Genomic DNA, 57,551 nt, shown 5'->3' with positions numbered 1-57,551 from the left:
CGAAGTCACTCGCCAGCTCTCGGTGGTGGAAATCGAAGACATCGTGACATTGCGCGATGCGCTCACCGTCGCGCAGCGCCTCGAAATGATGCACCGCCTGTCCGTGGAGATCGAGCAGGATGTGCTCGAGCTCGGAACGGACGGGCGACAGCTCGCACTGCAACTCGAAGAGCTCGTCGGCGACAATCAACTCGCCAGGCAACTGCTCGTGCTGGACTACCTGGCGGGAACGGAGTCACCGTCGGTCCTCGATGTGGAGCAGGCGCTCGATGCGTTGGGAGAGCTGACCGATGTCGATCTGCTGGACCTGACGACACTCGCGCGGGCGTTCGGCTATCCGAGCACCATCGAAGCGCTCGACACCGCAATGAGCCCCCGCGGGTACCGCGTCCTCAATCGTGTTCCGAGGCTCAGGGCACGTCAGATCGACCGGCTGGTGGGTGCTTTCGGAACTCTGCAGGGTTTGCTCGCGGCGACCGCCGCGGACCTTCAGGCCGTCGAAGGGATCGGAGCACTGTGGGCTCGCTACATCCGTGAGGGTCTCTCACGCCTGGCCGAGGCGTCGATCAATCACTACGACTAGCACGTCACGGACCAGCACTTCACGCTGTCATGTTGAACGGCTCCGGCGTGCTGCGCAGACCACCGAGCTGCCCGACGACCGTGTATGCGCCCGGCTGGACCGGTTCCCGCGGCGTCGCGCACCCGGGTTCGGACGTCGTACCGGACCACCGCACCGAGAACGCGGCCTGATCGCCGGGACGGAGCGACCGCACGTCGGCGGTCGAATCGGGGAAACAGTCGGTGTTCGCCCACACCCGCTGGTTGCCGTCGAGGGTGTACACGAGGACCTGCTGCAGGCCCGCACCGAGATCACGCTCGCACGAAGACGTCCCGATATTGGTGATGACGATCGTGAACTCGGGTTCGGCTCCGACCTGATAATTCGGCTCGCCCGCCGTCACGCGCACTGCGAGCGATTGATCGGAACACTGCCCGGGTGCCGTCGACGCCGACACCGGCGTCGTGGGCGCGTCCGGATCCGCCTCATCCGATTCCGCACCACCCGACGGGGTGGACGACCCCGAGGACGCGTTCGAGGAATTCGAGCTTCCGGATCCGGCAGTGTCCGAGCCACTATCGTCCGAACCGGTCTCTGCACCGGCTTCGACACCGGATCCGTCCGGTGTGGTCGCGGTGGTCTCGGACATCGTGGTCCCGGAGGCCGCGGGTTCCGTTTCGGGATCATCGCCGCCGGTGAAGGCGAGAACCGCCCAGATGACCAAGGCCAGCACGACCACCGCGACGACGATCGCGAGAACACGGCGTCGCCAGTAGATCTCAGGAGGAAGTGGGCCGTTGGGTTCAAACACGCTTCACACGGTATGTGTCAGCTCGTGCGATGGCCACATGGTCGTCGGCGTGTCGCGTCAGTCCGAGGTCACACCGATATCGCCGATGTGGCCTTGCAGCTGTACGTGACCGTCGTCGAGCTTGTACGTCACACCCACAACAGCGCAGCGACCATCGGCGATACGGTCCGCGATGATCTGCGAGCGTTCGGTGAGCACCTTGCCCGTTTCCACGACGTGGCGCGCCTCGAGTTCGTCGACGGTGCCCAGCCCTTCTCGGCGCCCGAGGAGAATCGAGGGTGCGACCCGCTCGACGATGCTGCGGATGAAGCCCGACGGGACCTCGCCGCCGTCGAGTGCGGACAATGTCGCGCCGACAGCACCACAGCTGTCGTGTCCCAACACGACGATGAGAGGCACGTTGAGAATGTCGACCGCATACTCGATCGAGCCCAGCACGGAGCTGTCGATCACGTGACCCGCAGTTCGGACGACGAACATATCGCCGAGGCCCTGGTCGAAGATGATCTCGGCCGCGACGCGGGAGTCGCCACATCCGAAGAGCACTGCAGTGGGGTGCTGGCCGTTGACGAGTTCTGCTCGGCGGTCGATGCCCTGGCTGGGGTGCAGTGGGGTGTCACTGACGAAGCGCTGGTTACCTTCGGTCAGGGCTTTCCAGGCTGAGATGGGGTTCGAATTCGGCATATGCACAGTATTCACCCCCGGTGATTTCGACTTTCACGCGGGAATACTTTTACCTATGTAAACAACCGCCCAGAACGTTTCGAAAGGACGTGGGAATGCCGGTCGATGCTGGCGTATTGCTGCGCTGGTATGCAGCGCAGGCGCGGGATCTACCGTGGCGCCGCGAGGGCGTGACGGGATGGCAGATCCTCATGTCGGAGGTCATGTTGCAGCAGACTCCCGTCGTGCGGGTCGCGCCGATCTGGGAGGAGTGGGTCCGGCGCTGGCCGGTCCCGTCGGCGATGGCCGCATCGAGTCAGGCCGAGGTGCTGCGAGCCTGGGGCAAGCTCGGTTATCCGCGTCGGGCGTTGCGCTTGCACGAGTGCGCCGGGGTCCTCGCCGCCGAGCACGACGACCGGGTCCCCGAGGATGTCGACGTCCTGCTGTCGCTGCCGGGGATCGGCGCGTACACGGCGCGAGCAGTCGCGTGTTTCGCATACGGGCAGCGCGTTCCCGTGGTGGACACCAATGTGCGCCGCGTCGTCGCGCGCGCCGTCCACGGCAAGGCGGAGCCCGGGAACCCTTCCACGCGAAGGGACCTCGCAGACGTCGAGATTCTGCTGCCGCGCACCCGCGCGCGGGCCGCGACGTTCTCTGCTGCCCTGATGGAGCTCGGCGCGACGGTGTGCACAGCGCGGAACCCTGACTGTGATCGATGCCCGCTCCCCGAATGCGCGTGGGTCCAGGCCGGTCGTCCGGCTCACGACGGCCCGGCCCGGCGCGTGCAGAAGTTCGCCGGTACCGACCGTCAAGTGCGCGGAAAACTGATGGCAGTCCTCCGCGACAGCGACACTCCGGTGGAGCGTCCGGCACTGGATCAGGTGTGGCTCACAGACCCCGGGCAGCGCGATCGGGCCCTGCATTCGTTGCTCCTCGACGGACTTGTCGAACAGACCGACGACGGACGCTTCGCTCTCGCCGGAGAAGGCACGCGCTAGTCGAACGTAGTCAAAAACTGCTCGACCGCCGCGCGATACTCGTCGGGCTTGTCGTCGTGGACCAGGTGCCCGGCACCGGCGATACGGACGTACTCGGTGCCGGGTCGGCTACTCATCTTTCGCATCTGCCCTTCGGGGGTGATGGTGAACTCGCCCTCGATGAGCAGGGCGGGGACACGAATCGAGTGCCATTCGTCCCAGAAGGCGCGGATGCCCCATTCCTCCGAGATATCCCGGAACGTCGCGACCTCACCGTGCAGGTACCAGCCGTCGTCGCGGTGGTCGAACGAATCGAGAAAGTACTGTCCGGCGACCGGGCCGAAGAAGTCGACCACCGCCTGCTCGGTGGGGAACGGCTGCGGCCACTGCTCGATCATCGCGGCCCAGTTCGCTGCCGTACGTCCCCGGAAGTCCGGGGCCATGTCCTCGAGCACCAGTGCCGCCACACGGTCGGGATGCGCGGCGGCGAGGCACCACGCATGCAGCGCGCCCATCGAATGCCCGATGACGACGAGCGGCTCGTCGAACGCGTCGAGATGGGATGCCAGGTCCTCAACGAAGGCACCGGTGGTGAGCTCTGCCGGCGCGGGGCGTCCGTGCCCCGCCGCATCGAACGTGTGGACGTGGCCGTGCTCGCGTAGCCACGGCACGTGAGTACGCCACGTGCGCGCGCTCCCCATCAATCCGTGCAACAGCAGGATCGGACGTCCCTTACCACCCTCGTCGTGCAACACAATCGCCCAAGGTAGCGGAGTAGGCTCGCGCGCATGGCAGTCGTGAAGATCAACGCAATCGAAATCCCCGAGGGCGCAGGCCCCGAGCTGGAGAAGCGGTTCGCCAATCGCGCGCACACCGTCGACAATTCCAAGGGCTTCCTCGGATTCCAGCTCCTCCGCCCGACTGCGGGCGAGACCCGCTACTTCGTCGTCACCCAGTGGGAGACCGAGGAGGACTTCGCTGCATGGCGTGACGGCGACGCTCGAGCCGCGCACGCGGGCGAGGCCAAGAAGCCCGTTGCGTCGGGCGCATCGCTGCTCGAGTTCGAAGTCGTCCTCGACGTCAAGAAGTCCTGATGTCCGTGCCCGGCGGATCCGGGCGCGAGTTCAACTATCCCGATGTGGGCGCCGGCCGGGAAGATGTCTTCCCGGCCGGCTACCGGTCGTTGGCGATGGTGCGTGAACTGGGCACCGGCGACCGGATTTTCGATGCCGCATCCCGCCGGCTGTTCGGCTGGCAGATGCACCGCGCCGCCGGTATCCGGGTGGCGCAAGGCACCCCGCATCCCACTCCCGGACTCGACATACGCCTCGAATGGGGCATCGGGCCCATCCGTGCGACAGCGTGGTGCCGGGTGGTCGACGTCATCGACGAGCCCGGTCGTCGCGGTTTCTCGTACGGCACGTTGACCGGGCATCCAGAGAGCGGCGAGGAGACTTTCCTCGTCGAACGTGGCATCGACGGCAACGTCACTGCTCGGATCACTGCGTTCTCCCGCCCTGCACGCTGGTACACCCGGCTCGCGGGCCCGCTCGGTCGCCTGGTGCAACGCCGTATCACGCAGCGCTATCTCGACGGGATCGCCGACGATCAGTGTCTCGACGGGATCGCCGACGATCAGTGGTGAGCGTGCGGATCGAAACCGTCCGGAGGGCGGTCCAGAAACGCCGTCACACCGCGTACCCGGCCCCGGTCGTCCACGACGAGAATGTCGGTTCCTGTCGCGAACGGGTCCGCATCGGGGGTGATCAGCTCCCAGATCACCCGCGCCCGATCGTGATGGACATCGGGCTCACCGCGAAGTCTGTATTCGTAGCCCCTCATGTGTTCACCGAATTGCTTCCGGAAGTCGACGAGCGCGGCCGGACCGCCGAGTACCCCCACTGGTGCGCAGTATTCGACGTCGTCGGACCACGTGTCGCGGGTGAGCGATTCGTCGTCGCCGGAATTCCAGAACCGCACGTACCGCTCGATCGCGGCCGCAACGTCGGTTCCTTCGAAGTTCGTCGTGTCGGTCATGTCATCCTCCTGTCGGAATCGTGGCCGCGAAGTACTGCGACCGAATCGAGCCTGATCCATCCGGAGGCCGCAAGTCGATGACGTCGGAGGTCATTGCTGCACCGCACGCGGTCGCGGATCGTGGAGACATGGCCGACCACCCCGCAACACGTACAGGCCCCGCCACACGTACAGGCCCCGCCACACGGACAGACGGTGTCGGACTGCTTCTGAAGTCGTGGCGTGAGCAACGCGGCCGCTCCCAACTCGAACTGTCGATCGCTGCAGACCTGTCGACCCGGCACCTCAGCTACGTCGAGACCGGTCGATCCGTCCCCGGCCGCGGTGTGATCGAACGATTGTCGGAAGAGCTCGGGATCCCGCTCCGAGAGCGCAATCGGCTGTACCTCGCGGCAGGTTACGCGCCTGCCCATCCCGAGCATCCGCTCGAGGATCTGGGGGCCGCGCGAGATGCGGTCGAGGCGGTCCTCAGGGGACACGAGCCGAATCCGGCGATGGCGGTGAACGCACGCTGGGAACTACTCGCGGCGAACGGACCTGCGAACGGCCTGCTCACGGGCATCGCGCCCCATCTACTCGAACCGCCCGCCAACATCCTTCGGGCGACGCTCCACCCAGAGGGCCTGGCGCCGGCGATCCGCAACTTCGTGCCGTGGCGAGCCCACGTCCTCCGGAGAGTCGAGCGCCAACTCTCGCACACCGCGATGCCGGAGCTCACGCAGTTGCGCGATGAACTCGCGGAGTATCCGGTTCCGGAAGGCCAGCGGGACGACGACACGGTGCCGAACGATCTCGCGATGCCTCTCGTGTTCGCCACGGCTCACGGCGATCTCGCCCTGCTCTATACGACGACGGTGTTCGGGTCCCCGCACGATGTGACACTCGACGAGATCGCGATCGAGACGTTCTTCCCCGCGGACGCCTCGACCGCAAGGATCCTCCGGTCGATGTGACCTACGTTCACACCTCGCAGCTGTCTCCCGCGCATCCGTCAGCGTCATCGGCAACCGGATCTACGACGGGCTCAGCACTGTCTGCGTCGGAAATCGCGCGTTCCAGCAATGCGAGAAACACGTCCTTCGTCTGAGCTCCCGACACCGCGACCGCGCGGTCGGCGACGAAGAACGGGACTCCGGTGACACCGAGCTTCCGGGCCTCCAGGAGGTCGGCGCGGACGGCATCGGCAGCAGCGTCGGACTCGAGATCGGTGCGGATCTCATCCGCATCCAGTCCCACCGACACGGCGATACGCACCAGCTCCTCACGATCGTCCACAACCTTGCCGTCGACGAAATGCGCACGGAACAGTGCCTCGAGCAGTTCGTCACGCTTGTCGCCGGCGAGGTGCACCAGACGGTGTGCGTCGAAGGTGTTCGCCGCGATCACCGTGTCGAATTCGATGTCCAGCCCGACCTGCGCAGCAGTGGCGGACACCTGGGCGAACATGTGCCGAACCTGTTCGGCGGGCATGCCCTTCATCTCGACCAGCGCCTCGATCTCGGGCTTCCTCAGGCCCGCGGGCGTCTCGGGTGCGAGCTGATACGACCGCCACGTCACCGTGACCCGGTCGCGCTGCGGGAAATCAGCGAGGGCTGCGGAAAATCGGCGCTTGCCGATGTAGCACCACGGGCAGGCAATATCCGACCAGATCTCGATTTGGGCGGCGGGAAGGGTTGTATCGGCAGGTACGTTCACGAGTCGAACAACGGCGAGGCTGCCGCGGATTGTTCCCGATCCGCGAAGCTCGACGTCGCGCGACTCCGGCTCCCCCTTCGAACGGACGTTGCACCGCCGCCGAGAGACGCCGATTCTCGGCAGCGGCGCAGGGTCAGGATTCGAGTGCCGCGTCGAGCGTGATCTCGACACCCGTCAGCGCGCGGCTCACCGGGCAGATCTCTTTCGCTGTCTGCGCGGCCTTCTCGAAGCCTGCGGCGTCGAGGCCGTCGACTTCACCTCGGACGGTCAGCTTGATTCCGGTGAGCCGGAACCCCACCTCGGGGTGCGGGCCGAGCGACACGTCGGCTTTGACCTCGAGACTCTGCGGGGTGCCCCCGGATTCGGCGATCACCGCGGACAACTGCATCGCAAAACACGTCGAGTGGGCCGCGGCGATCAGTTCTTCCGGGCTCGTCGCACCGTCGGCGTTCTCCGCCGATCGCTTCGGGAACGACACATCGAATGTCCCGCGTCCCGAGCTGGTCAGTTCGACCTGGCCCGACCCGTCCTCGAGTCCACCGTTCCATGCGGTCCGTGCACTCCGTGTCGGCATTGCTACTCCCTCCATCCGGCCCGATTCAAACACTCTGGCCCGAACCTACGCCGATTCGTGCGCCACAGTCTCCGGTTCTCGGACAATCGGCGGAAGCTTCACTGCCCGATCATCGGTGGCGAGCCGAAAGCTTCAGCGCCTGCATGCGGATCTCGTCGCGCAGCGCCTGCGGTGCCAGAAGTTCGGCGTCGTCACCGAGTTGCCACATCACCGCTCCTGCGTGGCCCGAACTCCCGAACTCGACCTCGGCGAGACACCACCGTTCGTCGTCCGCAGGGCGTTCGGCCACCGAGATCGCGACCGCAGCGAGTTCGTCTCGGCGACTCTCGCGCACCTTCACGGTCGCGGAGATGGTGGGCATACCCGCGCGGAATCGAGCCCGCCTGCGCTGCCAGATCTCGGCGAGATCGACATCGTCCGGTCGCTCGGCCTTGACGTCGAGCACTTTCACCTCATCGATACGCGAGAGCCGGTAGGTGCGTTCGTCGCCGCGGTGCAAGGCCACCAGGTACCACCGACCGGCGGCGCTGACGACACCGACCGGGTCGACGGTCCGCCACCCGGCGTCGCGGTCGCGCGGGCGATACCGGATCCGTAGGCGTACGCCGTCGAACACAGCTTGCTGCACCGCGCCGAGGTGGGGATCGACCGATGAATCCGTGATCCATCCGGAGCCGGTGACCAGAATCCGTTCCGATGCCCGGATGGCTGCCGTGCGCCCTGCTTCGGGCAACGCGTCGGTGACCTTCCGCATCGCGGCGGCGAACGCAGGCGCCATGCCGAGGGCCGCAGTATCGGTGGAAGCGCTCGCGGCGAGCAGCGCTGTCGCCTCGTCGATAGTCAACCCGGTGAGGTCGGTGGTGAAGCCGGGCAGCAACGCGAAGCCTCCGTCACGGCCGCGTTCCGCATACACCGGAATTCCGGCCGACGACAGCGCCTCGACGTCGCGCAGGACGGTCCGCACCGAGACTTCGAGTTCGCGGGCGATGGCCGGGGCGGTCATCCGGCCCCGATTTCTGAGCATCAACACCAGCGAGAGCAGCCGTTCAGCGCGCATCACCGAATCATGGCACCGAAACCCGACACGAAGTGTCGTGATTGCTTCTCTAGGTCAGGACCGTTCGATTGCGCTGCGGTGCCGGTACGACGACGGGGACTGTCCGCAGAAGTCGCTGAATGCCCGAGCGAACGAGCTTCCGTTGTCGAACCCGACGGCGCGGGCGGTTTCCTGCACCGATTGCTCGGGCGAGGCGAGGAGCGCCATCGCGCGCAACATCCGGGCCTGGAGCAGATAGGTGCGCCACGACATCCCCACGTGCTCGTCGAACAACCGGCGCAAGGTGCGATCCGATACCGACACCGCGCGGCCGACCTCGCCGATGGTGACGTCGTGGAGATTCGCCTTCGTGAACGCCATTGCCTCGTGCACGACGGGATGATCCGACATCGGAAGGCTGAGGAGCGCTTCGTCGGAGTCGATCGCGTCGAGGACGAGACCGCCCAGGGTCGCGAAGAAGCGCTCTGCCGCGGTGTCGTCGGACAATCTGCCGACGGGCCATCGCTGCGCGTAGATGATCATCTCCCGGATGAGCGGCGAGACGTCGAGGACAGCGGCGCGTTCACCGTGGAATCGCACCAGTTCCGGATCGAACATCACGGCGATCGAGCGGACCCTGGGGCTCATGGTCGCCTGGTGGCGCAGTCCCGCCGGTATCCACACCGCCTGCTGAGGTGGCAGCAGGTAGTGGGTGGTCGCGGTCTCCACTTCGACCACGCCACCGACGGCGTACTCGATCTGGTGCATATCGTGGCTGTGCCAGTCCGTCACGAGGCTCCCGCCCTCGTAGAGGTAACTTCCGGCGGTTATCGCCGCACTGCGACGCAGACTCTTGAGGTTGTCCGATCCTGCACGATGCATGGCCGATTGCGTAGAGACGGTCATGCCTATGAACGGTACAACAGGAGTAACCCCTATGTGATGAGCAGCACCCAGGAGTGAATATGCAACTCGACGACATGATTCTCGTGAGCATCGATGACCACGTGGTCGAACCACCCGACATGTTCGCCCGCCACGTTCCGGCCAAGTACCGGGACGAAGCACCCAAGGTCATCGTCACCGAGCAAGGTGTCGACCAGTGGGTCTACCAGGGAAAACCGACCGGGGTCAGCGGACTCAACGCGGTGGTCTCGTGGCCCGCAGAAGAATGGGGTCGCGATCCCGCGCGGTTCGCCGAGATGCGCCCCGGCGTGTACGACATCCACGAGCGCGTACGCGACATGGACCGCAACGGCATCGTCGGTTCCATGTGCTTTCCCACGTTCACCGGTTTCTCTGCACGCCACCTGAACCAGCACCAGGCCGAGGTGACCGTCGTGATGGTGCAGGCCTACAACGACTGGCACATCGACGAATGGTGCGGTGCCTACCCCGATCGGTTCCTGCCGCTCGCCCTCCTGCCCACGTGGAACGTGCCTGCGATGTGCGACGAGATCCGACGCGTCGCAGCCAAGGGCTGTCGCGCCGTAACCATGCCCGAACTCCCCCACCTCGAGGGACTTCCCAGCTACCACGACATCGACTACTGGGGCCCGGTGTTCCAGACCCTGTCCGACGAGGGCGTCGTGATGTGCCTGCATATCGGTTCGGGGTTCGGCGCGATCTCGATGGCGAAGGATGCGCCCATCGACAACCTGATCGTGCTCGCCACCCAGATCTCCGCCATCGCGGCGCAGGATCTCCTGTGGGGCCCGGCCATGCGTTCCTACCCGGACCTCAAGTTCGCCTTCTCCGAAGGCGGCATCGGCTGGATACCCTTCTTCCTCGACCGCTGCGACCGGCACTACACCAATCAACGCTGGCTCCGTCGCGACTTCGGCGGCAAACTTCCCAGCGAGGTCTTCAAGGAGCACTCGCTCGCCTGCTACGTCACCGACCCCACCGCACTCAAGCTGCGTCACGAAATCGGCATCGACATCATCGCGTGGGAGTGCGACTACCCCCACTCCGATTGCTTCTGGCCCGATGCGCCGGAGAAGGTACTCGGCGAGCTGGAGGCCGCGGGAGCGACCGACGCCGAGATCGACAAGATCACCTGGCAGAACTCCTGCCGTTTCTTCAACTGGGACCCGTTCGCGAAGATCAAGCGCGAGGACGCGACCGTCGGAGCGTTGCGGGCCACGGCGACCGACGTCGACACCTCGATCCGGTCCCGCGCCGAGTGGGCGAAGCTCTACGAAGCCAAACACAAGGATTCCGTGACCGCGGGATGATCTCCTCGGAATCGGTCCGGAATACATGACAGAGGGTGACGTGTTTCGGGCCCATGCTGGGTGTCATGACAACGACGCAGACAGACCCGCGCCCCCTGTTCCGTGACGCCCTCGACTGGGTGGCCGGACTCATCGACGGAGTCCGGCCCGCCCAGTTCACCGACCCCACCCCGTGCCCTGAATTCGACGTGCGTTCGCTCATCGGGCATCTCGTCTCCACCGTCGAGAAAGGTCGTCTCATCGGAGCATGCGGCGACCCTGCGACCGTGCCCGAAGTCGTCACCGAACCGGATGACAGATGGGTCTCCGCGCTGCGCACGAGCGCCGACCGCTACTGGGAGGTGTGGAACGACGACGCGATGCTCGACACGGAAGTCAGCGCTCCCTGGGGCACCTTTCCCGGGCGCGCCGCGGTCCTCATCGCGCTCAACGAAGCACTCGTGCACGGTTGGGACCTGGCGGCAGCAACAGGTCAACCGGCGGAGGCCGACCCGGCCCTGGCCGACGCAGCACTCGGCATCATGCAGCGTGCACTCCCCGAGACCCCGCGGGGAGGGCCTGTCCCATTCGGACCGGTGGTGGAACCCACTCCTGCCGCGGGAGCCACCGAACGCCTCGCCAACTGGTCCGGACGACCGACCGCCACGTGGAAGAACTGACGCCTGAACCAGCTGCCCAGCAATCTGCAACGCCGAGGGGCGGCACTCCATCCGGAGTGCCGCCCCTCGGCGTCTACGCGCGTTGTTACTGGGCTTCCGCTTCGCCCTCGCCGCTCTTCGCGAGCGCTACTGCCGGGGTGTCGGGCACCTCGGCCGGCTTCTCACTCGCCGCGAAGGTGAACCTCGCGTTCTCACCGGAACCTTCACCGTCCCAGCCCTCGACGTCGACCAGGACGATGTGGCCTGCGCCGATCTCGCCGAAGAGGATCTTCTCGGAGAGTTGATCCTCGATCTCGCGCTGGATGGTGCGACGCAGCGGGCGGGCACCGAGCACCGGATCGAATCCGCGCTTGGCCAGCAGAGACTTCGCCTTCTCGGTGAGTTCGATCCCCATGTCCTTGTTCTTGAGCTGGGTCTCGACACGACCGATCATCAGGTCGACCATCTCGATGATCTGTTCCTGCGTGAGCTGGTGGAACACGATGATGTCGTCGATACGGTTGAGGAACTCCGGGCGGAAGTGCTTCTTCAGCTCGTCGTTGACCTTGTTCTTCATCCGCTCGTAGTTCGACTGGTCTCCCTTGCCGGAGCTGAAGCCCAGGCCGACTGCCTTCGAGATGTCCGACGTACCGAGGTTCGACGTGAAGATCAGCACTGTGTTCTTGAAGTCCACCGTGCGGCCCTGACCGTCGGTCAGGCGACCGTCTTCGAGGACCTGCAGGAGTGTGTTGTAGATCTCCTGGTGTGCCTTCTCGATCTCGTCGAACAGCACAACGGAGAACGGCTTGCGGCGGACCTTCTCGGTGAGCTGGCCGCCCTCTTCGTATCCGACGTATCCGGGAGGCGCACCGAACAGGCGCGACGCGGTGAATCGGTCGTGGAACTCGCCCATGTCGATCTGGATGAGCGCGTCGTCCTCGCCGAACAGGAAGTTCGCGAGCGCCTTGGACAGCTCGGTCTTACCGACACCGGACGGACCGGCGAAGATGAACGAGCCGGACGGCCGCTTCGGATCCTTGAGGCCGGCACGCGTACGACGGATGGCCTTCGCGACCGCCTTGACGGCGTCCTCCTGGCCGATGATCCGCTTGTGCAGCTCTTCCTCCATACGGAGAAGACGGGTGGTCTCCTCCTCGGTGAGCTTGAACACGGGAATGCCGGTCCAGTTCGCGAGCACCTCGGCGATCTGCTCTTCGTCGACCTCAGCCACGACATCAAGATCGCCTGCACGCCACTGCTTCTCGCGCTCGGAGCGCTGTGCGACGAGCTGCTTCTCCTTGTCGCGCAGGCTCGCGGCCTTCTCGAAGTCCTGCGCGTCGATCGCCGATTCCTTCTCGCGGCGCGCATCGGCGATCTTGTCGTCGAACTCGCGCAGGTCCGGCGGCGCGGTCATCCGGCGGATGCGCATCCGGGCACCGGCCTCATCGATGAGGTCGATCGCCTTGTCCGGCAGGAAGCGGTCGTTGATGTAGCGGTCGGCGAGAGTCGCCGCAGCCACGAGCGCCTTGTCCGAGATCGACACACGGTGGTGCGCCTCGTAGCGGTCGCGCAGCCCCTTGAGGATCTCGATGGTGTGCTCGACCGTCGGCTCGCCGACCTGGACGGGCTGGAAGCGACGCTCGAGCGCCGCGTCCTTCTCGATGTACTTCCGGTACTCGTCGAGAGTGGTCGCGCCGATCGTCTGCAGTTCACCGCGAGCGAGCTTCGGCTTGAGGATCGACGCGGCGTCGATCGCGCCTTCTGCTGCACCCGCGCCGACGAGCGTATGCAGCTCGTCGATGAACAGGATGATGTCGCCGCGGCTGTTGATCTCCTTGAGGACCTTCTTGAGTCGTTCCTCGAAGTCGCCGCGGTACCGGCTGCCTGCGACGAGAGAACCCAGATCGAGCGTGTAGAGCTGCTTGTCCTTGAGGGTTTCCGGAACCTCGCCGTTGACGATCGCCTGAGCCAGGCCCTCGACCACGGCGGTCTTGCCGACGCCGGGCTCACCGATGAGCACCGGGTTGTTCTTGGTGCGGCGGGACAGCACCTGCATGACCCGCTCGATTTCCTTCGCACGACCGATGACCGGATCGAGCTTGCCTTCGAGAGCGGCCTGCGTGAGGTTCCGGCCGAACTGGTCGAGCACGAGCGACGTCGACGGGGTGCCGGCCTCGCCGCGGCTGGTGCCGGCCTCCTGCGGCTCCTTGCCCTGGTAACCCGAGAGCAGCTGGATGACCTGCTGGCGAACGCGGTTCAGGTCGGCGCCGAGCTTCACGAGCACCTGAGCTGCCACACCTTCGCCTTCACGGATGAGGCCCAGGAGGATGTGCTCGGTACCGATGTAGTTGTGACCGAGCTGCAGCGCCTCACGGAGGCTGAGCTCGAGCACCTTCTTGGCACGGGGAGTGAACGGAATGTGCCCGGACGGGGCCTGCTGTCCCTGGCCGATGATCTCCTCGACCTGACTGCGGACACCTTCCAGGGAGATCCCCAACGACTCGAGCGACTTCGCCGCCACGCCCTCACCCTCGTGGATGAGGCCCAGGAGGATGTGCTCCGTGCCGATGTAGTTGTGGTTGAGCATCCTGGCTTCTTCCTGAGCCAGGACAACGACGCGCCGCGCGCGATCGGTGAACCTTTCGAACATCGCACTCCCTCACACTCTCGGCCGACGGATCCGGTACGAGGTTGTCCCGGACCCCGGCAGCCGCTCTTCGCTCCGGCACTCGAGTCGTTCACATCGAACCAGCGAAGGTTCCACGATCCCACTCGACACTCTAGTTGGCGTGAATTCCACCCGCTTCCCCTCCACCCCGGAAGGTGGTAGCGGAAAACACGACTACAAGAGGTAACGCTGCACGTGACGCATACGTTTCCGCAACCTGTACGCCAGAAGCGAACAGACGGTCAGCGAGTGAGAACCTGTCGGATCCGCCGACCTGCACTCTTCGGTGCCCGCTCCGGATCCATGAGCGCGTTCTCCGCGAGGGGACTGCCCTCCTGTCCAACCGTACCCGGTCCGAACGGACGCAGGGAACGGCCCGAACCCCGCAGGCGCTCGATCGCCGCGAGCAACGACCCCTCTTCCTCGACGGCCCGGTCCCAGGTCTGCGCATCGACATCGAGGTGCTCGCAGAGAAGCCTGCTGCGCAGGTCTGCCGCCGCGCGAGAGACCGGATCGCCCGCACCAGCGGCTTCGAGTGCAAGATCGCATTCGGTGTCGAAGCCCATGGACCGGTTGTTGAGGTTCGACGATCCGATCCGCACCAGGATGTCGTCCATGACGACGACCTTCGCGTGCACATAGATCGGCCTACCGGCCTCGGTCACCGGGTAGTAGGCCTCAAACCTGCCGTGGACGTCGGCGGCCCACAGCAGATGCAACAGGGAACGCCTGGCACCGTCCATCGCCTTCCGCTCGAGCCAACCCTCCGCATTGCGGGGTATCACGAGCACGATCTCGGGACCATCGTCCTCACCCAGCCTCGCGGCGAGCGCTTCCGCGATGGTGCGGGACGCCAGATACTGACTTTCGAGGTACAGGCTGCTCCGGGTCTTCGCGATCACTGCGAGATAGAGCGCCTCGATCTCGTGGACGTCCTCACGGTCGCCGTACTCGGGCAGAGTTCTGGCGATCGACACGTCGATGTCGGTGACCGAAGGCGCGAGCCCGTCAGGCCAAAATGCGTCACGAGGACCGGCGGGGTCGAGATCCACCCCCGTTGCCGACTTCCATCGCGCACGCGCCTGGTCGCCGAGTGCGCGTGCGGCCGCGCCGTCCACCGCGGCAGTGACGTCGTGCCAGGGACCGTAGCGTCGCCCGTTCGGTTCACGTCGATATCGACTGCGGTCGGGGTGATCGGAGGTGTCCCACCGGTCGACGGTCATGTCGATGCCACCGCAGAATGCGAGTGCGTCGTCGATGACGATGATCTTCTGGTGATGGGCTGCACCGACCGGGTGCGCGCCATCCATTTCGAAATGCACGCGCGGGTCGGTGAGCCAGTCGAGGACGAACACCGGCGTCATGCCCCTGCCGATCGCCGCGAGTGCGCCGATGTTCCATTTGAGGAGGTGGATGTCGAGGTCGGGATTCTGCTTCGGGAGCCATTTCAGAAATGCGCCGAGCCGGTTCGGCCCGTCCAGCGTGCGACCGCCCGGTTCGAACTTGATCCGGGTATCGAAATCCCATCCGATCAACATGATGCGTTCACGCGCCTGCAACATCGCCGATTTCGCGTGACGAAAATAGTCTGCCGCCTCGACGATGAAGGTGAGCCGATCGGCATGCTCCGTCCTCCAGCATGTTTCCCCCGGCACCAGCACACGTTCGGCCATGAGCAGAGATGTTACGCCGGAAGACACCGGCGACAAATGCACGCGAACGAAATGCGACAGCGCCGTCGGCGTCCGCAGCAGCGGACACCGACGGCGCTGTTCGGCCTGGGCCGAAAAACTCAGTGCGCGTTGTTGTACTGCTCGATAATGTCGGCAGAGATCCGCCCACGTGCGGAGACCTGGAGATCGTTGTTTCGCGCCCATTCACGGATAGCAGCAGTTTGCTCGCGATCCGTTGTTCCCCGCGACGACTTGCTCGCCGCCGGTGCACTTTGTACGGCTTTGCTGCGCTTACGGCCGCCGACCTTACGGGCGTGCTGAATCCAGTACTCCAACTGTTCCCGCAACGCTGCCGCATTGTCTTCCGACAGATCGATCTCGTAGGTCACGCCGTCGAGTCCGAACTCTACCGACTCGTCTGCCGCCGATTCCTGGTCGACATCGTCGATAAGTGTGACGGTGACCTTCTTTGCCATGTGCTGGAAACCCTCTCCATCAAGAAATGCGCTTTCCCCCCACGGGACCAGACCACAATACCGCGCAATTAACGCATGTCTATACCGAAAGGTTTCGGGCCTATTCAGCGAGTGGTCGGGCGAACAATGGGGAAGAGGATAGTTTCCCTGATTCCCAGGCCGGTCAGCGCCATCAGCAACCGATCGATTCCCATCCCGGTTCCGGTGGTAGGCGGCATTCCCTGTTCCATAGCGGCGAGGAAATCCTCGTCGAGAGCCATTGCCTCGTCATCGCCCTCGGCCGCGAGACGTGCCTGATCCACGAACCGCTCACGCTGAATTACGGGATCGACGAGTTCCGAATATCCGGTGGCCAGCTCGAAACCGCGCACATAGAGGTCCCATTTTTCCGTGACTCCGCGCACAGTGCGGTGATCGCGGGTGAGCGGCGAGGTCTCGACCGGGAAATTGCGGACGAATGTGGGCTCGTTCAACTGGTCGCTGCACATGTGCTCCCACAGCTCTTCCACGAGCTTACCGTGCCCCCATCCCTTCCCTTCGGGAATTTCGAGCCCCACTTTGCCTGCCAGATCGGTCAATTCCGCGATCGTGGTGTCGGGTGTGACATCGGTTCCGATCGCCTGCGACAACGACGGGTACATCTCGAGGACTTTCCATTCCCCGCCGAAGTCGTATTCGGTGCCGTCCGCCAGAGTGACGACGTGGCTGCCGAACACAGCGAAGGCGACCTCCTGGATCATCTCACGAATCATCTTCGCGGAATCGTCGTACGTACCGTAGGCCTCGTAGGTCTCGAGCATCGCGAACTCCGGTGAATGCGTGGAGTCGGCACCCTCGTTACGGAAATTGCGGTTGATTTCGAAGACCTTGTCGATGCCGCCGACCACACAACGCTTCAGAAAAAGCTCGGGCGCGATACGCAGATACAGGTCGATGTCGAGGGCATTCGAATGCGTCACGAAGGGGCGCGCGGCAGCACCACCGTGCAGCGTCTGGAGCATCGGCGTCTCGACCTCGAGAAATCCGCGGCGCTCGAGCGCGTTTCGAACCTCACGCACGACCTCGACGCGCATCCGGGCGTTCTTGCGGGCCTCCGGGCGGACGATCAGGTCGACGTAACGCTGCCGAACCCGGGATTCCTCGTTCATCTCCTTGTGCGCGACAGGGAGCGGTCGCAGAGCCTTCGACGCCATCGACCACGAATCGGCCATGACGCTGAGTTCACCGCGCTTGGAGCTGATCACCTCACCGTGCACGAACACGAAGTCACCGAGATCGACGAGCGACTTCCACTCGGCGAGGGACTCCTCGCCCACGGCGGCGAGACTGACCATCACCTGCAGCTGGGTTCCGTCGCCTTCCTGCAGGGTGGCGAAGCACAGCTTGCCGGTGTTGCGCATGAAGATCACACGTCCGACCACACCGACCTGCACACCGGTCGCTGTGTCCGGTTCGAGATCGGGGTACTCGGCACGAATCTCCGCGAGCGTGTGCGTGCGCGGCACGACGACGGGATACGCATCCTTGCCTTCGGCCAGGAGTCGTTCGCGCTTGTCGCGGCGGACCCGGATCTGTTCGGGGGTATCGTCGGGCTGCTGAACGCTGGCATCACTCACGGGTAACCAGACTATCCGAGAGCGCCACGTCACAACGGCGCAGCCGCACAGTTCCTCAGTGCGCTGTGACGCGCTCCACGTCGGCGAGGATGTGATGGGCCTGCGTGACGGCCTGAACCATCCGGGCCTCCAGGATCGCGTGGTAGCCGCCCGCCATGTGGGAGACACGACGCAGGCCTCGCTCTTGCAGGCCCGCGACGAGGCGGTGTGAATCGGCGCCCTCGGCGGATACCAGGATCCACTCGACGTCCAGGTCGACGGCGACGGCCAGACGACCGGGATTCGCGGGGTCGAGTCGGGCCGTGACCAGCTCCTCGGAGATCGCGAGGGCGCCGGGCAGCGTGCCCTGAGCCTCGCGCTGAGCCGTGGTGCGGACATCGACGATCACTGCGCCGCGAGCAACGGCGGCAGCCAGTTCTGTGGGATAGGTTCGCTCGACGGCAAGCGGCAGAAGCGCAACCGGAACGGAGGGCGATGAAGAGAAGGACGAGACAAGCGCAGCGCGCATGAAAAAGCTCCCAGGAAGGTGTTATCGATCGAGGCGGACGTCAGCCTCGACAACACTCCTGGGCACACATGCGGCGGATCACGGGAGACATTCTTACACAGAATTGCGGCGCGCGGAAGCCTCGGCGGCCCCCCGCCTCGACGCACGCCGTTCCTGATTCCGCTCGTAGACCAACCTCAGACCTTCGAGGGTCAAGTCCGGTTCGTGATGCTCGAGCAGACGCGATTCCTCCATGATCAGCGGGGCGCTGTCGCCGGTGGCGATCACCACGACGTCGTCACCGCCGAATCCGGGGACCTCCGCGCACACTCGGCCGACGAGCCCGTCGACCATGCCGGCAAAGCCGAAAACCGCTCCTGATTGCATGCATTCGACGGTGTTCTTGCCGAGCACCGCCCGCGGCCGCACGAGTTCGACCATGCGCAAAGCCGCCGATTGCGACGCAAGTGCGTCCATCGAGATCTCCACCCCGGGCGCGATGCAACCACCGAGGAACTCGCCCTTCGCAGACACCACGTCGACGCAGGTCGACGTACCGAAATCGACGACGATGCAGGGGCCGCCGTAGAAATGATGGGCGGCAAGACTGTTGACGATCCGGTCGGCGCCGACCTCCTTCGGATTGTCGACGAGCAGCGGAACCCCCGTACGGACACCGGGTTCGACCACCACGTGGGGTACCCGATCCCAGTACCGGGCGAGCATCACCCTCAACTCTCGCAACACCGACGGGACCGTCGACAGCGCAACGACACCGGTGATCTGCTCCACGTGATCACCCAGCAATCCCCGGAACGCGAAAGCGAGTTCGTCCGCGGTCATCCGCGAATCGGTACGAATCCGCCAATCCCGCAGCAGTTTTGCGTGCGAACCGCTGCCGGTGAACAGGCCCAGAACGATGTCGGAATTCCGGACATCGACAGCCAGGAGCACCACTACACCATCGATGCGTCGAGAGTCGACAGCATCCGCGGGGTGATCAGACCGGACCCCTCGGGTGCGTGCGCGGGGTCGCTGCCCAGTTCGACCTGGCGGTTCTCCGCATCGACGAACACGACACGCGGCGCGTAATCCTTGCATTCCTGTTCGTTCATCACGCCGTAGGCAATGAGAATGACCAGGTCGCCGGGATTCACGAGATGCGCTGCAGCGCCGTTGATCCCGATGACACCGGATCCACGCTCGCCGGCGATGACGTACGTCTCGAGACGGTTGCCGTTGTCGATGTCGACGATGCACACCTGCTCACCTTCGAGCAGATCCGCCGCGTCCATCAGATCCTGGTCGACCGTCACCGAACCGACGTAATGCAGGTCGGCGTGCGTCACCGTTGCGCGGTGGATCTTCGACTTCATCATGGTGCGAAACATGTCGGTCCTCAGTTTCTTTCTTCTCGTCGTGAACTCGCGTCAGCGAGCGAGCAGGTCGTCTTCGGCATCGGGATCGACCGGGCCGGTCGCCCGTTCGAGGAAGCCTGTTCCGACCGCGACCCCCACGTTGTCGATCAAACGGGTGGAGCCCAGTCGTGCGGCCACGAGCAGCCGGCCGTCGCCTCGCTCGGGAGCTTCGCCGAGGTCGGCTCCGCGCAACTCCAGATAGTCCACCTCGATTGCAGGTGCGGAGGCCAGCACGTCGTGCGCCGCCGACAGGATCGCGTCGGCGCCACCGGCAGCGGCATGCGCGCCCGCGACGAGCGCCGCGGACAGGACGGTGGCGATCTCCCGCTGCTCGGCGTCGAGGTAGCGGTTGCGCGACGACAACGCGAGGCCGTCGGCTTCCCGAACCGTGGGCACACCGATGATCCGAACGTCGAAGTTCAGGTCGGTCACCATCTGGCGGATCAACGTGAGCTGCTGATAGTCCTTCTCGCCGAAGAACGCGCTGTTCGGTCCGACGATCTGCAGCAACTTCGCGACGACCGTGAGCATGCCAGCGAAATGCGTCGGGCGCGATCCGCCTTCGAGCTCGGCACCGAGCGGGCCCGGATGGATCATCGTACGACGCCCCGCCGGGTACATCGCGGCGACGGACGGGACGAACACGAGTTCCACTCCGGCATCGCGCAGCAACTCGATGTCCGCGTCGACGGTGCGCGGGTATGCGTCGAGATCTTCGTTCGCACCGAACTGCAATGGATTGACGAAGATCGACACCACCACGACCGCGCCGGTCAGCTTGGCCTGCCGCACGAGTTCGAGGTGCCCGGTGTGGAGTGCACCCATCGTCGGTACGAGGGCCACGGTGCGACCGACGCCGCGCAGAGCCTTCGTGACCTTGGTCAGGGCAGCCGGGTCGTGGTGCACGGTCAGTTCGCCGCGCACGTATCCGCGCTGTTCCGTTTCACTCACTGTGATCAGCCCCTTCGAGGATTTCCATCAGTTCCGGCTTCGAACCGGTGCGCTGCGCAGATCTCAACGACAGAGCGCGGTATCCGGCGGCGATCTGCGGATCGACGTCCTCGAGCACACGCAAGTGTGTGGCCACCGCGTCAGCGTCGCCGCGTGCCACCGGGCCGGTCAGGGCCGCCGGACCGCGCCGCAGGACGTTGTCGAGCGCCGCGGTGAGCAGCGGCGCTATGACACGCTCGGCGACTCCACCGGGCTCGGCATCGACGAGTTGCTGGCCGAGGAGTTCGTCCCCTGCAAGTGCGTTCCGCAGGGCTTCGACAGCGTCGGATACCAGTGTGACCAGGTGATTGCTGCCGTGAGCGAGAGCCGCGTGGTAGAGCGGGCGCATCGCCTCGGACACCCGGACCGGTTCGCCGCCGATCTCGATGACGAGCGCCTGCGCAATCGCGTAACCGACCTCGTCGGCGGCGGTGATCCCGAAACACGTCGACGACAGACGTGCTGTGTCCTCGTCGTGACCGGTGAAGGTCATCGCGGGATGGATCGCGAGTGGAGTTGCGCCTACTCGGGTCAGCGGCGCGAGGATCTCGATGCCGTGGGCACCGGAACAGTGCACGACCAACGTGCCACGGCGCACGACTCCGGTGGCTGCGAGGCCGGCAACCAATCCGGCGAGCTCCGAATCAGGCACTGCCAGCAGGAGCAGATCGCATCTGCCCGCGACTTCGTCGACAGGCAGGATCTGAGACTCCGGCAGACGCGTGTGGGCGCGATGTTTGGACACTTCGGACACCGCCGAACATGCAACGACGACGTGTCCGGCACGTTCGAGCGCCGCTCCCAGTGCGGTTCCGACACGCCCTGCGGAGACGATGCCCACGGACAGCCGGGCAGGGGCGGGCGCGTTTGTGATCCCGAAGGAAGTCACGGGGGTCCTCTCGTTCGTTCCAGTCCCGCGCAGCGGGTACCGGACGTTCTGCACGACAATAGCGCGCGGCCTTTGTGACAGGCCATGGAGAAGCGGCGTGATCTATACCTCACCGGAGAGGCCGGCGAGCGCGGTTCTCAGCGATCCGACGACAGGTTCGCCAGGATTTCAGCGACGGACCGACCCTGTACGTGGCTGCCGGACGCCTCCGCATCACGGCGACGACGAGCCCGCCGCCCCGCCGGTACACCCGGCGTGTCCGACTTCGCGGCCGCGGCTTCGGCGTCATCGGATTCGGCGTCGACCGCTCGCTCCGCATCCGACTGTTCGGCACCGGACGTCACGATCTCGGTTTCCGCCGTCAACGGTTCGTCGTCGGGCGATGCAAATGCCGGACCGGAGGGGCTCGGAGCGTTCACCCGGGGCGCGCTGTCGAGTTCGCGGACGGACTCGCCCTCCAGCGCAAGACCGTCATCGGGGAGCTTCCCGTCGAACAAGGCTTCGAGGCTGCGGCGCAGCGCCGCGAGTTCGGTTCGCAGTGCGGTCATTTCGTCGTCGTCGATCCGGAGCTCGGACCGGACCTTCTCCTCGACCCCCAACTCGTATTCGCGGCGTGCCGAGATCTCGCGGTCGAGTTGCAACTCGTACACGGTCTTGAGGTCTTCCGCCTTGGCCCTGTCGAGCGCCGATTCCCGGCGGTATTTGGTCATTGCAATGGCCCCGACGACCGCGCACCACAACGCGACGACCACGGCGATTCGTAGCATCTGAACGCTGTCGCTGAACACGAGCAACAACGAGGCGACCATCGCGAGCGCAAGAAGCCCGGCAACGATGACCGAGCCGGAACTACGCCACGGCCGCCGATCCTTACTGCCTCGCGCCCGGAACACCATGATTGCCAGGGTACTGGCCGACGCTCGGCCGGGCCTGAGATCATCGCGACACGCAGTCGAATCGCGACGATCGGCCCACGGGGCCGACCGCACCCTCAGGTCGCGGGCTCGGACGGCTCGTCCGGATCCTCGGGTGTGCGGCAACAATGTTCGAGCCACAATGCTGCCGCGACGAGCGCCACACCCGCGATCGCACCGACGATCACGCCCGACGTGTCTTCGGACGCGGCCTGCACCGTGCCTCGCTGCGGCAGGAGATACAGCAGAAAGCCCGCCCACACGCCGGCACTCGCCGCTCCGACGAGTGCAGACGCCTTGGCCAGCGCCACCGAGCGTGCCGCGGTGATGGGGTGCAACTGGCGAGGTCCGTCGCCGAGCTGATGGTTGTTCACCCGCGAGCGGATCATGAATGCAAGCACCATTTCGAGGGCAGCCACCGGATACAGCGATGCACCGGCATACACCGGGATCGGCGGCAACGAACCGTACATGGTGCGGATCAGCAACCACGCAACAACCGCGGCGAGCAGCCCGAGAGCCAGCAGGTCGCGGATTCGTGTCGCTTTCATCATCGGCGATCCCCGGGATCGTCCTCCGCGCCCGGCGCATGATCGACCAGCACCAGGTCGGTGCGGTGCACGCCGACCCGTTCGGCCTCGTCGAGGTCCGAGAGCCAGTCCGAGATCGGTCGGGTGTGCCCATTCGCGGCGAGACTCGCAGCCGGTTCGACGTCGAGCCACGGAACCAGGACGAAGGCACGCTCGTGTGCGCGAGGATGCGGCAGCAACAACTCGGGGTCGTCACTGCGCACCTCCCCCGCATCGGTTCGGCAGACGACGACATCGACGTCGAGACTTCGAGGGCCCCAATGCTGCACTCTGACGCGAGCGGCGGCAGCTTCGAGTTCACGTCCCAGAGTCAGCCAGTCGTACTCGCCGAAACTGTCGTCCTCGGCGACCACGACGGCGTTGAGGAAATCCTGCTGCTCGACACCACCCCACGGCGCAGTGGAGTACACACTCGACACCGCGCATACTCGCGGCCCGAGGGCGTCGACAACGGTTTTCAGATACGCGAGCCGGTCTCCGAGATTGGAGCCGATCGACAGCACCGCGCGACTCATTCGGTGCCCCGGACCCGATCGACCACCACCGCCACATCGGTGAACGTCAGGGGGATCGGCGCCGACGGCTTGTGCACGGTCACCTCCACCCGCGACACCCGGCCATCAGCCAGGACGCTGTCCGCGATCCGGCCGGCCACTGTCTCGATGAGGTCGTGCGCAGGGCCGCCGACGATCGCGGCGGCCCGCTCGGCGAGTCCCCCGTAATCGAGGGTGTCGACGAGATCATCGCTGGCTCCGGCCGGAGCCAGGTCCAGCCACGCGACGATGTCGATGAAGAAGTCCTGCCCGTCACGCTTCTCGTGATCGAACACCCCGTGGTTGCCACGAACCTTCAGCCCGCGCAGTTCGATGCGATCACCCACCGCGTACACCTTCCGCACTGCCTCGTTGCCATGCCCGAACGACGGCAAGCGCATCGCGACTCGCCTGCACATCGTGTACTCGCACACCCCACGCACCGTGTGTCGCAGCGAGGGCCGAAACCACCGCTGTCGCGACCTCCCGCCCATCCGGCGAGCGCACGGTCCCGTCGGGTGCGGCGAGCAGAGACCCCAGGAATCGTTTGCGCGACGCACCGATCAGCACCGGGAGTCCGAGTTCGGTCAGCTCGGGCAGCCGATGAAGGAGTTCCCAGTTGTGATCGGGGTTCTTCACGAATCCCAGACCGGGATCGAGGACGAGGTTCTCGCGCGCGACTCCCGCCGCGAGTGCGGCATCGACCTGGGTGAGGAGTTCGTCGCGAACCTCGCGCACCACATCGTCGTAGTGGGTGCTTCCCCCTGCGTGAACGAACTCGCCGGTGGGTCGCCAGTGCATCAGGATCCACGGGACTCCCGCCGACGCCACGACAGACGCCATGTTCGGATCCGCCCGGCCTCCCGATACGTCGTTGACGATCGTCACCCCGGCGTCGATGGCGACAGCGGCAACGGACGCGCGCATGGTGTCGACGCTGGTGGCGATCCCGGCCGCAGCCAGCGCCTCGATGACAGGCGCGACGCGTGCGGCCTCGATCTCGGGATCGACCCGGGCCGCGCCAGGACGGGTCGATTCGCCGCCGACGTCGACGATGTCGACTCCGAGTTCGCGGAGCTCGAATCCGCGGGCGATCGCGGTGTCACGATCGAGATAGCGTCCTCCGTCGGAGAAGGAGTCGCTGGTGACGTTGAGTACGCCCATCACGATGGGCCGCTGTGCGTCCCGCATGAGGGGCCACTGTGTGTCCGTAGGGATGCTCACCGGCGCAGGATGAGATCCAGGGCTTCTGCGCGAGACGCCGAACTCGTCTGGAACAACCCGCGCACCGCGGATGTCGTGGTGCTCGCTCCCGGTTTCCGGATACCGCGCATCGCCATGCACAGGTGCTCGGCTTCGACGACGACGATGGCGCCGCGCGGCTCGAGCTTGCGCACGAGTGCGTCGGCGATCTGACTCGTCAGACGTTCCTGCACCTGCGGTCGCTTCGCGTAGAGGTCGACGAGGCGGGCGAGTTTCGACAGTCCTGTCACGCGCCCCGTGGACCCGGGGATGTAGCCGACGTGGGCGACACCGTGAAACGAGACGAGGTGGTGCTCACACGTCGAGTACATCGGAATGTCGCGCACCATGACGAGTTCCTGGTGGCCTTCGTCGAAGGTGGTGTTGAGTACCTCGTCGGGAACGGTGAACAGTCCGCTGAACACCTCGCGGTAGGCCCGTGCGACACGAGCCGGAGTGTCGCGCAGCCCTTCGCGTTCGGGGTCCTCGCCGACCGCAATGAGCAGTTCCCGCACGGCTGCTTCGGCCCGGGCCTGATCGAAGGGCCGACCCGACGACAGACTCAACGACTCAGTGTCGTCATGGTTGCCCGAGGCAGGACTCGCCTCCGTATTGAGGTGATTCACCGACACCCGACGTCCTCCACTTTCTGGATGTGATCTGGGAACTACGCTGTTTCCGCGCAAGCTCAGCGGTGGCCTGCCGGCCCGTCCCACGGTTGCGTGGGGGGAGGCTCGGGTGGTGTCCGGCCGTCGTCGTCGTCGCGCTGCGAGCCGGTGTCGCCGCCTGCGCCGCTCACGCCGTCCGCGTTGCCCTGCTGTGTCCAGTCGGGGTAGCCCCGCTGATAGACGCCGCCGGACTGGTCCTGCGGCTGGTTCGGCCGATCCTGCGGCGGCCATCCGGGTGCCGACCAACCCGCGGGAGCACCGTAATCGGGGCGGGTCGCGTGCCGGGGGCCGCCCGTGTACTGGTCGGCAGCCGGCGGGAAGCCCGGCATGGGTTCCGACGCAGGTGCCGGTTGCGGAGCCTGGTAGCCGTTGCTCTGGCCGGACGGCTGCTGCGCCGGCGGCTGCTGCGCCGGAGCGGGCGCCTGCGGAGCCTGTCCTGCAGACGGCTGTCCGAACATCTGCTGGGTCGGAGCAGGACCGGTGGACTGAGGCGCCTGACCTGCGGGCTGCTGCGGCTGTTGGTACTGCTGCTGCGGTGGCGGGAACTGCTGCGGTTGCTGCGGCACCTGCGGCTGTTCCTGCGGCGCGGGCTTGGTCAGCGACGGCGGCTCCGGCGGCCACGGCTCGCCGCGTTCCTTGGCGAGTTCGCCGGGAGTCTTGATCGGCGGCTTGTCCGACGGCACACGATCACCGAAATCGTTGAATGTCGTGATTCGGGGACGTTTCTCGACCGTAGCGAGAATCCGTTCGAGGTCCTTGCGGGTGAGCGTCTCGTGCTCGAGCAGTTCACCTGCAATGAGGTCGAGTGCGTCGCGATACTGGTTGAGAATCGACCAGGCTTCCGTGTGCGCAGCCTCGATCAGGTTGCGCACCTCCTCGTCGATCTCCCGTGCGATCTCGTGCGAGTAGTCGGACTGCACGCCCATGGACCTACCGAGGAACGGATCGCCCTGTTCCTGACCGTAGCGAACAGCTCCGAGCTTCGCACTCATGCCGTACTCGGTGACCATCGCGCGGGCGATCTTGGTTGCTTGATCGATATCGGATGACGCACCGGTGGTGGGCTCGCGGAACACCAGTTCTTCCGCGGCTCGACCACCCATCGCCATGACGAGCCGCGCGATCATCTCCGAGCGTGTCATCAGGCCCTTGTCGTCCTCGGGCACTGTCATCGCGTGCCCGCCGGTACGGCCACGAGCAAGGATCGTGACCTTGTAGACCGGTTCGATATCGGGCATCGCCCACGCTGCGAGTGTGTGCCCGCCTTCGTGGTAGGCGGTGATCTTCTTCTCGTGCTCGCTGATGATCCGGCTCTTGCGACGGGGGCCGCCGATCACGCGGTCGACGGATTCTTCGAGGATCGCCTCGGTGATGACGGTGCCGTTCTCACGGGCGGTCAGCAGTGCAGCCTCGTTGACGACGTTCGCGAGATCCGCGCCGGACATACCCACGGTGCGCTTCGCGAGGCCTTCGAGGTCGGCATGCTGGTCGATCGGCTTGCCCTTGGAATGCACCTGGAGGATCGCGCGACGCCCGGCCAGATCGGGATTGCTGACGGGGATCTGCCGGTCGAAACGACCGGGACGCAGCAGGGCGGGATCGAGGATGTCGGGGCGGTTCGTGGCCGCGATGAGGATGATGCCCTGGCGGTCGCCGAAGCCGTCCATCTCCACCAGCAACTGGTTGAGTGTCTGCTCACGCTCGTCGTGCCCGCCGCCGAGTCCTGCGCCGCGCTGACGGCCGACCGCGTCGATCTCGTCCACGAAGATGATGCATGGCGAATTCTGCTTGGCCTGCTCGAAGAGGTCGCGTACGCGCGAGGCGCCGACACCGACGAACATCTCGACGAAGTCGGAGCCGGAGATCGTGAAGAACGGGACTCCCGCCTCACCTGCGACCGCGCGGGCGAGCAGGGTCTTGCCGGTGCCGGGAGGTCCGTACAGAAGTACGCCCTTCGGGATCTTCGCGCCCAATGCCTGGTAACGAGCGGGGTTCTGCAGGAAGTCCTTGATTTCGTAGAGCTCTTCGACGGCTTCGTTCGCGCCTGCGACGTCGGCGAAGGTCGTCTTCGGCATGTCCTTGGACAGCTGCTTGGCCTTCGACTTGCCGAAGCCCATCATGCCGCCACGGCCGCCACCTTGCATCCTGCTCATCACGAAGATGAACACACCGAGCAGGATGATCATCGGCAACACGAACAGAAGAATCGACGTCAGCCAGCTCTCCTGGGTGACCTGTGTGTCGAATGATTCGGCATCGGATGCAGCGACCTTGTCGAAGACCTGTTCGGACGCCGAGGCCGGGTACTTCGCGAGGATCTCCGTCGAGCCTTCGGTCGAGTCGTTACCGCTGTCGAGCCACAACCTGATCTGCTGCTCACGGTCGTCGATCTGCGCTTGCTTGACGTTGCCTGCGTCGAGCTGCGCGATCGCGACGGACGTATCGACCTTTGTGAAGCCGCGCGTGTCGTCGCCGAAGTAACTGAAGGCGTAGATGACCAACAGGATGCCGAGGACTATCCCCAGATTACGAAACACTGTCTTGCGGTTCATACAGGTTCGGCCGGGCCGGCCGGTCCTTTCGATAGTGGCGTCAGCAATGTGGTCGTTGTGGCGCTTCCCAGACCCGTGACCAATCGGGCACCGCAAGGTTACCGCGTGGCGCTGCCAGGACGCCCCTGCGTGGTCGGCCTACTATGTCAACGCGCGCGATCATGCCGGGGTTCCCTGCCTTTCCAGCTGTGCGTTGTTCCGTATCCGATGCGACGCCATGTGGGAAAATCGAGCAATGGACACGCGGGATCCGGACCCGGTTTCCGAGACGGCCGCTTCCGACATCACGATTCGTGATGCCACGCGAGTTTCCGAAAGGACACGACCCGCGGAGACCACCCGTGCGGCCGACTCCGTGCCGATCGATCTCACCGCGACAGCGCAAACACTCCCGGACATGCTGGACTCCGGCGACCCCATCACGCTCGACGACGTGGAGGCCGGGCAACGCATCGACGACTTCGACCTGCTCACGGCCCTCGGAACGGGCGCATTCGGACGCGTGTTCCTCGCCCGGCAGCAGTCGATGCAACGTCTCGTCGCGGTGAAAGTGTCGCGGAACAGCGGAAACGAGGCACAGACCCTCGCCCAGCTCGACCATGACTACATAGTGCGGGTCTTCGACCAGCGAATTCTGCCCGATCACGGACTGCGTCTGCTGTACATGCAGTACATGCCCGGCGGAACTCTGTTGCGCGTGCTGCACAAGGTGCGACAGACACCTCCCGAGCAGCGGTCCGGTCGCCTGCTGCTCGACTCTGTCGATGAAGCACTCCAGGCCAAGTGCGAGATCAGACCGTCCGAATCACCCGTTCGAGAGCGTCTCGCGGACCTGACGTGGCCCGAGACCGTGGCATGGCTGGGTCGACGTCTCGCCGAGGCACTCCACTACGCCGAGAGCCGCGGCGTGCTGCACCGCGACATCAAGCCGGCGAACGTGCTGCTCACCGCCGAAGGGGTGCCCAAGCTGGCCGATTTCAACATCAGCTTCGCCAAATCGGTGGACGACAGCTCACCGGTCGCCTATCTCGGCGGTTCGCTCGCGTACATGTCGCCCGAACAACTCGAGGCGTGCCACCCCCATCGGCCCCGCAGTGCCGCCGATCTCGACACCCGCAGCGACATCTACGCACTCGGCGTGATGCTGTGGGAGTTGCTCACCGGAAGCAGGCCCGGCGCCGACCACGTCGCGGAAACACCCACGGTGGACGCGCTCGACGCGATGCTGCGCACCCGGCGCGCGCCTCCGCACGGCGACGCTCTCACCGCGTTGCCCAGCGATTGCCCGCAGACCCTCCGTCGGGTGCTCACACGATGCCTCGCACCCGAGCCCGCCGACCGGTGGGCGTCGGGCGCCGAACTCGCGCAGCAGTTCGACCTGTGCCTCGACGCGCGCGCCCGTGAACTCGTGGACCCACCACCCGAGAGCTGGCGGGCGCGGTTGCGCCGGCCGGTCGTCCCGTTGATGATCGCGGCGATCGGTCTCCCCAATGTGCTGGGAGCGCTCTACAACTATCAGCACAATCGGAATCTGATCGTCGGACAGTTGTCGCCGGACGCGCAGCTCCAGTTCCAGACCATCGCGCTGATCATCAACGCCACCGTGTTTCCTCTCGGCGCCCTGGTCATCGTCTACCTCGCGCGGAGGCTGATCACCGTGCCCCGGGGATTGCGCCGCGGACGGCAGTACGACGCCGCCGAACTCGCGCGGGCCCGGCATGACGCCCTGCTCATCGCTGATCGCATCACCGCGGTGGTGATGATCCTGTGGGTCCTGTCGGGGATTCTGTTTCCGGTGATCATGGAGTCCGTGTCGGGAGCGCTCGACAGCAGGGCGATCACCCATTTCGTCACGTCGATCGTCGTGTGCGGAACGATCGCAGTGGCGTACCCGTTCTTCTTCGTCTCGTTCTACATGGTGCGGTCGATCTACCCGGCGTTCCTCCCCCACGGCGCGACCGACACCACCGATGCCCGCGAACTCGAAGGCCTGCACCGTCGCAGCATTCGGTATCTCGCCGTCGCGGCGGCAGTGCCCCTCGTCGCAGTCGCTGGGTCGACATTCCTCACGGTCGACGAGATCGCCCAGATCCAGCCCGCGGTGCGTGTGCTTTCCGTGGGCAGTATCGGCGCATTCGTGTTCGTGTACTGGCTGTTCCGGCTCATGGAGCAGGATCTGGAGGCGCTGCAACGGTCGGTCGCGGTCCGTCCGGACCACCGCTCCTCATTGCAGTAGCCTCACTCAGCTCTCGTTGCTGTACACCTTCGGATCGAGAGTGCCGATGTACGGCAGGTCGCGGTACCGCTCGTCGTAGTCCAGTCCGTAGCCCACCACGAACTCGTTGGGGATGTCGAAGCCGACATCCGCGACCTCGACGTCGATCTTGCAGGCGTCAGGCTTACGCAGCAGCGTGACGACCTCGAGCGAAGCAGGGTTACGGGTCTTGAGGTTGCGGAGCAGCCACGACAGGGTCAGTCCCGAATCGATGATGTCCTCGACGATCAGCACATGGCGGCCGGCGATGTCCTTGTCGAGGTCCTTGAGGATGCGCACCACGCCGGAGGACGACGTCGACGAACCGTACGAACTGACGGCCATGAACTCCATCTGCGTCGGGATCGGCAACGCGCGAGCGAAGTCGGTCATGAAGAAGATCGCGCCCTTGAGCACGCCGATGAGAAGCAGATCGCCTTCGGGTGCACCCGGCGGATACCGTTCGGCGATCGACTCTGCCAGTTCTGCAGTGCGCTTCTCGATCTCTTCCTGCGAGATCAGCACCGACGCAATATCGCCTTCGTACACCGGGTCCTACCTACCTTCCGTCAGTCGTCCGCACACCGTTGCTGGTCGACGAACTCGAGGATCAGCCTGCCACGCCGTCGTGCCACCACCAACCTGCTCCCCCGTCCGGGACCGCGGCCGACGGCCACCGGTCCCTGCCCGCGCCATCCTCTCACCAGGGCGTCCACTGCGCGGAGGGTTCGGTCGGGCGGTGACGAGACTCCCATTTCGATCAACCACGCCCGCACCGCACGACGCCCGACCGCGGGTGGCGCCGACGCGAGCGTCGCGGTATCGAGTTGCTGCTCTCCTGCTGAGGCGCCCGGTTGTCCGAGGGCCTCGGAAAGCACGCTCGCCGCGGCCGCGTCCAGAGCTTCACCGTCTTCGCGCAACTGCGCCGCGGTTCGCGCGAGGGCCGCAGCGACTCCACCACCGAGAGCGTCCTCCAGCAGGGGCAGAACCTCGCTCCGCAGCCGCACGCGCGTGAACCGTGGGTCCGAGTTGTGCGGATCCTCGTACGGGTCGTAGCCGAGTTCCTGACACGCCAGGCGAGTGGTGTCGCGCCGAACGCCGAGTAGAGGGCGTCCCCACGGGTCGTCGAACGACGCCATTCCACGGATCGACCGCAGACCCGAGCCGCGGCCGAGGCCGAGCAGAACGGTTTCGGCCTGATCGTCGAGAGTGTGTCCGAGTAGCACAGGATTGCCACACCGCGCGTCGTCGAGGACCCCGTATCGCGCGCGGCGGGCGGCGGCTTCGAGTCCGCCGGGACCGGCCACATCGACCGCTCGTAGCTGCGCAGACGCGCATCCGATCGACTCCGCGAACTCGACGGCTCGTGCGGCGACCACGTCGGATCCGGCCTGCAATCGGTGATCCACCACTACTGCGTGCACCGCATGAGCCTCGGCGACGGCGGCGGCGGTCAGGGCCGCCGAGTCGGCACCACCGGAAAGCCCGACGACGACGGTGGTCACGTTGTGCTCGGTGAGCCACGCGCGCACTGCCAATCGGATCTCGTGGATCGCGGGGGTCGAGGGGAGCAGGGGTGGCGATACCGCAGCCATCGTCAGCCCAGCACTCGCGCGATCCAGGCTTCCGGCTTGTCGATCTCGCCGAGTGTCGGCAGTGCGTCCGGCCCGGACCAGACCACGTTGAACCGCTCCATCCCCACCTTCTCCACGACGGCGTCGACGAACCTCTTGCCGTGGACGTACTGCGCGATCTTCGCGTCCATCCCGAGCAGGATGCGGATGACGCGGTGGATCGGATTGCTGCTGCGTCGCCGCCGGCTGTCGAACGCGCGACGGATGCGGACCACCGAGGGAACCACCGACGGGCCGACCGCGTCCATGACATGGTCCGCGTGCCCCTCGAGCAGGGTGCCCAGCGCGAGCATCCGGTCGAGGCTTTCGCGTTGCGGTTCGGCCTGCAGCGCACGCATCAGGCCGAGCATGCCTCGCTGCGACATCGGTTTGCCTTCAGGTTCGCGCAGGTCACGGACTGCCGAGGCGAGGCGTCGCGCGATGTCGCCGATCGGCTCGTCGACGGCTGCCGAGAGTTCCCCGGCGGCTGCGCGCATGAGATCGGCCATCCAGGGTGCCTCCGCGAACTGCACCCTGTGGGTCACCTCGTGCAGGCATACCCACAACCGGAAGTCTGCCGTCGGAACCTTCAGTGCCCGTTCGACGGCGACAACATTCGGGGTGACCAGCAGCAGCGTCCTGGAGAACGGGTCGTACTGTCCGAGCACCGCCGAGGACAGATAGGCGAGCATCGCGCCGGCCTGTGCTCCTGCGGGCTTCGCGGCCCACGAGCGGTTCTCCCCTTCGCCGACCAGTTCGGACATCGAAGCGGCAGCCGCGTGGACCCACCCCGGGCGGTCGACGACGAGCGCGGGCCGCGGCGCAGCACCGCCGACGAGGCCGGTCAGATCCCGGACCGGCGCCTCGGCCCGATCCGACGCGGACGCGAGTTCAGCGGCCGCGGTGTCGTAGGTGTAGCGCGACATCGCAGGCGCCGGCCGCGCCAGCCGCGCGCCGACTCCCGCCGCGAACGACCAGTCGATCGCATCGCCGAGTGCGCGGTCGGCGCCACTCATCGGCATCCGCATTGTCGGAGGACCGCGGCCACCGCATCGAGCGCGGGCCTGGCCTCGCCGGGGGAACGATCGTTGGACAGCAACGCGAACGAGAGCACCCGACCGTCGACGTCGACGACATAACCCGAAAGTCCACTCACCAGATTCAGTGTGCCCGTCTTGGCTCGAACCCACCCGGCTCCGGCGCGATTCGTCGCACCGTAGCGATCAGCGAGGGTGCCGGTGCCCCCAGCGACAGGCAGGTAGTCGAGTATGGGCCGCAGTTCCTCGCGGTCCGGTGCTGCGGCGGCCGCCATGATCGAGTCGAGCAGACCGGCAGGGATCCGGTCGTCGATCGAAAGGCCGCTGAGGTCGACAAGCGTCACCCCGGAGGTGTCGAAGCCCGCGCCCTGCAGCACACGCAGGACGGCGCCGGTGGCATCGGAGAAGGAAGCCCCGGCCCCGGCCTCCATGGCGACCTCGCGACCGATTGCCTCGGCGAGCACATTGTCGGATCGGCTCACCATCTGGCCGAGCCGGTCGCGCAGCGGTGCCGATTGCACCGATGCCATGGGAGTCGCACCGGGTGGGGCGGACGCGAGGGCCACTGTCGCGGGATCTGCGCCGAGTGCAGTGGCAAGTGCCCGTCCTGCGTCCAGGGCGGGTGTGGCGCTGCGCGGCGATTCGTCTTCGAGCGGGTCGGATCGCCCGCCGTCGAGCATCACCGGCTCGATCGGGGCAACGAAGCCCGCGGGGATGTCCTCGGGGAACCAGCCGGGTGCGAGGAGCTCGCCGCTGTACGCACCGGTGTCGACGAGCACGGTGTCGACCACACTTCCGGAACGTGTGATCTGGTCGGCGAGGTCGGCGATGCGCGGAGCGCCCGGATAGAAGCCGTCCTGACCGGCGGGCTGCGCTGTCAGCGTCGGGTCTCCCCCGGCGACCAGCACGATCTCGCCCGGCCGGGATCCGGACACCACCTTCGTCGTGATCCGATGGTCGCTCGGCAGGGCGATCAGGGCCGCTGCTGCCGTGAGCAGTTTCGTGGTGGACGCCGGTGTCATCGGACGGTCGGGCTCGTGTGACCAGAGCACCGTGCCCGTCGCGGCGTCGGTGACCGATCCGGTGAATGCGCCGAGTCCCGGGTTCGCCACGGCGGCGCCGAGCGCGGCGGAGAGCCCGGAGGGGCTGGGTGCGGGGGCGGAGTCGGTGACAGCTGCGACCTGCGGCGCAGCAATGACGGGCGCGGGGGCGGGGACCACCGCGGCAGATGCAGTGCTGCGGACGTCGTACACCGCGAACGCGCCACCGACCACCAGTGCCAGGAATCCCACGATCCAGATACCGAGCAGGATCCGGAAGCTCCGGCGTCTGCGGGTCTCGAGTCCGCCCTGCTTCTTGCTCTTGCCTTGCCCCGCCAACGCGCCTCCGCTGTGTCCAACACACTCGCGCCCTCGGTGGTCGCGTGGTGGTCCGGTACCTGCACCTACAGCGTAGCGTCGGGGCGGTTATCCTCACTGCGGACCATCGCCGCAGATACGGACGTCGTATCGACTGGCAAACATCGACGAAGTGAGGCAAGGCGTGGAGTTCGAGGTCACCATCGAGATCCCCAAGGGGCAGCGCAACAAGTACGAGGTCGATCACGAGACCGGCCGCGTCAAGCTCGACCGCTACCTCTACACCTCCTTCGGTTACCCCGCCGACTACGGCTACATCGAGAACACTCTCGGTGAGGACGGCGATCCGCTCGACTGCCTGGTGCTGCTCCCCGAGTCCGTGTACCCCGGCGTGATCGTCGATGCACGCCCGGTCGGCATGTTCAAGATGGTCGATGAGGCCGGCGGAGACGACAAGGTCCTGGCCGTTCCGGCCGGTGACCCGCGCTGGGATCACATCCAGGACATCAGCGATGTGCCGCAGTTCGAGCTCGACGCAATCAAGCACTTCTTCGTGCATTACAAGGATCTCGAGCCGGGCAAGCATGTCGAAGCTGCCGATTGGGCGGGCCGGGCCGACGCCGAGGCCGAGGTCACCGCGTCGATCGCGCGCTTGAAGGACAACGGCGGACACTGAGTACGTAGGACGACGGCAGACACCGCGTCCCCTGAAGGCGACATCTCCCGGCCGATAACGAAATCGGCCGGGAGATGTCGTCTTTCTGCAGGTTGCTTCCTAACGCCCCTTGAACTCCGGCGTGCGCTTCTGCATCACGGCCGCGATCGCTTCGGTGAGGTCTTCGGACGGCAGGAACGCCGAGTTCCAGGCCGCGACATAGCGAAGACTGTCGTCGACCTGCGCGGACCGCGTGTGGTCGAGGACGTCCTTGATGCCGTGGACCACGAGCGGGGGGTTGGCCGCGATCTCGGCGGCGCTCGCGTGCGCTGCGGCGAGTGTTGCCGCGGCGTCGTCGAAGACGTCGTTCACGAGGCCGATCTTCTCGGCACGTGCCGCGTCGATGTCCTTGCCGGTCAGCGCGAGTTCACGTAGGTGCCCGTCACCGATGATCCGGGGAAGGCGCGCGAGGCTACCCACGTCGGCGACCATACCGACCTTGACCTCACGGACGCTGAATTGGGCGTCGGCGCTGGCGTAGCGGATGTCGGCCGCCGCGATGAGGTCGACGCCGCCGCCGATGCACCATCCCGAGATTGCAGCGACGACGGGCTTACGGCAGTCGGCGACGGCCGTGATGGCACCCTGCATGCGCTTGACCATGGCGTGGAAATCGGTGCGGGGCTTCGCCTGCGCTTTGTCGGCCAGCACCGGCCCGAGCTCACCGGCCATGCCCGGAAGGTCGAGGCCGTACGAGAAGTGCTTGCCGGAGCCGGTGAGCACGACGGCGCGAACCTCGGGGTCGGTGTCGAGTTGCGCGAAGATCTGCGGCAGTTCCGACCAGAAATCCGGTCCCATCGCGTTGCCTTTGCCCGGGCCGATGAGCGTGACCTGGGCTACGTGTTCGGTGCGCTCGACGGTGAACGCCTTCCAACTGGATGAATCAGTCATTACTCGAGAGTAATATTTGAGCGCGTAAAGCGCACCGAGCTTCCGATCACGTCGATCCTTCTGGATCCGGTCACAGCAGTCACCGGTTTTCATAGGGTGGCATCATGCCCAGGCCTCTGCACCCGAATGCTGCCCGAGTCGCCGACACCCTCATCGCCCGAGGACATCACGGCCTGATCACCACGCAGTCGACTCCGGTGCGCACCGCCGAACAGGCAGCAGCTGCAGTGCGGGTCGACGTCGGAGCCATCGTCGAGTCCCTCGTACTCCTTCTCGACGAGGAGCCGATACTGGTTCTCGTCTCGGGCGCGCACCGGGTCTCACTCGAGCGGGCCGGCGCCAGACTGGCCGGCACCCTCACTCCCGCCCCCGACGACCTGATCACCGAGGTCACTGGGCAGCCACCGGGCGGCGTGGCACCGCTCGGGCACCCCACCAATCTGCCGACCTACGTCGACAGCGCGTTGGCGGGATACCCCGAGCTGTGGGCATCGGGAGGGAGCCTGGACACCCTCTTCCGCACCTCGTACACCGAGCTCCTACGGATCACCGCGGGCGTCGACCTCGAGGTCGACTGATCGCGACGTGCAGGAGGTCAGGATGCGAGGGCAGCACGACCGTCCGAGCGACCAGTGGCACGCCCCCTACCTGCCGCGAACCTGCGACCCAACTCCACCGACGACGGTGCGATCTCGATGAGTCCGCGAGACTCGAGCCACGGCAGGGTTCCGTCGACGATGTTGTCGACCGTGACGCCGCCGGCCACCGGGATCAAGGTGACACCGTCGGCGACCTTCACGGCATGAATATCCGCGATCAGGCCGGCCAGCCCGGTCGGAGTACCGACATAGGACAGGCCCGCCGCTCCCCCACCTGCCCGGCGCCACGCATCCTGAGCACGGCGACGAGCCACGCGCGCTTCGAGGTCGACGATCACTTCGAGGTCGACCAGCACTGTGAGGGTGTCGGGGTCGCGGCCTTCCGCCGAGGCATCGGCTCGTGCCCGATCGCGCATCTTGCGTGCTTCCCGTAGATCTGCGGCGCGCACCCGCACGACGGTGCGCGGAGCAGCACTGAGGTCGAGCGGCCCACCACCGTCACGATCAACGGTGAGATCGGCCCACACGTCGGACCCTGACCCCTCTACGAATTCGACTGCGACACGCAGTGATTCGGTCGACGATGTACTACTGTAGGACATGAGAATTCCTCTCGATATGCCGAACTCGGCATCGAAAAAAGCGGGAACGGGAACCTCGTCAGTCCGAACAGATGCAGGAGGCCGTGCGGCACAGGTCGACGTGGCGTCGGCACCACTGGGCCGCTGCCTGCGCCGAACTCCACACTGCCATGAGAAAACCCTACTGATCTCGTGGGGAATTGTCGATCTCTGCGGCGATCGTCAGACGCACTCCGCCGCACCGTCGCCCGACTGCGTGAGGCCGGTCCGGGTCTCCGGCGACGGACTCCAGGCCCCGTCGGCCTTGGCATACGACCACTGCGGCCCATTCGCCACCAGCTGCCGAAGCGCCGCGAGCAGACGATCGACGTCCGCCGAGGAACTACCCAATCCCAGCGATGCACGCACCGCACCACCGGGAAGGCCGACGCGAGCGAGCAACGGGTGGGCGCAGAACCGCCCGTCACGAACACCGATGCCGTGTTCGGCCGAGAGGTATGCGGCTATCTCACCGGGCTCGAAACCGTCGATACCGAAGGTCACGATCCCGACGCAGTCTGCCGAATCATCCCACAGCCTAAGGATTTCCACGCCGTAAATATCGCGCAGGCCATCGACGAGCTGTGCGCACAACAGCTCTTCGTGACGCGCAGCTGCCTCGGCGTCGTGCGACGCGAGGGTGTCGCACGCGGCAGCGATCGCCGCGACCCCCAGCACGTTCGGGGACCCGGCTTCGTGCCGGGCAGGGGCGCACGCCCACTCGGTGCGGTCGAGGGCCACCTCACGCACCGCTCCACCACCGGCGAGGTACGGCTCCGCGACATCGAGCCAGTCGCGACGTCCGACGAGCACCCCGGCACCGAACGGTGCGTAGAGCTTGTGGCCCGAGAACGCGAGATAGTCGACGCCGAGCTCGGCGAGGTCGACGCGGCGATGCGGAACCAGCTGGGCACCGTCGACGAAAATCCGTGCACCGCACGCGTGGGCGAGGTCGGCGAGTTCGGCAATCGGAAGCACCTCGCCGGTCACATTGGAGGCTCCCGTGATGGCAAGCAGTGCCGTCGGCGCACGCTCGAGCTCGACGGCGATCCGCCACACGGTCTCCGAGACCGAATCTGCGGCTTCCACCACACGAGTGTTCTTCCACGGCAACAAGTTAGCGTGATGTTCGATGTCGAGGACCACGACGTCACCGGGGACCGCACCGGCCAGCAGGTTGATCGAATCCGTGGTGTTTCGGGTGAAGACCACGACCTGGTCCTCGTCGGCCCCGACGAACCGGGAAACCGACTCACGCGACTCCTCGTAGCTCGTGGTGCTGATGCGCGAGGCATAACCCGCACCACGGTGCACGCTGGCGTAGAACGGCAACAGTTCGGCGATCCGGTCCGTCACACTCGCCAGAGCCGGCGCGCTCGCCGCATAGTCGAAGTTCGCGTAGGTGCAGGTTCCGCCCTGCACCAGAGGAACCTGCACGTCACAGCCCGACACGCGAGCAAAGGGAGCGATACAGGTGGAGGTGGCAACAGTCATGACGAATTTCCCTCATCGATCAGGGACCCGTCGGTGATCGCCACGACGATGGTGAATCGTTCGCCGGCGGAGTCCGCGCTTGCTGCGTCCGGGTTCGGTACGTCAGCCAGGTCGTCACCCGGAGCACCCCACCGCGGCGGAGGGTTGCCGACCAGCGAGCCGGGGCTTGACGCTGGTACTCATGACCTGCCGAAGACAATGACACCGGGCACACCGGGTGTCAAGTCGGCACCCCGCCGGGGCCTTCCGCACGGTCTCCGGCAGAAAGTGAATTTCTCCTTCTGACCTGCGGAGGAACCGCCATCGTGCTTTGCTTTGAGGTGTGACACCGCGAACCTCCATCCATTCGCTGCGCGTACCGAACGTTCATCTGTTGTCCACCTTCACGTGAGATAACCCGGATCGCCCACCCGAGTAGAAGGACAGCGGATTGTCTGCTCAACCCCCGCCCGCAGCCGACGACACGTCGCTCGTACCGGAAATCTTCCTGCGCGGATCACACGCACCCGCGCCGCGCACACTCGTCGACGTACTTCGTGCCAGCGCCGAATCGCACCCCCACGCTCCTGCGATAGACGACGGCACCACGATGCTCGAGTACGCCGAACTGCTCGACCAGGTGAGCGCAGGAGCGCGTGGACTCGCAGAGGCCGGTGTGGGTGCCGGCGATCGCGTCGGGGTGCGCATGTCATCCGGGTCCAAAGACCTCTACATCACCATCTTGTCCGTTCTCGCCGCAGGCGCCGCCTACGTCCCGGTGGACGCCGACGACCCCGATGAGCGTGCCGAACTGGTCTTCTCCGAAGCAAAGGTGACCGCGATCGTCACCGATGCGGGGGTCGGTCCCGGCACCGCTCGTCCTGCCGACGAACCGGACGTACGCGAACCGGCCCTCGACGACGACGCGTGGATCATCTTCACCTCGGGTTCCACCGGCACCCCGAAGGGTGTCGCCGTCACACACCGCAACGCCGCCGCGTTCGTCGACGCCGAAGCGAACCTGTTCTGCCGGGAAGAACCGCTCGGCCCCGGCGACCGGGTCCTCGCAGGTCTGTCCGTCGCCTTCGACGCGTCATGCGAGGAGATGTGGCTGGCCTGGCGGCACGGCGCGTGCCTCGTTCCGGCACCGCGCTCGCTCGTGCGTTCCGGAATGGACCTCGGCCCGTGGCTTGTCTCTCGCAACATCAACGTCGTCTCCACGGTCCCGACGCTTGCGGCGATGTGGCCCGGCGAGGCACTCGAAGCAGTGCGCCTGCTCATCTTCGGCGGAGAAGCATGCCCTCCCGACCTCGCCGAGCGTCTCGCCGTGCCCGGCCGTGAAGTGTGGAACACCTACGGCCCCACCGAAGCGACGGTGGTCGCGTGCGCCGCCATCATGGACGGCACCGGACCGATCCGGATCGGCCTGCCACTCGACGGCTGGGATCTTGCGGTCGTGGACACCGACGGCAAGCCCGTCGCCGAAGGGCAGACCGGCGAGCTCGTGATCGGCGGTGTCGGGCTGGCCCGCTACCTGGACCCGGCGAAAGATGCCGAGAAGTACGCGCCCATGCCCACCCTCGGCTGGGAACGCGCCTACCGCAGCGGCGACCTCGTCGTCCTCGACAGCGCGGGGCTCCTTTTCCAAGGCCGCGCAGACGACCAGGTCAAGATCGGCGGACGCCGCATCGAGCTCGGCGAGGTCGACAATGCCCTGCAGAACCTGCCCGGGGTCGCCGGCGGTGCGTGCGCGGTCCGCAAGACCTCGGCCGGAAGCTCGATTCTCGTCGGCTACATCGCCTCGACCGATCCCGACTTCGACGTTGCCTCCGCCCACGACCTGCTGTCCGAACAGCTTCCAGCGGCACTCGTACCACGTCTCGCGCTCGTCGACGAACTTCCCACTCGCACGTCCGGGAAGGTCGATCGTAATGCCCTCCCGTGGCCGCTGCCCGGCGCCGACACCGACTCGGTCGAAGCGCTCGGACTACCTCCGACCGCCGAATGGGTCGCGGAACTGTGGTCGTCACTGCTCGGCGCCCGCATCGAAGGACTCGACGACGACTTCTTCGAACTCGGCGGAGGTTCCCTGTCCGCCGCACAGCTCGTCACCGCGCTGCGTGAGCGCTATCCCGAGATGACGGTCGCCGAACTCTACGACCGGCCTCGGCTCGGATCCCTCGCCGGCTATCTCGACGACCTCGCGCCGACGGCGACGACGGCTCCACGAGAGGTCGACCCGGTGTCGCGATGGGCGCAGTTCCTCCAGCTCGCTGCGACGGTGCCACTCACGACGTTGACCGGCCTCCAATGGATCACGTGGCTGGCGATTCTGAACAACATCATCGCAATGGCCACCGATGTTCCGTGGACCGTGACGTTGTCGTGGTGGTGGATCGCAGCAGGCGTCGTTGTGTTCCTTTCGCCGCTCGGCCGGATGAGCACGGCGGTCCTGGGCGCGCGGCTGCTCCTGCGCGGGCTGAAGCCGGGCAGTTATCCCCGCGGCGGCGCGGTACACCTCCGATTGTGGACCGCGCAGCGCTTGTCCGAAGCGTCCGGCGCGACCAATCTGTCCGGTGCGCCGTGGATGCGCCAGTACGCGCGGGCGCTGGGCGCGAAGATCGGCCGGGGCGTCGACCTGCACACCCTTCCGCCGGTCACCGGCATGCTCGAGCTCGGCGACGGCTGCTCGATCGAACCCGAGGTGGATCTGTCGGGGTACTGGGTAGATGGCGACCTCGTCCACATCGGAAGCATTCGCATCGGAGCCGGCGCCTCGATCGGCGCCCGCTCGTTTCTCGCCCCGGGTTCACGCGTGGGCAAGAACGCCGAGGTTGCCGCAGGCTCCGCCGTGTTCGGTCGGGTCAAGGCTGCGCAGCACTGGGCCGGTTCGCCCGCGCAGAAAACCGGAAAAGCCGCACCGCAATGGCCTTCCGCGGATCCGCCGCGCGGCGCGCGCTGGGTCCCGATGTTCGGTGTGACGTCCATCCTTCTCGCAGGACTTCCGATCCTGTCGATCGGCGCGGGTGTCGCGCTGCTCGTCTGGTGGGTCAGGGACACCGTGAGTGTGTCCGAGGCTGTGCTCCGTTCCCTTGCGATGCTCCCCGCAGGCGGAGTTCTCACCATGGCGGTGTTCGCGGTGCTGACGTTGATCACCGTGCGGCTGCTGTCGATCGGCATGACCGAAGGCTGGCATCCGGTCCGAAGCCGCGTCGGGTGGCAGGTCTGGGCTACCGAACGCCTGATGGATTCCTCCCGCACCTTCCTGTTCCCGCTCTACGCGTCGATGCTCACTCCGATCTGGCTGCGGCTGCTCGGCGCCGACATCGGCAAGGACGTCGAGGCGTCCACTGTCCTCATGGTCCCGAAGTTCACCAAGGTCGCGGACGGCGCCTTCCTCGCCGACGACACCATGGTCGCCTCGTACGAACTCGGCGGCGGCTGGCTGTACATTTCGCGCGCCAAGGTCGGCAAGCGGGCGTTCCTCGGAAACTCGGGCATGGCCGCACCAGGTCGTCGCGTGCCGAAGCACGGCCTCGTCGCGGTCCTGTCGGCCGCACCGGAGAAGGCGAAATCGGGATCGTCGTGGCTCGGCAGTCCCCCCGTGCGGTTGCGCCGTGCCTCCGGCGAATCCGATTCGAGTCGCACATTCGAGCCGCCCCTGAAACTGAAGATCGCGCGCGGGGCAGTCGAGACCTTCCGCCTCGTTCCGATGATGGTCACGTTCGGCATCGGCCTGATGGTGCTGTTCTCGCTGAACTCCATTGCCGTCCATCGCGGTTACACGACCGCGGCGCTGGTCAGTGGACTCGTGCTGATGGCCGCCGGTGCGCTGGCGTGCATCATCACCATCGCGGCGAAATGGCTCATCGTCGGGCGCATCGGGCAGGAGGAACACCCGCTGTGGAGTTCCTTCGTATGGCGCAACGAGGTATCCGACACCTTCGTCGAGATGGTCGCCGCGCCGTGGTTCGGTCAACAGACGCCCGGCACCGCCGTGATGAACTTGTGGTTGCGCGGTCTCGGCGCGAAGATCGGTCGTGGTGTGTGGTGTGAAAGTTACTGGTTACCGGAGGCCGACCTCGTCACGCTGGGACCCGGCGCGACCGTGGAGAGGGGGTGCGTGGTTCAGACCCACCTGTTCCATGATCGGATCATGTCCATGGACACCGTGACCCTCGACGCCGGCGCCACGCTCGGCCCGCAATGTGTCGCGCTGCCGGCATCGGGAATCGGCGCAGGCACTACTGTCGGGCCTGCGTCTCTCGTCATGCGCGGCGACGTGGTTCCCCCCTCCACCCGCTGGCAGGGTAATCCGATTGCGCCGTGGTCCCGGCCCGGTGATTGGTCGACGCGATGAAGCCGCTCAAAGCAGCGAAACCCGTAGCACCTACCGGGCCCGATCGCCCGCTCGACCCGTATCTCCCCCAGAGCGGGAACCGAGGGTATCTCGTGTCGCGGTACGAACTGGACCTGACGTACAAGGTGACTGCGAATCGACTCGAGGGGCGTGCCACGATCATCGCCACCACGACCGACGTCCGGGCGAAATACACACTCGACCTCGCGCAGACCATGCGCGTGACCAAAGTGATGCTCAACGGGCGACGCCCGTCGAAGTTCGCCCACCGCAACGACAAACTGACGGTCACACCCTCGCAGACCGTCCCGGTCGGGGCGGTTCTCACGTTCTCCATCCAATACGCCGGCACCCCCACCCCTCGGCACACCATGTGGGGTGACGTCGGTTGGGAAGAACTCGACGAGGGTGCCCTGGTCGCCAGCCAGCCGAACGGTGCACCGACGTGGTTTCCGTGCGACGACCATCCCGGCTCGAAGGCCACCTATCGGGTCTCGATCACTGCGGACGCGCCGTTCCAGGTGATCTCCAACGGGACATTGCTCCGCAAGACGACGAAGGCCAGTCGCACCACATGGGTGTACGAGCAGCCCGAACCGATGTCGACCTATCTCGCGAGCGTGCAGATCGGGAACTACGAGGTCCGCAAGGTTGCGTCGTCGCCCGTCCCGCAGTTCGCGGTGCATCCGCCGAGGCTGCGCGCCAAGTTCGACAGGGACTTCGGACGTCAACCGCAGATGATCGAAGTCTTCACGCGGCTGTTCGGACCGTATCCGTTCGCGCATTACACCGCGCTCGTCACCGACGACGACCTCGAGATCCCGATCGAATCGCAGGGAATGTCGGTCTTCGGTGCGAACTTCTGCAGCGGAAATCGCGACGAGGAACGACTCGTCGCGCATGAGCTGGCACACCAGTGGTTCGGCAACAGCCTGACTTTGAAACGGTGGAAGGACATTTGGCTGCACGAAGGTTTCGCGTGCTACGCAGAATGGTTGTGGGCGGAGAACTCCGGAGGGGCCTCGGCCCACGAACTCGCGCAGCACACGCACGCGAGACTTGCCCGTCTGCCGCAGGACATCCTTCTGGGCAACCCGGGCGCGAAGGACATGTTCGACGACCGGATCTACAAGCGCGGCGCCCTCACTTTGCATGCGCTGCGGCTACGTCTCGGCGACGAGCGGTTCTTCACTCTTCTGCGCACCTGGACTGCCGAGCACCGGCATTCCAACGTCACCACCGAGCAATTGACCGATCTGGCAACGAGATTCACCGATCAACCGCTACGCCCCTTGTGGGATGCATGGCTCGGGACGACCACGCTACCCGCGCTCGAGAACGGTCGCATGTACTAGATCAAGGAAGGTCCACCTGCGAGGCCAGCCAGCGGCCGTCGACACGTTCGAGTGTCATCACGACGCGGCTGCGATCGAGGCGCGGTTCCGGGACGACGGAGTTGGTCACCGTCTGATCGATGAACAGCAGCACCTCGACACGATCGGTCGTGGCCGACTTGACGCCGGCTTCGATCACAGTGCCTTCCGCCTGCGCGTTGTTGTCGATGAGGAGCTGACGCAATTCTCCGCTCGACTGCGCGTACATCTCCTTGAATTCGCCCGTGGCGCCGTCCAGCACTGCATCGAAGTTGCTGTCGAGTTCACCAGGGCTGACCGAGGTCAGCGTCACCGCGTACTCTTGCGCCGTCGACAGCGCCTCGGCAGCAGCCGCATTGACGGATCTGACCTCGTGCGCCTTCCACGCGAAGAATGTTGCGCAGGCCACCGACGCCACGGTGATCACCACGAGCACGGCGGTACGAATTCGACGCATGCGTCGACCCGAATCAACTTCCGGTTCGGCGCTGCCGCGGTCGTCCTTCTCGGCACTGCTCTTTTCGGCACTGCTTTTTTCGGTGCCGGCTTTCTCGGTGGCGTCCTGATTCACCGGATCGACGGTGTCCGCCGCGAGTTCGTCTGTTGCCAGGGTGGAACCGGTATTGCTCATGTGCGTACTCCTTCCAGAGAGGTGTGCACCATATCGTCGATCATCTCGGGTGGATGTATTCGTCGGGAGGGCCTCCATATGTCTGTGGAACCGAGAGCGGCCCTATCGGAGTCGGGTCGGCGGTACGGGCCGGATCGGCACCGGGCGGAAGCACGGCTTCGCCTTCTTCGCCCTGCGGACGGGGAGCATTCCGCGCGCCGCGGATGAGAACCGATGGGTCCGGGTTGTTGCAGTAGGTGTACAGGTAGGGCTCCGGAAAATCCGGGACCGACGGTGGCCTGCGAGGGAGGTCGTAATCGCACGTGTACCGCGGATAGAGGTTGACGTACGCCCAGATACCGCCATCGTGGAACGCGGTCCCGATCGCTTCGAGCGTCGAGCCGTCCCGCTCGGTCGGGAAGAAGAACTCTTGCAGTGCCGGTACCCGCAGGTACGCCATCTGAGAGACGGTCGCGAGGTTGCCGAGCAGCTGAACCATCGTCGGGGAGTTGTCCGCGATGATCGAGTCGACAGCACCGAGGGTCGCGGGAGCGTTGTCGACGAAGGTCCGGAAACCCGCGTCCATTTCCTCCACACCTTGCAGCAGTCCGGACAGATCGGCCGATGTCGCCTGCAAGCCCGGGCTCCCCTCGGCGAGCGTGTTCAGGACCACCTTGCTGGTGTTGAGAATCGAGACGGTCTGGGGCAGTACGGAGTCGAGTGTCGAGATCAGGAACGTGCCCCCGTCGATGATGTCGGACAGCTTCTCGGGCGCTCCGGGGCCGACTCCCAACTCCTCGACGATCACCTGGACTTCGGCGGGATCGATCTGCGCGAGCATACCGTCGAGATCGTTCATGAGGTCGGACAGCGGGACCGGTGTGGAGGTGTCCTGGGTGGAGATCACGGCGCCGTCCGTCAGGTACGGTCCGTCGTCCGTGGTCGGGCGGAAGTCGAGATACTGCTCGCCGGCGAGCGACAGGCCCGCGACCCGAACTTCGGATCCTTGGGGAATATTCGTTCGTGAATCGATCGACGCGACCGCAACGACACCGTCGTCGGTAAGGTCCACCGAGGTCACGCGCCCCACAGGCACTCCGCGCAACGTCACATCTCGGTCGGGGAGAATTCCGCCGGACTGATCGAAATGCACTTGTACCTGGATCTTTCGATCGGTCGGATTCAGTTCGAAGATTCCGAACACCAGATAGACGATTCCGAGCACCAAAGTCATTGTGAGCGCCGTCAGGGACAAACCCAGACGATGCCGATACCCTGAGCGGACCGCACCGACCAAGGGCGCTGCGATTCTCTCTTTCGCGTTCACCTTGCTCGTCACCCGCCCGCTCCCGTCAATCTGCCCTGCAGACGCAGCAGGGAGTTGGTGAGCGCACCCACCATATTCTCGACATCCGACCCGTCGGGCAGCTTGCTTCCGGGGTCACCGGCGTGTCCAGGTGAGGGAAGCGCGCCGAGGATCAGTTGCTCCCAATCCGCGTCGGCGTGCGCCGACGTCGAGTTCGTCACTTTCATGATCGGAGCGAGCAGACTGTTGACGCTCTCGAGGCTTGCACCCGGTGCCGTCGCCGCGTTGTTGAGTTCCGCCGCGATCCGATTGATATCGGCAACCATCGACCGCGTATCCGTTCCGTTGACCGACGGGAACTTCACCAGCTGCGCGCTGATCCGATCCACCTGGGTCACCAGGTCGAGTATCTCCGAGGTGTCCGCGGCGAGGACATCGAGCGCCGGACCGGCTGCGGCGACGGCCTCACGGATCGTCGACTTCCGTTCCGCCAGTGTGGAGATGAGCATATCTGTCTGGGTCAGGGAGTGTTCGATCTCAGCTGAGCGTTCACCGAGCTGCGTCACCAGGCGCGCGGATTCGTCGAGGAGGCTCTCGATGTTCGCGCCCCGTCCGTCGACTGCTTCACCGAGCCCGTTCACGATCTTGGTAAGGTTGCGAACCACACCGCCGTTCACGAGGACAGATGCGGTCGAGAGCAACTCCTCGATGGTTGCGGCCGCAGACGTGTCGGTGATCGGAATGGCATCACCGTCGCGGAGCGGAGGCGCCGCGGCTGCATCGCCTTCGGGCGCCTGCAGCGCGACGAAGACGTCGCCGAGCGGGGTCGCCGAACGCAGCTCGGCACCGCTTCCTTCGGGCACCACCACACCCTCCGCGATACGCATGGTCACGAGCGCCTGGTAACCCTGCACCGACATCGACTCGACCTCACCCACATCGACCCCGTCGAGCTTGACCTTCGCCTTCGTCGGTAGATTCAGAGCGTTGTCGAATGATGCCGTGAGTGTGTACGACTCACCGTCCATTCCCGGAGCGGGAAGCGGAAGCTGTTCGAGCCCGACCGAACAAGCGCCTGTCGACAGCCCCGCGAGGACTACGCACGCGGCGCCTACGTATCTTCTCATCCCGAGGTTCACCGGTGCATCCCTGCCAGCCCCTCGAGCATCCCCGACATCCCGAAATCCGGTCCGAAGTCGCTGACGGTGCCCGTGTTACAACCCAGCTCCTGCATTCCCATGAGATTGCAGACCTCCTTGACCAATTGGCCGTCGAGCGCCACTCTCTCGAGCAGCCCGTGTACGCGAGCCCCGCCGGTCTCCTGATCCATGACGTTGTGGGCGTTGTTGAGCAGGAGCGGGGTCAGGTCCAGAAACTCACCGATCTCGCGCTGATAGTCGGCGAGCGCACGGGTGAGTGTCTCGGCGTTCGTCACCGTCGACTGCACCGCACCGCGGTTGGCAACCAACAGATCGTTCACCTGCAGAAGGATTTCGTTGACTTTGGTTCCGGTGTCGCCGAGACCGATTCCGGACTCGGCCAACACGGCACTGATCCGGCTCGTCGCTTCACCGAACTCGCGGATGTCCTGGTCATTGGCCGCCGCAGCTTCCGACAGCACCGCGAGGTTGTCGACGATCGCGGTGAGTTCGTTGCGGGTCTTGGCACCCCCGTCGGGTCCGATTGCCAATGCCTCGGACAACTTGCCGAGTGCGGATCTTATGCTGGTGCCCTGCCCATCCGTCATCGCGGCACCTGCGGCAAGGAGTTCTGCCACAGGCCCGCTCCCCTCACCGTCACCTTGGAGTTCGAGGGCCATCGTGTCGCCCATCGCGAGGAGCCGATCGAACTCGATAGGGGTCCTCGTGTGCTCCAGACCGATCACGGCACCGTCTTCGAGGGTGTCACCACCGCGATAGACGGGGGTCAGCTCCACGTGCCTGTCCGTCAGCACCGAGGTGGATACTGCAACTGCTTGCGCGTCGGCCGGAATATCCATGGAACCATCGATCTTCATGGTCACCGCTACGTGAGTCCCCTTCGGTTCGATCGCGGTGACCTCGCCGACCTCGAGACCCAGCACCGCAACGGTGTTCCCGACGTAGAGCCCCGCGCCGTTGTCGAACTGCGCGATGACGGTGTTGTCGTCGTGTCCGACGACCCATGTTCGCGCTCCGAGGAACGCCAGCCCCGCGACAACCACGATCACCGCGGCCATCGGCAACCATTTCCGTGTCTTCATTGGCAATCCTCGAAATACGGTGGGAGCGAATGCAGTTCGGCATTTCCGCTGATCGCGCACATCCACGAATCGATGAACGGCCCTGCAACGGAGGTGAAATCCAATTCCGGCCCGGTCCCGGTCGCGTTCGTGAAGTTGCGGATGGGGACCGGTAGAATCTGGAGAATATTACGAAGCAGTGCATCCTGATTTCCAAGACTCTGGAGCATCGAGTCGAGATCGGCAATCAGGGCGTCGATCGACTCGCGATCGTCGACGACGACCGTATGAAGTTGCGCCACAAGGCTGCTGGTGGACGACAACAACCGTTCCACCAGGTTCTGACGCAGCGCCAGTTCATTCACCATGTCGCTCCCGTCGCGCACGAGCGAGCCGAGATCGGCTTGCTGTGCACGGATGATCTCGGTGAGCTGATACGTCGCCGAGACCAGAGATCCGATCTGTCCTCGCCGATCTGCGACGACCCCCGACAGTTTCTCGACGTTCTCCAAAGCTTGCGGCATCAGCTCCGGAAGACCTTCCAACTCCCCGGAGAGTTCGGACAGTGTCGCACCCAGCCGCTCCGCATCGACCTGTTCGAAGGTCGTCGTCGCGTCCGCAAGGACGGCTTGCAGATCATATGGCACAACAGTATTGGAAAGTGCGATGCGCCTGTCAGGAATGCTTCCCTCCCCTGCAGGACGCAGTTCGACGTAGCGCGATCCCAACAGCGTGGTGAGTTTGATCGAGGCCACGGTGTCCGCCCCCAGGCTCACGCCCTTATCGATCTTCATCGTGACGACCACACGATCACCCTCGAGTCGTGCACCTTCGACCGTGCCGACCTGGATCCCGGCCACGGTAACCCCGTCTCCGGGTGCAATCTGTGCCGCCTGGACGAATTCCGCCTCGTAGGTGGTCTTTCCGAGTCCCAGATTGGCAACCCCGACCGTTGCGACCAGTACAGCCACGATCGCGACCACGGTCACCACACCGAGGGAGACCGCACTGTACGACTCCACCGGCCGCAATCGGAACTTCTGCGCGAATTTCGATCCTGTCCGTGTCATATCGTCACCTGCAGATCGGGGAGTTCTTGATTTCGCCCCCGGGAGTTGCACCCGCCACGACCGAGGGGATGACATGGCTCAGTTCGGGCACGAGAGTGGCGTTGATGTTGCACAGGTAGGCGTTCAGGTAGGAACCATCCTCACTCACACGGGCCAGCCCCTTCAGAAGACCGGGGAGATTGAAGCCGAAGTACTCCCATGATGGTTTGGTGTCGACGAAGTGGCCGGTGAAGCCCGGTTGTCTGCGCAGAATCTCCTGCAGGTCCGGTTCCACTTCACCGGTGAGCGAAGCAAGACTGTCGGTCGTGGTGGCGATCACATCGAGCGAACCGACCAACTCCGGGCGCCGAGCATTGAGCTCGGCGAAGATCGAATGGGCACCGGCGAGCACCGAGTCGATCTCACCGCTCTGCGTCGCGAGGTCCGAGATTATTCCGTCGAGGTTCACGATGATGTCTCCGAGGATCCGATCCGGCTCGGCCATCGACTCCGCAACTCGTGATGTCTCCGCCACGAGGGTGGTCACGGCTCCGCCGTCGCCTTGGAGTGCGGCGATCAAGGAGGCCGTGATGCTGTCGACCCGGTCTGGATCGAGCACGCTGAAGAGCGGTTCGAAACCATTGAGCAGCACTGAGATATCGAAGGACGGCGTGGTTCGCTCGAGGGGGATCTCCGAACCGGCCTCCATGATTGCGGTGTCGGGATTCTCCCCCAGCGACAACCCGAGATAGCGCTGGCCGATGATGTTCTGATAGGTGATCGATGCTTCGGTGTTCGCGAACACCTGTTGAGTCCGGTCGATGCTGAAGGACACTCGCGCAACCGTGTCGTCGAGAGAGATCGAATCGACTCGACCCACACGCACACCGGCCATCCGCACGTCGTCGCCGACACGCAACCCCGAAACGTCACTGAACACCGCGGAGTAGGCACTCGTCGAGCCTTCGACTCCCCGCTGCAATGTAACCACGACCGGCCATGTCAAGCCTGCGGAGATCAACAGGAACACGACGAGACCGATAAGTGGTTTCCGGATCGTCATCGCGGCGCTCCTTCCGGCTCGGGCACCACTTTGATATCGGCACCACGCGTGATCGGCCCGAGCAGAAGGTCTGCGGCCGCACCGAAGTCACCGCCGAGGATCTGATCGACGATTTCCTTCTCCGCAGGCGCGCCCACCTGACCGACATTGCCCCCGACAGGTGCTCTCTCGATAGTGCGTGTGGCCGCGAGTTGTTCGGTCACCGGCGGCGCACCGGTATCGGGCGCCGTAAAGCAGCTGGGTGCGGCCAGCTCTCCGTACCGGGGGCAGTCCGTGCGTGTGTATTCGATGCGGGGCGTCGCTTGGAAGACGAAGACTCCCCTGCCGTTCTGCTGCCCGGCAGGCCAGAACTCCGTCCACCACTTCCCCGAGATCCAGTTCATTCTGGTGACGATCGGAGTGAACTCGTGGGCACCGTCAGCCACGACACCGAGCACCGGTTCGAGCTCGGTGGTGATGCCGGTGATTCGATCAGTGTTGTTCTCGAGCGAGGTTGCCATCGTCGAGAGAGTGTTGGCGCTCCCGAAGAACAAGGTGGACAACTGTTCCTGCTTCTCCACGACCGTCCGCATCGGTACGACGGCATGATTCACAGCGTCGAGCAACTCCGGCGCCGAATGCTGCAGACCCTCCACTGCATTCGCCAGTGCGGTCAATGTCGACGGACTGCCGTCGGGGGTGACGACCGCGTTGACCTCTCGTACGATTCGCTGTAATTGTGCACCGGCCTGGACGATGTCGTCGCCCCGCCGATCGGTCGCCTGCGCCACTGTGGCGAGGACGCCCATGGTTTCCTGCGAGCTCAGGCGCGCGGTCGCGGCGGTGAGGTCACGAAGTTTCGTCAGTGCTGTCTGGAGCTGCACCGTGGAGAGACTCTCGTCCTGCAGGATCGTCGCTCCGTCCTCGAGGTGGGGCGCGGGACCGTTGTCTACGAGCTGGACCGACGAGACGGCGAAAACGTTGCTCGGTACCACCCGCGCTGTCACCGTCGCCGGGATTCCGTCGAGGTATTCGGGACGGATGGTGATGTCGACGACGTTGGGACCGTCCCCTTCGGGCAGCACGACGGCGTCGACCTGGCCGACCAGCACACCCCGGAACTTGACATCGGATCTCGCGGGCAGACCGTCTCCGACGTCCGTGAGCGCCGCCGTCACGCGATGGCCCTTGTCGAATACTCCGTTCATCTTGGCAAGAATTCCCGCGACGAACAGGATCGCCACCACAAGAGCGATAGTTCCTCGCAGCATCAGACCGCGCACGGTCACCCGATTCGGGTCACTCTCCAATAGGAACGACATGGCCTACCCCCCGAGCCTTGCCCCGGAGCCCAGGCCCCAGAACAGGAGAGTCAGAAGAAGATTCATTACGATCATCGCCGAGATACTGGCACGCATCGCTCGTCCGGCTGCGGTGCCGACGCCCTGGGGGCCGCCGGCCGCGTAATAGCCGTAGTAGCACTGGATCGTCGTGGTGATGATGACGAAGAGGATGGTCTTGATCAGTGAGTAGACGACGTCGGATCCGCTGAGCACCAGTGAGAAATAGTGTTCGTAGGTTCCGGACGAGACACCCCCTGCCATTCCGATCACAACCTGCACCGCAACGTAGTTGACCGCCAGGCAGACCAGGTACAGCGGTATCACTGCCACCACCGATGCCAGCAGACGCGTGGTGACGAGGAACGGTATCGAACGGATCGCGAGCGTTTCCATTGCATCGATCTCTTCGGAGATCCGCATCGCGCCGAGCTGGGCAGTGAAACGGCAGCCGGCCTGTGCCGCGAAGGCCAGAGAGGCCATGATGGGCGCAAGTTCACGGGTCGTGGCCGTCGACGAGATCATTCCGGTGGCAGGCTCGAGACCGAGGAGGTGCAGCGCGTTGTATCCCTCGATCGCCACGATCGCACCGGCAGCCGCGCCGAGCACGATTATCACGCCTGCCGTTCCGCCTCCGACGACGAGCGACCCGTTCCCCCAGGTGACGTCCGAAAGAATCCGAAGAAACTCCTTCCGGTAATGCCGCAGCGTGGTGGGGATCGCGGCGATTGCCCGCATCAGGAAAGTGACCATGTGCCCGAGCCGGGCAATCACTGTCACCTGACTTCTCACGGCGGCGACAATAGGTCTCACGCCCGGAGGGAAATAGCGGGAAGCCACTTCAGAACCCCGTCCGCGGGAACAGCAGCACGTAGAGCTGGGTGAAAGCGACGTTGACAACCATGAGGAGAAGAATCGACGCGACGACTGTGGCGTTCACCGAGTTCGCCACACCCGCGGGGCCGCCGCTTGTCGACAGCCCCTTCTGACACGCGACCACCGCGACGATTGCTCCGAACACCATGGCCTTGATCATCGTGAGGACGAAGTCGCCGACCGTCGCGAACGAAGCGAAGGTGGCTACGAAGCTACCCGGTGTCCCGTTCATCACGAAGGTGTTGAACAGGTAGCCGGAAAGGAATCCGACGAAGCACACAAGTCCGGTCAATGCGAGACCGACCAAGATCGCCGCCGCGAACCGCGGAACCACCAGTCGCCGGACCACCGAGATCCCCATTACTTCAAGAGCGTCGATCTCGTCCCTGGTCTTGCGCGAACCGAGGTCTGCACACACAGCCGAGCCTGCTGCTGACGCCATCAACAGCGCCGCAACCATCGGAGCGCCCTGCTTGATCACGGCAAGACCACTCGCCGCCCCCGCGAGCGACGTCGCTCCGACCTGCCCGGCGAGCAACCCGAACTGGATCGAGAGAGTCACTCCGATCGGGATCGCAACAAACATTGTGGGCAGTGCGGACGCCGACGCCATGAATGCCGCTTGACGGATGAACTCCGCAAAGGAAAATCGAAGAGTCGCGATGTCCACGACGAGATGCTGGATGGTTCGGACTCCGAGCTTGCACTGTTCGCCCACAGTTGCAAGGGCTGCCACGGGGTGACGTCGGACGTAGCCCCTCGCCCATTCGTCTATCTCATCGGTGGCGGACTGCTCATGCGTGGAAGTGGAACCCTCTTCTGCCACAGTCGATCCCCTTCGCGAGCGGAAGAATTCGAAGAGCACAGCCGATACCGGATCGGCCTTCACTCATACTCTGCACGAAAGATGCTGTGCGCGTGCGAAAATGAATTCGACTCACACTGGGAGCGATTCCCGCCCGGCCACGAAGAACACGCAGCCCGAACGCACCTTGAATCAGGCGCCCCGGCCGCACACCCCCGATACTCCCAACCGAGCCGGTCACTCCACAAACGAGCATCTGACATGCATCAAAGTAGAAGAGAGTTCTCATAAATGCAACGATCGTTTACGAACAGGCGCAGACAGACTACGGATAAACACGCTTATACATAGCTTCACCTGCAGAGACGGCAAATCAATCGAATTTGCTCAACACCCACTCGACGAGCTCGACCGTCTCCGCGTGACCTCCCGTCACCCCCAGGGACTCCTCCATCACCAGCACACGCGACAAACTCGTCATGAGCACCGAGACCACGACCGGATGAATCTTCTCGGAGAGGTTCACGCGGTCGAGGACTTTGTCGAGCGCCTCTCGCTGACCGACGCGGAACTGTTCGGAATAGTTCGCAATCTCTTGCCGCAGGGCCTCACGATGACGCGACATCGCAATGAACTCCATGGTCACAGCGACGCCCGCAGGGTTCGTACTGAATTCCCACAGCGCCCGAAGTGGGTTGGGCGCGTCCGCCAGGGCGGCCTGCACAACGAGACCCTCCTCCGCACGGCGGCGGAAGATTTCCAGGAAGAGGTCATCCATCGTCCTGAAGTAGTAGTGCACCAACTGCGGCTTCAAGCCGGCCGCATCAGCGACCTTCCTGGATGTCACAGCAGCGTAGCCCTTTTCGATCATCAATGCCTCGGCAGCATCGAGCAGGACCGTTCGATTCTTCGCATCGGGAGCACCGAGCCTGCGCGACGACGCCATCCATCGACCTCCATTCACCGGTTGCACGGCTGCAACTTTGCGACACTCTAGCGCGGATAACCCCTGTGATGTTGACCATATCCAGCTACGTATGTTATCCATTACACAGGCAATGCTATGCAGGTGCACAGCGCTTGGACGCGGCCCTCTCACGGGCTGGGTTCCCGAGCGCCTGTGTCATCTAATTAACCTGCGCTGCAACGCATTATGCACCAAAAGAGGTCCCTCAGGAGGCTCCACTTGAACGACTTCGATACGAAGGACTACTTCACCGATCCGTCCTTCGTCGCCGACCCGCACCCGTTCTTCGACTATCACCGCTCGAAGTGCCCGGTACGCCGGCTGGAAGCCTCACAGAACGTCATCGCAGTCACCGGATACGACGAGGTGCTGGCGGTTCTCCGTGACACAGCAAGCGTCTCCAATATCGTCGCGCCGATCGGCCCATTCCCTCCGCTACCGTTTCCAGTCGAGGGAGACGACATCAATCTGCAGATCGATGAGCACCGCGAGCAGTTTCCGATGTACGAGCACCTGGTCACCATGGATCCACCGCAGCATTCACGGACTCGTCGCCTCGTGAGCGGACTGTTCACCCCGCGCAGACTCGACGAGAACGAACACTTCATGTGGGAGCTGTGCGATCGGCTGATCGATCAGTTCCACTCGGCCGGCAGATTCGAGGCACTCTTCGGTTACGGCGTTCCGTTCGCCCTGTTGACGATTGCCGACCTACTCGGTGTTCCGGCCGAACACCATGAGTCGTTCGCGCGGCACCTCAACGCACAGAAAGTCGGATCGACCGAGGGCGAATCACTGGGTACCAACCCCCTCGAGTTTTTGGACGAGAAGTTCACAGCATTCCTCGAAGACCGCCGACGCGAACCACGCGACGACGCCCTCACGATCCTGGCCGACGCGAGATACCCGGACGGAGAAGTTCCCGACGTCGTCGAACTGGTTCGGATCGCCACCTTCCTCTTCGGTGCCGGACAGGACACAACCGCACGGCTCATCACATCGATGCTGCTCCAAATCGCCGAGAACCAGGAACTGCAGAAACAGCTTCGCGAGGACCGCACCCTGATCCCGCCGTTCATCGAAGAGATGCTTCGCATGGAAGGCCCGGTCAAGAGCGACTTCCGTCTTGCACGCAAGACGACGGACGTGGGGGGTGTGACGATCCCGGCAGGCACTGTGGTCATGGTGTCGCTTCCGGCGGCAAATCGCGACCCGTCACGCTTCGAGAATCCCCATGAGCTTCGGATCGATCGCGAGAATGCACGTGAACATGTCGCCTTCGGCCGAGGGGTCCATTCATGCCCCGGTGGACCATTGGCACGTGTCGAGGCACGCGTGACGATCGAGCGGATCCTCGACCGCATGCACGACATTCGGGTATCGGAAGCCCAGCACGGACCGGCGCATGACCGTGACTTCAGGTACGAACCGACCTACATCCTGCGCGGCCTTGCCGAGCTCCATCTCGAGTTCACCCCCGTCGACTGAAAGGACGACTACCCACATGGTCGACAACACCAGCAACATCGAGGCGAGGACAAGAGTCGCAGTCGTCACCGGGGCAGGCTCCGGCATCGGACTCTCGGTCGCCCGACAACTCGCCGCACTGCACCACCCTGTCGCATTGTTCGACGTGAGCGGTGCCGCAGCACAGCAAGCCGCGGATGAACTGAACGAAAATGGCGCGACGGCACGAGCATTCGAGGTCGACGTGGTCGATCGGCCCGGTGTGGATGCTGCCATGGAGAAGGTCCGCGCCGAACTCGGCGCGGTGAAGGTCATGGTTACGAGCGCCGGAATCGAGGCAACCGCTCCGTTCACCGAAATCGACCTCTCCGACTGGAAACGCATCATCGACGTCAACCTCACCGGCACATTCAACAGCGTGCAGTCAGCAGTCCCCGACATGGTCGAGGCCGGTTGGGGTCGCATCATCACGATTTCATCGTCCAGTGCACAGTCCGGCGCCCCTGATCGGGCACACTACGTCGCGTCGAAGGGCGGAGTCATCGCGCTCACCAAGGCCCTGGCATACGAACTATCTCCGAAAGGCATTACTGCCAACACGATTCCGCCGTCGATCATCGATACCCCGATGGCGCGAGCAGCCGAGGAATCCGGTGAGATGCTGATCAACTTCGAGGCACTCGCCAGTATGACGCCCGTTCGCCGGACGGGTACACCGCACGACGTTGCAGCAGCGACGGCGTTCCTCTGCTCTGACGATGCCGGCTTCATCACCGGTCAGGTCATCGGCGTCAACGGAGGCTGGTATCTCTGACCCAAGGACGGGGAGGCATGTGGCGACTGTGATGGGAGTCGTCACTCGGGGGATGGAGAAGTGTTCGGGGGATCCTCGTCGGGTCCCCCGAACACTCCAGGCACACCAGGAATAGTCGGAACCGAACGTGGGTACTCGCTCGCACATGCCAACCACGTCGAGGGGCCCAGAGGATCCGAGCCGCGATCTCTCATCACCGCCACCGCACAGCAATGTTCCCGTCCCGCCTTCAGGCGCGACGCCGGATCCTGACGCCACGAGTGACCTGCACCCCGACGTCGCCAGAGGTAAGGGCATCAGGCGCACTCGCACCGGCGCGTTGTGGACCGCCCTGGTGGCCGGCGTCCTCATTCTGCTGTTGCTGTTGGTGTTCATCCTGCAGAATCTCGACAGCATCACGCTGGAACTCTTCGGGTGGGACTTCTCGCTGCCCCTGGGTGTGGCGTTGCTGTTCGCAGCTATTGCCGGTGCGGCGATAGTCGGACTCGCAGGGGGCCTCCGGATCCTGCAACTGCGGCGGGCCGCCAACAGACAGCGCAACCTCGGCGCCGGTTCACGAGGTCGATCCTGACTCTGCATCGAGCACGCAGATGGCCGTGGCCACGTCGCCACACTCCGAACATGTCCCTTACACAAACCGCAAAACGAAAAGTGCCAGGGTAGGCGGGGAAATCATCCCCACCCACCCCGGCATCTTCTACCTACCCACAAAAACACGAGAGGGACCCCACATAAGTAGGGTCCCTCTCGGAACGAATGCACGGCGGCGACCTACTCTCCCACACCCTGACGAGTGCAGTACCATCGGCGCAGTG

At 65.0% G+C, this 57,551-nt stretch carries 56 protein-coding genes and 1 riboswitch (1 of these 57 running past the window's edge); of the genes, 15 read left to right on the top strand and 41 right to left on the bottom strand.

Going from position 1 to position 57,551, the window contains the following annotated elements; all coding sequences use genetic code 11:
* Positions 1–583, top strand: partial view of a DNA integrity scanning diadenylate cyclase DisA gene (disA, locus tag HCA61_RS10080; RefSeq protein WP_169688063.1) — the 3' portion only. The gene continues 500 nt to the left of window position 1, outside the view; only the last 583 of its 1,083 coding nucleotides appear in the window; the start codon falls outside the window, past its left edge; it ends in the stop codon at positions 581–583.
* A gap of 19 nt (positions 584–602) precedes the next feature.
* Here the strand turns inward: disA and HCA61_RS10075 are convergent, their stop codons facing one another.
* Together HCA61_RS10075 and HCA61_RS10070 are read right to left on the bottom strand one after the other, a co-directional pair.
* On the bottom strand, positions 603–1,373 hold the full coding sequence (locus HCA61_RS10075) for a hypothetical protein (RefSeq protein WP_169688062.1): 771 nt from the start codon (positions 1,371–1,373) through the stop codon (positions 603–605).
* 57 nt (positions 1,374–1,430) lie between these two features.
* A complete protein-coding gene (locus tag HCA61_RS10070) occupies positions 1,431–2,057 on the bottom strand; it encodes a carbonic anhydrase (RefSeq protein WP_169688061.1) in 627 nt (208 codons plus the stop codon).
* 95 nt (positions 2,058–2,152) lie between these two features.
* Between HCA61_RS10070 and HCA61_RS10065 the strand changes: the two genes are divergently transcribed.
* The gene (locus tag HCA61_RS10065; protein ID WP_169688060.1) at positions 2,153–3,034 is read left to right on the top strand and encodes an A/G-specific adenine glycosylase; all 882 of its coding nucleotides are present in this window, start codon (positions 2,153–2,155) and stop codon (positions 3,032–3,034) included.
* On the opposite strand, the gene HCA61_RS10060 is transcribed toward HCA61_RS10065, so the two are convergent.
* Positions 3,031–3,768: an alpha/beta hydrolase gene (locus tag HCA61_RS10060; protein ID WP_169688059.1), complete on the bottom strand. Its 738-nt coding sequence runs from the start codon at positions 3,766–3,768 to the stop codon at positions 3,031–3,033. The two genes, HCA61_RS10065 and HCA61_RS10060, sit on opposite strands and share 4 nt — an antisense overlap.
* Positions 3,769–3,801: 33 nt before the next feature.
* On the opposite strand from HCA61_RS10060, the gene HCA61_RS10055 reads away from it, so the two are divergent.
* Both HCA61_RS10055 and HCA61_RS10050 read left to right on the top strand, forming a co-directional pair.
* On the top strand, positions 3,802–4,107 hold the full coding sequence (locus HCA61_RS10055; protein WP_054713867.1) for an antibiotic biosynthesis monooxygenase: 306 nt from the start codon (positions 3,802–3,804) through the stop codon (positions 4,105–4,107).
* Entirely contained in the window at positions 4,107–4,658 is a 552-nt protein-coding gene (locus tag HCA61_RS10050; protein WP_169688058.1) for a DUF1990 domain-containing protein, read from the top strand. The genes HCA61_RS10055 and HCA61_RS10050 overlap by 1 nt, the downstream gene beginning before the upstream one ends.
* Here HCA61_RS10050 and HCA61_RS10045 read toward each other — a convergent pair.
* The gene (locus tag HCA61_RS10045) at positions 4,649–5,050 is read right to left on the bottom strand and encodes a nuclear transport factor 2 family protein (RefSeq protein ID WP_169688057.1); all 402 of its coding nucleotides are present in this window, start codon (positions 5,048–5,050) and stop codon (positions 4,649–4,651) included. The two genes, HCA61_RS10050 and HCA61_RS10045, sit on opposite strands and share 10 nt — an antisense overlap.
* Before the next feature lie 77 nt (positions 5,051–5,127).
* Between HCA61_RS10045 and HCA61_RS10040 the strand changes: the two genes are divergently transcribed.
* A complete protein-coding gene (locus HCA61_RS10040; protein ID WP_240959126.1) occupies positions 5,128–6,003 on the top strand; it encodes a helix-turn-helix transcriptional regulator in 876 nt (291 codons plus the stop codon).
* 7 nt (positions 6,004–6,010) lie between these two features.
* On the opposite strand, the gene HCA61_RS10035 is transcribed toward HCA61_RS10040, so the two are convergent.
* The 4 genes from HCA61_RS10035 to HCA61_RS10020 all read right to left on the bottom strand — a co-directional run bounded on the left by HCA61_RS10035 (position 6,011) and on the right by HCA61_RS10020 (position 9,261).
* Positions 6,011–6,745, bottom strand: a complete 735-nt coding sequence (locus HCA61_RS10035; RefSeq protein WP_169688056.1) for a DsbA family oxidoreductase — start codon at positions 6,743–6,745, stop codon at positions 6,011–6,013.
* 133 nt (positions 6,746–6,878) lie between these two features.
* On the bottom strand, positions 6,879–7,319 hold the full coding sequence (locus HCA61_RS10030) for an OsmC family peroxiredoxin (protein WP_169688055.1): 441 nt from the start codon (positions 7,317–7,319) through the stop codon (positions 6,879–6,881).
* A 109-nt stretch (positions 7,320–7,428) separates the two neighbouring features.
* Positions 7,429–8,376, bottom strand: coding sequence for a YafY family protein (locus HCA61_RS10025; RefSeq protein ID WP_169688054.1), 948 nt, complete (start codon positions 8,374–8,376; stop codon positions 7,429–7,431).
* 54 nt (positions 8,377–8,430) lie between these two features.
* On the bottom strand, positions 8,431–9,261 hold the full coding sequence (locus tag HCA61_RS10020; RefSeq protein ID WP_169688053.1) for a helix-turn-helix transcriptional regulator: 831 nt from the start codon (positions 9,259–9,261) through the stop codon (positions 8,431–8,433).
* 59 nt (positions 9,262–9,320) lie between these two features.
* Here HCA61_RS10020 and HCA61_RS10015 point away from each other — a divergent pair, with 59 nt between their 5' ends.
* The gene (locus tag HCA61_RS10015; protein ID WP_169688052.1) at positions 9,321–10,592 is read left to right on the top strand and encodes an amidohydrolase family protein; all 1,272 of its coding nucleotides are present in this window, start codon (positions 9,321–9,323) and stop codon (positions 10,590–10,592) included.
* Between the two features lie 65 nt (positions 10,593–10,657).
* Positions 10,658–11,251 carry a TIGR03086 family metal-binding protein gene (locus HCA61_RS10010; protein ID WP_169688051.1) on the top strand — a complete coding sequence of 198 codons (594 nt, stop codon included), beginning with the start codon at positions 10,658–10,660 and terminating at the stop codon, positions 11,249–11,251.
* A gap of 85 nt (positions 11,252–11,336) precedes the next feature.
* Here HCA61_RS10010 and HCA61_RS10005 read toward each other — a convergent pair whose 3' ends face one another.
* The 16 genes from HCA61_RS10005 to ftsH all read right to left on the bottom strand — a co-directional run bounded on the left by HCA61_RS10005 (position 11,337) and on the right by ftsH (position 27,946).
* Complete coding sequence (locus HCA61_RS10005) at positions 11,337–13,880, bottom strand: ATP-dependent Clp protease ATP-binding subunit (RefSeq protein ID WP_169688050.1); 2,544 nt, start codon at positions 13,878–13,880, stop codon at positions 11,337–11,339.
* A gap of 260 nt (positions 13,881–14,140) precedes the next feature.
* Positions 14,141–15,571 carry a phospholipase D-like domain-containing protein gene (locus HCA61_RS10000; protein WP_169688049.1) on the bottom strand — a complete coding sequence of 477 codons (1,431 nt, stop codon included), beginning with the start codon at positions 15,569–15,571 and terminating at the stop codon, positions 14,141–14,143.
* Between the two features lie 119 nt (positions 15,572–15,690).
* Positions 15,691–16,047 (bottom strand): Lsr2 family protein, encoded by a 357-nt coding sequence (locus tag HCA61_RS09995; protein WP_169688048.1) that lies wholly within the window; start codon positions 16,045–16,047, stop codon positions 15,691–15,693.
* Positions 16,048–16,151: 104 nt separating this feature from the next.
* Positions 16,152–17,663, bottom strand: a complete 1,512-nt coding sequence (lysS, locus tag HCA61_RS09990; RefSeq protein WP_169688047.1) for a lysine--tRNA ligase — start codon at positions 17,661–17,663, stop codon at positions 16,152–16,154.
* 55 nt (positions 17,664–17,718) lie between these two features.
* Positions 17,719–18,171: a rhodanese-like domain-containing protein gene (locus HCA61_RS09985; RefSeq protein ID WP_169688046.1), complete on the bottom strand. Its 453-nt coding sequence runs from the start codon at positions 18,169–18,171 to the stop codon at positions 17,719–17,721.
* A gap of 93 nt (positions 18,172–18,264) precedes the next feature.
* Positions 18,265–19,104 carry a type III pantothenate kinase gene (locus tag HCA61_RS09980; RefSeq protein WP_169688435.1) on the bottom strand — a complete coding sequence of 280 codons (840 nt, stop codon included), beginning with the start codon at positions 19,102–19,104 and terminating at the stop codon, positions 18,265–18,267.
* A 2-nt stretch (positions 19,105–19,106) separates the two neighbouring features.
* Positions 19,107–19,541: an aspartate 1-decarboxylase gene (gene panD / locus HCA61_RS09975; RefSeq protein ID WP_054718669.1), complete on the bottom strand. Its 435-nt coding sequence runs from the start codon at positions 19,539–19,541 to the stop codon at positions 19,107–19,109.
* 39 nt (positions 19,542–19,580) lie between these two features.
* Positions 19,581–20,519: a pantoate--beta-alanine ligase gene (gene panC / locus HCA61_RS09970; protein WP_169688045.1), complete on the bottom strand. Its 939-nt coding sequence runs from the start codon at positions 20,517–20,519 to the stop codon at positions 19,581–19,583.
* Entirely contained in the window at positions 20,512–21,447 is a 936-nt protein-coding gene (locus HCA61_RS09965) for a DUF2520 domain-containing protein (protein WP_169688044.1), read from the bottom strand. The genes panC and HCA61_RS09965 overlap by 8 nt, the downstream gene beginning before the upstream one ends.
* Before the next feature lie 137 nt (positions 21,448–21,584).
* On the bottom strand, positions 21,585–22,343 hold the full coding sequence (locus HCA61_RS09960) for an APC family permease (RefSeq protein WP_169688043.1): 759 nt from the start codon (positions 22,341–22,343) through the stop codon (positions 21,585–21,587).
* Between the two features lie 95 nt (positions 22,344–22,438).
* Positions 22,439–22,915, bottom strand: coding sequence for a DUF3180 domain-containing protein (locus HCA61_RS09955; protein ID WP_169688042.1), 477 nt, complete (start codon positions 22,913–22,915; stop codon positions 22,439–22,441).
* Positions 22,912–23,466, bottom strand: coding sequence for a 2-amino-4-hydroxy-6-hydroxymethyldihydropteridine diphosphokinase (folK, locus tag HCA61_RS09950; RefSeq protein WP_169688041.1), 555 nt, complete (start codon positions 23,464–23,466; stop codon positions 22,912–22,914). The genes HCA61_RS09955 and folK overlap by 4 nt, the downstream gene beginning before the upstream one ends.
* Positions 23,463–23,831 (bottom strand): dihydroneopterin aldolase, encoded by a 369-nt coding sequence (gene folB / locus HCA61_RS09945; RefSeq protein ID WP_169688040.1) that lies wholly within the window; start codon positions 23,829–23,831, stop codon positions 23,463–23,465. Before folB ends, folK begins: the two co-directional genes overlap by 4 nt.
* Complete coding sequence (gene folP, locus HCA61_RS09940) at positions 23,824–24,675, bottom strand: dihydropteroate synthase (RefSeq protein WP_169688434.1); 852 nt, start codon at positions 24,673–24,675, stop codon at positions 23,824–23,826. Before folP ends, folB begins: the two co-directional genes overlap by 8 nt.
* Before the next feature lie 29 nt (positions 24,676–24,704).
* A complete protein-coding gene (folE, locus tag HCA61_RS09935; protein WP_247274604.1) occupies positions 24,705–25,352 on the bottom strand; it encodes a GTP cyclohydrolase I FolE in 648 nt (215 codons plus the stop codon).
* Between the two features lie 62 nt (positions 25,353–25,414).
* The gene (gene ftsH / locus HCA61_RS09930) at positions 25,415–27,946 is read right to left on the bottom strand and encodes an ATP-dependent zinc metalloprotease FtsH (RefSeq protein ID WP_169688038.1); all 2,532 of its coding nucleotides are present in this window, start codon (positions 27,944–27,946) and stop codon (positions 25,415–25,417) included.
* Positions 27,947–28,181: 235 nt separating this feature from the next.
* Between ftsH and HCA61_RS09925 the strand changes: the two genes are divergently transcribed.
* A complete protein-coding gene (locus tag HCA61_RS09925; protein ID WP_169688037.1) occupies positions 28,182–30,182 on the top strand; it encodes a serine/threonine-protein kinase in 2,001 nt (666 codons plus the stop codon).
* 6 nt (positions 30,183–30,188) lie between these two features.
* On the opposite strand, the gene hpt is transcribed toward HCA61_RS09925, so the two are convergent.
* From hpt to dacB, 4 genes are read right to left on the bottom strand one after another with little or no spacing between them, the layout of a single operon-like run.
* Positions 30,189–30,749, bottom strand: a complete 561-nt coding sequence (gene hpt / locus HCA61_RS09920; protein WP_169688036.1) for a hypoxanthine phosphoribosyltransferase — start codon at positions 30,747–30,749, stop codon at positions 30,189–30,191.
* Between the two features lie 20 nt (positions 30,750–30,769).
* A complete protein-coding gene (tilS, locus tag HCA61_RS09915) occupies positions 30,770–31,795 on the bottom strand; it encodes a tRNA lysidine(34) synthetase TilS (protein ID WP_169688035.1) in 1,026 nt (341 codons plus the stop codon).
* A 2-nt stretch (positions 31,796–31,797) separates the two neighbouring features.
* On the bottom strand, positions 31,798–32,835 hold the full coding sequence (locus HCA61_RS09910; protein WP_206039924.1) for a zinc-dependent metalloprotease: 1,038 nt from the start codon (positions 32,833–32,835) through the stop codon (positions 31,798–31,800).
* Positions 32,826–34,229 (bottom strand): D-alanyl-D-alanine carboxypeptidase/D-alanyl-D-alanine-endopeptidase, encoded by a 1,404-nt coding sequence (gene dacB, locus HCA61_RS09905; protein WP_169688033.1) that lies wholly within the window; start codon positions 34,227–34,229, stop codon positions 32,826–32,828. Before dacB ends, HCA61_RS09910 begins: the two co-directional genes overlap by 10 nt.
* Before the next feature lie 163 nt (positions 34,230–34,392).
* On the opposite strand from dacB, the gene HCA61_RS09900 reads away from it, so the two are divergent.
* Positions 34,393–34,884 carry an inorganic diphosphatase gene (locus HCA61_RS09900; RefSeq protein WP_169688433.1) on the top strand — a complete coding sequence of 164 codons (492 nt, stop codon included), beginning with the start codon at positions 34,393–34,395 and terminating at the stop codon, positions 34,882–34,884.
* A gap of 99 nt (positions 34,885–34,983) precedes the next feature.
* On the opposite strand, the gene HCA61_RS09895 is transcribed toward HCA61_RS09900, so the two are convergent.
* The gene (locus HCA61_RS09895) at positions 34,984–35,814 is read right to left on the bottom strand and encodes a crotonase/enoyl-CoA hydratase family protein (protein WP_169688032.1); all 831 of its coding nucleotides are present in this window, start codon (positions 35,812–35,814) and stop codon (positions 34,984–34,986) included.
* A 104-nt stretch (positions 35,815–35,918) separates the two neighbouring features.
* Here HCA61_RS09895 and HCA61_RS09890 point away from each other — a divergent pair, with 104 nt between their 5' ends.
* Positions 35,919–36,392: a YbaK/EbsC family protein gene (locus tag HCA61_RS09890; protein WP_169688031.1), complete on the top strand. Its 474-nt coding sequence runs from the start codon at positions 35,919–35,921 to the stop codon at positions 36,390–36,392.
* Between the two features lie 17 nt (positions 36,393–36,409).
* Here HCA61_RS09890 and HCA61_RS09885 read toward each other — a convergent pair whose 3' ends face one another.
* Both HCA61_RS09885 and HCA61_RS09880 read right to left on the bottom strand, forming a co-directional pair.
* Positions 36,410–37,015, bottom strand: coding sequence for an LLM class flavin-dependent oxidoreductase (locus HCA61_RS09885; protein WP_169688030.1), 606 nt, complete (start codon positions 37,013–37,015; stop codon positions 36,410–36,412).
* 201 nt (positions 37,016–37,216) lie between these two features.
* The gene (locus HCA61_RS09880; RefSeq protein WP_169688029.1) at positions 37,217–38,527 is read right to left on the bottom strand and encodes an aminotransferase class V-fold PLP-dependent enzyme; all 1,311 of its coding nucleotides are present in this window, start codon (positions 38,525–38,527) and stop codon (positions 37,217–37,219) included.
* A gap of 70 nt (positions 38,528–38,597) precedes the next feature.
* Positions 38,598–38,714, bottom strand: a riboswitch (SAM riboswitch).
* Positions 38,715–38,957: 243 nt separating this feature from the next.
* Between HCA61_RS09880 and HCA61_RS09875 the strand changes: the two genes are divergently transcribed.
* Positions 38,958–42,866, top strand: a complete 3,909-nt coding sequence (locus HCA61_RS09875) for a Pls/PosA family non-ribosomal peptide synthetase (RefSeq protein WP_169688028.1) — start codon at positions 38,958–38,960, stop codon at positions 42,864–42,866.
* The gene (locus HCA61_RS09870) at positions 42,863–44,221 is read left to right on the top strand and encodes a M1 family metallopeptidase (protein WP_169688027.1); all 1,359 of its coding nucleotides are present in this window, start codon (positions 42,863–42,865) and stop codon (positions 44,219–44,221) included. The genes HCA61_RS09875 and HCA61_RS09870 overlap by 4 nt, the downstream gene beginning before the upstream one ends.
* Position 44,222: 1 nt before the next feature.
* On the opposite strand, the gene HCA61_RS09865 is transcribed toward HCA61_RS09870, so the two are convergent.
* The 10 genes from HCA61_RS09865 to HCA61_RS09820 all read right to left on the bottom strand — a co-directional run bounded on the left by HCA61_RS09865 (position 44,223) and on the right by HCA61_RS09820 (position 54,434).
* A complete protein-coding gene (locus HCA61_RS09865; RefSeq protein WP_206039894.1) occupies positions 44,223–44,870 on the bottom strand; it encodes a hypothetical protein in 648 nt (215 codons plus the stop codon).
* A gap of 40 nt (positions 44,871–44,910) precedes the next feature.
* Positions 44,911–46,188, bottom strand: a complete 1,278-nt coding sequence (locus HCA61_RS09860; RefSeq protein ID WP_346777537.1) for an MlaD family protein — start codon at positions 46,186–46,188, stop codon at positions 44,911–44,913.
* Complete coding sequence (locus HCA61_RS09855; RefSeq protein WP_169688026.1) at positions 46,185–47,282, bottom strand: MCE family protein; 1,098 nt, start codon at positions 47,280–47,282, stop codon at positions 46,185–46,187. The genes HCA61_RS09860 and HCA61_RS09855 overlap by 4 nt, the downstream gene beginning before the upstream one ends.
* Before the next feature lie 8 nt (positions 47,283–47,290).
* Entirely contained in the window at positions 47,291–48,397 is a 1,107-nt protein-coding gene (locus tag HCA61_RS09850) for an MCE family protein (protein WP_169688025.1), read from the bottom strand.
* Entirely contained in the window at positions 48,394–49,359 is a 966-nt protein-coding gene (locus HCA61_RS09845) for an MCE family protein (RefSeq protein WP_346777551.1), read from the bottom strand. The genes HCA61_RS09850 and HCA61_RS09845 overlap by 4 nt, the downstream gene beginning before the upstream one ends.
* Before the next feature lie 91 nt (positions 49,360–49,450).
* The gene (locus HCA61_RS09840) at positions 49,451–50,488 is read right to left on the bottom strand and encodes an MlaD family protein (protein WP_169688023.1); all 1,038 of its coding nucleotides are present in this window, start codon (positions 50,486–50,488) and stop codon (positions 49,451–49,453) included.
* Positions 50,485–51,789, bottom strand: coding sequence for an MCE family protein (locus tag HCA61_RS09835; RefSeq protein WP_169688022.1), 1,305 nt, complete (start codon positions 51,787–51,789; stop codon positions 50,485–50,487). Before HCA61_RS09835 ends, HCA61_RS09840 begins: the two co-directional genes overlap by 4 nt.
* A gap of 3 nt (positions 51,790–51,792) precedes the next feature.
* Positions 51,793–52,647, bottom strand: coding sequence for an ABC transporter permease (locus HCA61_RS09830; protein ID WP_169688021.1), 855 nt, complete (start codon positions 52,645–52,647; stop codon positions 51,793–51,795).
* A gap of 1 nt (position 52,648) precedes the next feature.
* A complete protein-coding gene (locus HCA61_RS09825; RefSeq protein WP_346777536.1) occupies positions 52,649–53,509 on the bottom strand; it encodes an ABC transporter permease in 861 nt (286 codons plus the stop codon).
* A gap of 352 nt (positions 53,510–53,861) precedes the next feature.
* The gene (locus tag HCA61_RS09820; protein WP_169688020.1) at positions 53,862–54,434 is read right to left on the bottom strand and encodes a TetR/AcrR family transcriptional regulator; all 573 of its coding nucleotides are present in this window, start codon (positions 54,432–54,434) and stop codon (positions 53,862–53,864) included.
* 240 nt (positions 54,435–54,674) lie between these two features.
* Between HCA61_RS09820 and HCA61_RS09815 the strand changes: the two genes are divergently transcribed.
* The 3 genes from HCA61_RS09815 (at position 54,675) to HCA61_RS09805 (ending at position 57,307) form a co-directional block, all read left to right on the top strand.
* The gene (locus HCA61_RS09815) at positions 54,675–55,943 is read left to right on the top strand and encodes a cytochrome P450 (protein WP_169688019.1); all 1,269 of its coding nucleotides are present in this window, start codon (positions 54,675–54,677) and stop codon (positions 55,941–55,943) included.
* A 16-nt stretch (positions 55,944–55,959) separates the two neighbouring features.
* Positions 55,960–56,736, top strand: a complete 777-nt coding sequence (locus tag HCA61_RS09810) for an SDR family NAD(P)-dependent oxidoreductase (RefSeq protein ID WP_169688018.1) — start codon at positions 55,960–55,962, stop codon at positions 56,734–56,736.
* 145 nt (positions 56,737–56,881) lie between these two features.
* Positions 56,882–57,307 carry a lipopolysaccharide assembly protein LapA domain-containing protein gene (locus HCA61_RS09805; RefSeq protein ID WP_169688017.1) on the top strand — a complete coding sequence of 142 codons (426 nt, stop codon included), beginning with the start codon at positions 56,882–56,884 and terminating at the stop codon, positions 57,305–57,307.
* Positions 57,308–57,551: the final 244 nt, after the last annotated feature.

Source organism: Rhodococcus sp. HNM0563 (assembly GCF_012726195.1).
Taxonomy (GTDB): domain Bacteria; phylum Actinomycetota; class Actinomycetes; order Mycobacteriales; family Mycobacteriaceae; genus Rhodococcus.
This window is presented reverse-complemented; position numbering and strand designations above follow the sequence as displayed.

Excerpts from the sequence above, each read along its gene's own strand:
- HCA61_RS10070 (WP_169688061.1), bottom strand. The coding sequence starts at position 2,057 with ATGCCGAATTCGAACCCCATCTCAGCCTGGAAAGCCCTGACCGAAGGT.
- HCA61_RS10065 (WP_169688060.1), top strand. The coding sequence starts at position 2,153 with ATGCCGGTCGATGCTGGCGTATTGCTGCGCTGGTATGCAGCGCAGGCG.
- HCA61_RS10055 (WP_054713867.1), top strand. The coding sequence starts at position 3,802 with ATGGCAGTCGTGAAGATCAACGCAATCGAAATCCCCGAGGGCGCAGGC.
- HCA61_RS10050 (WP_169688058.1), top strand. The coding sequence starts at position 4,107 with ATGTCCGTGCCCGGCGGATCCGGGCGCGAGTTCAACTATCCCGATGTG.
- HCA61_RS10045 (WP_169688057.1), bottom strand. The coding sequence starts at position 5,050 with ATGACCGACACGACGAACTTCGAAGGAACCGACGTTGCGGCCGCGATC.
- HCA61_RS10040 (WP_240959126.1), top strand. The coding sequence starts at position 5,128 with ATGACGTCGGAGGTCATTGCTGCACCGCACGCGGTCGCGGATCGTGGA.
- HCA61_RS10030 (WP_169688055.1), bottom strand. The coding sequence starts at position 7,319 with ATGCCGACACGGAGTGCACGGACCGCATGGAACGGTGGACTCGAGGAC.
- HCA61_RS10025 (WP_169688054.1), bottom strand. The coding sequence starts at position 8,376 with ATGCGCGCTGAACGGCTGCTCTCGCTGGTGTTGATGCTCAGAAATCGG.
- HCA61_RS10020 (WP_169688053.1), bottom strand. The coding sequence starts at position 9,261 with ATGACCGTCTCTACGCAATCGGCCATGCATCGTGCAGGATCGGACAAC.
- HCA61_RS10015 (WP_169688052.1), top strand. The coding sequence starts at position 9,321 with ATGCAACTCGACGACATGATTCTCGTGAGCATCGATGACCACGTGGTC.
- HCA61_RS10010 (WP_169688051.1), top strand. The coding sequence starts at position 10,658 with ATGACAACGACGCAGACAGACCCGCGCCCCCTGTTCCGTGACGCCCTC.
- HCA61_RS10005 (WP_169688050.1), bottom strand. The coding sequence starts at position 13,880 with ATGTTCGAAAGGTTCACCGATCGCGCGCGGCGCGTCGTTGTCCTGGCT.
- HCA61_RS10000 (WP_169688049.1), bottom strand. The coding sequence starts at position 15,571 with ATGGCCGAACGTGTGCTGGTGCCGGGGGAAACATGCTGGAGGACGGAG.
- HCA61_RS09995 (WP_169688048.1), bottom strand. The coding sequence starts at position 16,047 with ATGGCAAAGAAGGTCACCGTCACACTTATCGACGATGTCGACCAGGAA.
- HCA61_RS09985 (WP_169688046.1), bottom strand. The coding sequence starts at position 18,171 with ATGCGCGCTGCGCTTGTCTCGTCCTTCTCTTCATCGCCCTCCGTTCCG.
- panD (WP_054718669.1), bottom strand. The coding sequence starts at position 19,541 with ATGTTTCGCACCATGATGAAGTCGAAGATCCACCGCGCAACGGTGACG.
- HCA61_RS09960 (WP_169688043.1), bottom strand. The coding sequence starts at position 22,343 with ATGGTGTTCCGGGCGCGAGGCAGTAAGGATCGGCGGCCGTGGCGTAGT.
- HCA61_RS09955 (WP_169688042.1), bottom strand. The coding sequence starts at position 22,915 with ATGATGAAAGCGACACGAATCCGCGACCTGCTGGCTCTCGGGCTGCTC.
- folK (WP_169688041.1), bottom strand. The coding sequence starts at position 23,466 with ATGAGTCGCGCGGTGCTGTCGATCGGCTCCAATCTCGGAGACCGGCTC.
- folP (WP_169688434.1), bottom strand. The coding sequence starts at position 24,675 with ATGCGGGACGCACAGCGGCCCATCGTGATGGGCGTACTCAACGTCACC.
- ftsH (WP_169688038.1), bottom strand. The coding sequence starts at position 27,946 with ATGAACCGCAAGACAGTGTTTCGTAATCTGGGGATAGTCCTCGGCATC.
- HCA61_RS09925 (WP_169688037.1), top strand. The coding sequence starts at position 28,182 with ATGGACACGCGGGATCCGGACCCGGTTTCCGAGACGGCCGCTTCCGAC.
- tilS (WP_169688035.1), bottom strand. The coding sequence starts at position 31,795 with ATGGCTGCGGTATCGCCACCCCTGCTCCCCTCGACCCCCGCGATCCAC.
- HCA61_RS09910 (WP_206039924.1), bottom strand. The coding sequence starts at position 32,835 with ATGCCGATGAGTGGCGCCGACCGCGCACTCGGCGATGCGATCGACTGG.
- HCA61_RS09895 (WP_169688032.1), bottom strand. The coding sequence starts at position 35,814 with ATGACTGATTCATCCAGTTGGAAGGCGTTCACCGTCGAGCGCACCGAA.
- HCA61_RS09890 (WP_169688031.1), top strand. The coding sequence starts at position 35,919 with ATGCCCAGGCCTCTGCACCCGAATGCTGCCCGAGTCGCCGACACCCTC.
- HCA61_RS09885 (WP_169688030.1), bottom strand. The coding sequence starts at position 37,015 with ATGTCCTACAGTAGTACATCGTCGACCGAATCACTGCGTGTCGCAGTC.
- HCA61_RS09880 (WP_169688029.1), bottom strand. The coding sequence starts at position 38,527 with ATGACTGTTGCCACCTCCACCTGTATCGCTCCCTTTGCTCGCGTGTCG.
- HCA61_RS09870 (WP_169688027.1), top strand. The coding sequence starts at position 42,863 with ATGAAGCCGCTCAAAGCAGCGAAACCCGTAGCACCTACCGGGCCCGAT.
- HCA61_RS09865 (WP_206039894.1), bottom strand. The coding sequence starts at position 44,870 with ATGAGCAATACCGGTTCCACCCTGGCAACAGACGAACTCGCGGCGGAC.
- HCA61_RS09855 (WP_169688026.1), bottom strand. The coding sequence starts at position 47,282 with ATGAGAAGATACGTAGGCGCCGCGTGCGTAGTCCTCGCGGGGCTGTCG.
- HCA61_RS09850 (WP_169688025.1), bottom strand. The coding sequence starts at position 48,397 with ATGAAGACACGGAAATGGTTGCCGATGGCCGCGGTGATCGTGGTTGTC.
- HCA61_RS09840 (WP_169688023.1), bottom strand. The coding sequence starts at position 50,488 with ATGACGATCCGGAAACCACTTATCGGTCTCGTCGTGTTCCTGTTGATC.
- HCA61_RS09835 (WP_169688022.1), bottom strand. The coding sequence starts at position 51,789 with ATGTCGTTCCTATTGGAGAGTGACCCGAATCGGGTGACCGTGCGCGGT.
- HCA61_RS09820 (WP_169688020.1), bottom strand. The coding sequence starts at position 54,434 with ATGGCGTCGTCGCGCAGGCTCGGTGCTCCCGATGCGAAGAATCGAACG.
- HCA61_RS09810 (WP_169688018.1), top strand. The coding sequence starts at position 55,960 with ATGGTCGACAACACCAGCAACATCGAGGCGAGGACAAGAGTCGCAGTC.
- HCA61_RS09805 (WP_169688017.1), top strand. The coding sequence starts at position 56,882 with ATGCCAACCACGTCGAGGGGCCCAGAGGATCCGAGCCGCGATCTCTCA.